Origin of the sequence: Sphingomonas kyungheensis, assembly GCF_037120395.1 — a bacterium.
Classification (GTDB): Bacteria; Pseudomonadota; Alphaproteobacteria; order Sphingomonadales; family Sphingomonadaceae; genus Sphingomonas; species Sphingomonas kyungheensis.
The window spans coordinates 731778-785722 of the sequence record NZ_JBBBDM010000002.1; the positions used below are offsets into that span (position 1 = coordinate 731778).

Genomic DNA, 53945 nt, shown 5'->3' on the forward strand with positions numbered 1-53945 from the left:
GTCATCTGCGCCGAACTGCCGAAGCTGACGAGGGGGAGGGGGATGCCGACCACCGGCGCTAGGCCCATGACCATCGCCAGATTGATCGCGACGTAGAAGAAGATCGTCGTCGCCAGCCCCGCCGCGGTCAGCCGGGCGAAGCGCGTCGTCGCCTGCTGGCCAACGTTGACGCCCCAGCGCACCACCAGGATGAAGGCGAGGATCAGCAGGCAGCCGCCGACCAGCCCCCATTCCTCCGCCATCGTCGCGAAGACGAAGTCGGTATGGCCCTCGGGCAGATAGTCGAGGTGGCTCTGCGTCCCGTTGAGGAAGCCCTTGCCCCACAGGCCGCCGGAGCCGATCGCGATCTTCGACTGGCTGATATGATAGCCGGTGCGCAGCGGATCGCTTTCGGGATCGAGGAAGATCAGCACGCGGTTGCGCTGATAGTCGTGCAGCACGTAGTTGAAGGCGATCGGCGCGGCGACGGCGAGCGCGAGCGCGCCGCCGATGAACAGCCGCATCGGCACGCCGGCAAGGAACATCACGACGACGCCGCCGCCGCAGACCATCAGCGCGGTGCCGAGATCGGGCTGTTTGGCGATCAGCGCCGCGGGTATGCCGATCAGCAGCGCCGCCGGCCAGATCGCGCCGAACCGCCGCGTCTCGTTGGGCGGCAGCATGTCGTAGAAGCGCGCGCAGGCGAGCACGATTACCGGCTTCATGAATTCGGACGGTTGCAGCTTGATGCCGACATCGAGCCAGCGCTGGCTGCCGCCGCGGACCGCACCGACCAGCTCGACCAGCACCAGCGCGATGACGATCACCACATAGGCGGGCAGCGCCGCGCTCTTCCACACCCGCTCGGGAACGTAGGAGATGGCGAGCGCCGCACCGAGCAGCACGAAGAAGCGGATGCCCTGCGACAGCGCCCAGGGCTGGAGCGAGCCGCCGGCGGCGGAATAGAGGACGATCTGGCCGAAGGCACCGATCGCGACGACCAATGCGATGATCCGCCACGGCTGGCGGGCGATCGGGTCGGGGACGATGCGGCTGCGGGTCATGGCTGAGTCCGTCCGCTCGGATCGCTGGCGTCGGCGGGTTCGGCGTCGCCGGTCACGGCGACTGGTGCCATCGCCGCCTGGGTCTGGTTGGCGAGGTCGGTCGCCGCCTCGACCGCGTCCGAATCGCTCGGCACGGTCGCGTCGGTCTTGGTCGCATTGGCGGCGGGCGGCGGCGATTGCGCGGCGCGATAGGCGGCGGCCTGCGCCGCCATCCGCGTGCCGATGTCGCCGCCCCAGGTCGGCTCGACATCGGCGAGCGCCTTCATCGCGCGGTCGCGGTCGAACTGATAGGTCATGATGTCACGCGCGATCATCGGCGTATCGAGATTGCGGACGGTGTGACCATTGTGTTCGAGCACCACCGCGATCGCATATTGCGGATTGTCGTGCGGGGCGAAGCCGACGAACAAAGCGTGGTCGCGCATCTTGAACGGCAATTGGCCGTTCTTGATGACGCCGGTGCTGCGCCGTTCCGCCATGGTGATGCGGCGCACCTGCGCGGTGCCGGTCTTGCCGGCGATCGCCACCCCGGGGACGAGCAGCCGCGCCGCCGCGCCGGTGCCGCCCTGGTTGATCACACCGTACATCGCGTCACGGACGATCGCGAGATGTTCGGACGGGACCGGCAGCGCCGGGGCGTCGAGATGGACGTGACTGGCGAGCAGGCTCGGCTGCAACGCCCGCCCGGACGCGATCCGCGCCGCCATCACGGCGAGCTGCAACGGATTGGCGAGCACATAGCCCTGGCCGATCGAGGCGTTGAGGCCATCGGCGACGGTCCAGGGATGTTTGTACTTGCGCAGCTTCCATTCCGAATCGGGAACGGTGCCGTAGCGCTGCGTCGCCAGCGGCAGGTCGAACTTCTGGCCGAGCCCGACCATCCGCGCCACCGGCGCGATCTTGTCATAGCCCTGGCGGCGGATCATCTCGTAGAAATAGATATCGCAGCTCTGCTCGATCGCGCCCTTGAGGTCGAGCGGACCGTGGCCGCCCTTCTTGTGGCAGTGGAAGATGCCGGTGCCGACGCGCAGCGCACCCGAGCAGACGATCCGGTCGTGCGCGCCCACCCCGGCGGCAAGCAGCGCCAGGCCGTTCATCGGCTTGACCGTCGATCCCGGCGGATAGAGGCCCTGCGTCACCTTGTTCATCAGCGGCACGTGGTCGTCGTCGGACAGCATCTTCCATTCGAGATGGCTGATCCCGTCCGAAAAGCTGTTGGGGTCGTAGGCGGGCATCGACACCATCGCGAGCATCTCGCCCGTCCGGCAGTCGAGCACCACCGCCGACCCCGAATTGGTGCCGAGCCGGCGCGCCGCATATTCCTGCAGACCGGCATCGATCGTCAGCCGCTGCGTCTTGCCCGGCACGTCGGCACGGGTCGGCAGCTCGGCGACGACCTTGCCGCGCGCGGTCACCTCGACGCGCTTGGCCCCGGCGACGCCGCGCAGCAGCGGTTCGAGCTGCTTTTCCAGCCCGTCCTTGCCGAGCTTGAAGCCCGGCGTGACGAGCAGCGGGTCGTGCGTCTTCTTGAACTGTTCGGCATTGGCCGCGCCGACATAGCCGGTGAGGTGGGCGACCGCGGCACCCGCCGGATAGGCGCGCGCGAAGCCGCGCGTCGGCGCGACGCCGGGCAATTCGGGCTGGCGCAGGCTGATCGCGGCGAACCGGTCCCAGCTGATGTTCTCGGCGACCTGCACCGGCTGGAAACCGGCGGCGCCGTCGAGGTCGATCCGGATCCGCTCGACGTCGTCGGGGGTGAGGTCGAGCAGCCGGGCGAGCAGCGCCAGCACGCGGTCGCGTCCGGCGTCGCCGCCCTCGAGCCGGTCGGGGATGATGTCGATGCGGAAATCCGTGCGGTTGTTGGCGATCGGCGCGCCGTGGCGATCGACGATCCAGCCGCGGCGCGGCGGGATCATCGTCAGATTGACGCGATTGCTCTCGGCGAGAAGATTGTACTTCTCGTTCTGCGCGATCGCCAGCCAGCCCATCCGCCCGGCGAGCAGCAGCCCGACGCCGGCCTGCGCGGTGCCGAGCAACCAGGCGCGACGCGAGAAGCTGTACGTCTGCATCGCCTCGGTGACCATCTTGGGCGAGCGGCGCATCATGCCGCATCTCCGCGGCGGCGGTCGATCCAGGCGACGGCGCGGACGGCGAGGGGGAAAAGCATTACCGTAATCACGATCTGCGCCAATAGCACGGGATCGACGTGCGCGCCGAGAGGCAGTGCGATCCAGCGGCCGACGGTCAGGCAAAAGGCGATGGCGCCGGTGGCGATCAGCCAGTCCTGCCAGAAATCGCGGAACACCAGACGCTGTTCGATCAGGTCGATGGCGATAAAGCACAAGGACCAGAGCAGCACCGACGAGCCGAGCGGCTGGCCGCTGACCAGATCGTCGAACAGCCCGAGCGGCGCCGCCGCCCATGGCCGCAGCGCGAACCGGGCGAGCAGCCGCCAGGTGAGCAGCAGCAGCAGCCCGAGCGGCGGCATCAGCGCGAGGCTGGCGACGACGGGCAGGATCGAGGTGACGGCCGAGGCGGCGATGACGCTGATCCATGGCAGCGCGCGCGCCCGGCCGGGCGGCAGCGGCAGTTCGAACGGCCGATAGTCGATCGTGTTGCGGGACATGGCGACGCTTCGCTGTTCGCTTAGCGCGCTGGCGCAGCGGGACTGACCGCCGGCCCGGCACGGGGCGGCAGCGGCGGCGGCATCGGCATGAACGGCCGTTCGACGATGACGAAATCGACCGCGTCGGGCGGCGCATAGGGGGTGGCGACGACGCTGTCCGACCCCGCGCGCTCGACCCGCGCTACGGGCACGCCGGGTGCGTAGAGACCGCCGATCCCCGAGCTGACGAACATGTCGCCGGGCGCGAAGCGCACGTTGGCCGCGCCGACCGAGCGGATGTCGACCCGGCCGTCGCCGCGCCCCGCCGCGATCGCGGGCAGGCCGTCGCGCGTCCGCCGCACCGGCACGAGGCTTTCGGGATCGGTGATCAGCAGCACCCGCGCCGCGATCGGCCCGGATTCGAGCACCCGGCCGACCAGCCCCTCCGGTCCCAGCACCGGCATGCCCGGCGTCACGCCCTGGACGCGGCCGGCGTTGAGCAGGGCGAAGCGGCGGCCGCTCGACGCGGTCGAGGCGACCAGCCGGGCGGTGAGCACCGGCTCCGGCGTGCGGTCGCGCACCCGCAGCAGGCCGCGCAGCCGGCGATTGTCATAGGCGATGACCCGCGCCTTGCTGAGCAAGGCGTCGTGGCGCTTCAGTTCGGCGCGCAATGCCGCATTCTCGCCATGGACGTTGATCCAGGTGCCGATCGCCTGCGGCACGGAGGCGATCGCATCCGTCCCGCTGTCGAGCAGGCTGGCGACGGGGGCGGTGACGCTCGCCACGGCCATCCGCGCGGTGCTGAACGCCGGCGGATTGAAGATCGAGGCGGCGAGCAAAGCGGCGCCGACCACCGCGCCCGCCACCGCGAGCACGTAGCCGAAGAACGCCGAATACTGCCGTCGCCGCGAGAAACCCGTGCGACGGTCGCGGGCAGGCGCCATGCGCCGAAATCCCCCCGTCTCGTGTGGAAACTAAGTCTGTATCAGCCGGTCTGGAGCACGCCGCGGAACATCGGATCCTCCAGCGCGCGCCCGGTGCCGAGCGCGACGCAGGTCAGCGGATCCTCGGCGACGGTGACCGGCAGGCCGGTCTCGTCGCGCAGCACCTCGTCGAGCCCTTCGAGCAGCGCGCCGCCGCCGGTCAGCACGATGCCCTGGTCGACGATGTCGGCGGCGAGTTCGGGCGCGGTATTCTCCAGCGCGACGCGCACGCCCTCGACGATCGTCGCGACCGGCTCGCTCAGTGCCTCGGCGATCTGGCCCTGGTTGATCTGGATCTCCTTGGGCACGCCGTTGACGAGGTCGCGGCCCTTGACGAAGATGATCTTGCCGATGCCGTCGGCGGGGGGGCGGGCGATGCCGACCTCCTGCTTGATCCGCTCGGCGGTCGATTCACCGATCAGCAGATTGTGGTTGCGGCGGACGTAGCTGACGATCGCCTCGTCCATCTTGTCGCCGCCGACGCGGACGCTGGTGGTATAGGCGAGGCCGCGCAGTGACAGCACCGCGACTTCGGTGGTGCCGCCGCCGATGTCGACGACCATACTGCCGATCGGCTCGGTGACGGGCATGTCGGCGCCGATCGCCGCCGCCATCGGCTCCTCGATCAGATAGACCTGGCTGGCGCCGGCGTTGGAGGCGGCGTCGCGGATCGCGCGGCGTTCGACCTTGGTCGAACCCGACGGCACGCAGATCACGATCTCCGGCCAGCGCGCGAACTTGCGCGGGCCGTGCACCTTGCGGATGAAATGCTTGATCATCTCTTCCGCGACGTCGATGTCGGCGATGACGCCGTCGCGCAACGGACGGATCGCCTCGATCGACCCCGGCGTCTTGCCCATCATCAGCTTGGCGTCGTCGCCGACCGCCTTGACCCGGCGCACGCCGTTGATCGTCTCCACCGCGACGACGGACGGCTCGTTGAGCACGATGCCGCGACCCCGGACATAGACCAACGTGTTGGCGGTGCCGAGGTCGATCGCCATGTCATGCGACATGAATTTGAAGAAGCGGGGTAAGGCCATCGGGCGCTAGGTTCCGTATGCGGGACGCGTGTTCGAGACACAGGGTTTCATGAGACCCGCCGCCGACCGTGTGGTCACAGTGTTCATCACGTTCAGCAGAAGGGCTCGCGGGAGGCCGTCGCTTGGTATAGAGGATGCGCGGTGTCAATACGCCGTCTGCCCGAACATCTCGTCAATCGAATTGCTGCCGGTGAAGTGGTGGAAAGGCCCGCCAGCGCGTTGAAGGAACTGGTCGAGAACGCGATCGACGCCGGCGCCACACGGATCGCGATAAGTCTTTCCGAGGGCGGACTTTCGCGCATCGACGTCGCCGACGACGGCTGCGGCATGACGCCGTCCGACATGGCGCTGGCGCTCGAACGGCATGCGACGTCGAAACTTCCCGACAGCCTGCTCGGCGACGATGGCGCGATCGATCGGGTGGCGACGCTCGGCTTCCGCGGCGAGGCGCTGCCGTCGATCGCCAGCGTCGCGCGGCTGACGATCGAGAGTCGAATCGCCGGCGCGGAGGGCTGGGCGCGCACCGTCGACAATGGCGTGCTCGTCCGCGAAGGGCCGGCCGCGCTGCCGCCGGGGACGCGGGTGATCGTCGAGGGGCTGTTCGCCCGGGTGCCGGCGCGGCGCAAGTTCCTGCGCTCGCCGCGCGCGGAATATGCCGCCTGCCTCGATGCGGTGCGGCGGCTGGCGATGGCGCGGTGCGACATCGCCTTCACGCTCGAACATGACGGCCGCCGCGCGCTGGCCGTGACGCTCGCCGAGGAACGGCCGGCGCGCGTCGCCGCGCTGACCGATCGCGCGCTCGCCGACAATGCGGTGCCGGTCGATCTCGAACGGCCGACCGAGGCGGGGGCGCTGGTGCTCGGCGGGGTGGCGAGCATCCCGACCTACAATCGCGGCGTCGCCGACCATCAATATCTGTTCGTCAACGGCCGCCCGGTGCGCGACCGGTTGCTGATGGGGGCGATCCGCGGCGCCTATGCCGAGATGCTGCCGCGTGACCGCCATGCGGTGGTCGCGCTGTTCCTCGACGTGCCGGCGAGCGAAGTCGACGTCAACGTCCACCCCGCCAAGACCGAGGTCCGCTTCCGCGACCCGGCGCTGGTGCGCGGCCTGATCGTCTCCGGCCTGCGCCGCGCGCTCGATGCCGCCGGGCATCGCAGCGTGCAGCGGCCGGCCGAGACGGCGTTGCAGATGTGGCATACCGGCCAGCCCGCCGGCCCGGCCGACGCCGTCCGACCGGATGAGGCGGCCTTCGCCGCCAATCCGGCCCCGGCGCTGGCGGGGCTGGGGCAGGGCGTCCGCGACTATCGGCCGACCTTCTTCACCGCGCCGCCCGCCGCCCGCGCCGAGCCCGCCTGGGCGCCCCCGCCCGAGACGGTGTCGCATCCGCTCGGCGTCGCGCGCGGGCAGGTCGCCAAGACCTATATCGTCGCGGAGGCGGAAGACGGGCTGGTGCTGGTCGATCAGCATGCCGCGCACGAACGCCTCGTGCTCGAACGGATGCGCGCCGCGCTCGCCGGCGGCCGCATCGCGGCGCAGGCGTTGCTGATCCCCGAGGTGGTCGAACTCGATGAGCCGGCCTGCGACCGGCTGACCGCGCGGATCGGCGAGCTCGCCGAACTCGGCCTCGACCTCGAGCGATTCGGGCCGAGCGCGATGCTGGTCCGTGCGACGCCGGCGCTGCTCGGCCAGGCCGACCCGACCGGGCTGGTCACCGATCTGGCCGATGAGCTCGCCGCGTTCGATTCGGCGCTGTCGCTGCGCGAGCGGCTCGATGCGGTGGCGGGGACGATGGCCTGCCACGGTTCGGTGCGCGCCGGCCGCATCCTCGGCGTCGCCGAGATGAACGCGCTGCTCCGCGAGATGGAGGCTACGCCGCATTCGGGGCAGTGCAATCATGGCCGGCCGACATGGGTGAAGCTGGCGCATGGCGATATCGAGCGACTGTTCGGGCGCCGCTGACCGCATCTTCGAACAGCCAGGCCTCGGCGGCGGGGCGATCGTCGAAGAAGGCGACGTTGGCGCGACCCGGTTCGGGCAGGCGCAGGATCTGCTGACGGGCGAGCGAATGGTTGACGACGAAGGCGAGCCGCCGGCTGCGCAACCGCGGATCGCGGACGATCCCGGTAAAGGCGTCGACCACCTCGCGCGTCTGGATGCGCATGCCCGACGCGTCGATCAGGATCAGATGACCGTGGGGTGCGGCAGGGAGCTGTCCGCACGCCTCTTCACAGGCGGCGCGTAACGCGGCGACATCCTCGGTCAGGTAGAAGCCCGCGCAGGTCAGCGTCAGGAGGTGACGAGCGGGTTCGACGGCGATGTTGAATTGCGCTGGCATGGTCACATCCATTATGGACGCAATGTTTCTGCCTCGTTAATCCGATCGTGATCGAGATCAGCTTCGCCCGTCACGGACATGAAAAAGGCCGCCCGGATCGCTCCGGACGGCCTTCTCGATGGGACTGACGAAGGGCGATCAGCCCTGCGCCGGCGCCTCGTCGGCACGGGCGGGCGACTCGGCGGTCGCGCCCGGCTCGGCGTTGGGATCGTAATCCTCGGTGAAGCCGGCTTCGTCACGCTCGAACATCGACGACATGACGTCGACGCCCGATGCCTGCATCTCGGCCTCTTCGGGCGAGCGCGCGACATTGACCTTGACCGCCACGGTGACTTCCGGATGGAGCGCGACGCGCACGTCGTACAGGCCGATCGACTTGATCGGCTTGTCGAGCACGACCTGCGCCTTGGTCACCTTGTGGCCGTCGGCGACCAGCGCCTCGACCAGATCGCGGACCGCGACCGAACCGTATAGCTGGCCGGTGTTCGACGCCTGACGGATCAGCGTGACCGACGCGTCCTTGAACGAGACCGCTTCCTTCTCGGCTTCGCCGCGACGGTTGGCGTTCTCGCTCTCGATGCGGGCGCGGTTCGCCTCGAACACCTTGCGGTTGGCTTCGTTGGCGCGCAGCGCCTTCTTGTTCGGCAGCAGGAAGTTACGGGCGAAACCGTCCTTGACCTTCACCACGTCGCCGATGGCGCCGAGCTTCTCGACGCGCTCAAGCAGAATGACGTCCATTGATCGGACTCCTTACTTAACGACGTAGGGCAGCAGGCCCAGGTGACGGGCACGCTTGATCGCCTGGGCGAGCTCGCGCTGCTTCTTGGCGCTCACCGAGGTGATGCGCGACGGGACGATCTTGCCACGCTCGGACACGAAGCCCTGCAGCAGGCGGACGTCCTTATAGTCGATCCGCGGCGCATCCTTGGCGCTGAACGGGCACGACTTGCGGCGGCGGAAAAACGGACGCGCCATTATGCGGCCTCCTCTTCACGGTCACGACGGGGAGCACGATCGCCACGGTCGCCGCGCGGCGCGCCATCACGGCCGCCCTCGCGATCGCCGCGACGCTCACGGTCACGCTCCTGCTTGCGCATCATCACGGTCGGGCCGTCTTCCAGCGTGTCGACCTTGACGGTCATGTAGCGGATGACGTCTTCGTTGATCTGCGTCTGGCGCTCCAGCTCGGCCACGACATGGCCGGGGGCGTCGATCTCGAGCATGACGTAATGCGCCTTGCGGTTCTTGGCGATGCGATACGCGAGGCTGCGCAGGCCCCAGGTCTCGGTCTTGACGACCTTGCCGCCATTGTCTTCGATGATCTTGGTGGCGGTTTCCGCCAGCGCGTCCACCTGCGCCTGTGCCAGATCCTGGCGCGCAAGGAACGTGTGCTCGTACAGAGCCATGCCTTGTCCTTCGTTGGCCGATCGCTGACGCCGCCCCATGCGACGCCCCTCCGGCTGTCTTCGTCCACGTAAAAACCGGGGCGGAGAGACTGGCTCCCCACCCCGGTTGGCATTCTCATACGCGACCTGCCTCAAAAAGCAAGCGCGTCACCCGGTTCAGCGGAACGAGCGCTGGATCACCCGGACGATCGTGCCGTTGTTGCGGACCAGGATCGCGTCATTGCCCGAGCGCGCCCAATATTGCCCGCGGCCCGGCGCGGCGAGGCGATAGGTGCGATAGTCGCGGACGACGCGATAGTTGGTCGCATGGCGGCGATCGAAGCGCTGGCCGACGCGCCATGCCTGCGGGCCGGTGTTGCGGACGGTGGTGCGCTGCGTCACGACGGTGCGGCCGTTGGGGCGCTCCTTGACGGTGGTGACGGTGCGCTCGCGCTGGACCGGCGCCGCATCGGCGGCGGCGACCGCCATCGGGCTGGCGACCAACGTGGCGGCGATGGCGCTCATCAACAGCTTCTTCATGTTCAACACTCCCATTGTCAAAACCGGCGCCGTCGCCGGCGTCACGACAGAAGATGGGTGCGACCTGTCGCAAACCTCTCCCACCGATCCGCCAAAACGGTCGCAGGGTGTCGCAACTCCAATGGGTTCGTTCAGGTTGCGTGGGGGCCGCAGCGGCCCTAGTGGCGCGCTCCTGCAATCAAGGGAGTGGCACGATGCGGGCATTCATCTTCCCCGGCCAGGGCAGCCAGGCGGTCGGCATGGGCAAGGCGCTGGCCGAGGCGAGCGCGGTCGCGCGCGAGGTGTTCGGCGAGGTCGACGAGGCGCTCGGCCAGAACCTCTTCCGGCTGATGACCGACGGCCCGGCGGAGGAGCTCCAGCTCACCGCCAATGCGCAGCCGGCGATCATGGCCAATGCGATCGCGACGTTGCGCGTCGCCGAGCGCGAGGGCGGCCTCCGCCTCGCCGACACGGCCGATTACGTCGCCGGCCACAGCCTCGGCGAATATGGCGCGCTGTGCGCGGCGGGGGCGATCGATCTCGCCACCACCGCGCGGCTGCTGCGGCTGCGCGGTCAGGCGATGCAGGCGGCGGTGCCGGTCGGCGAGGGCGCGATGGCGGCGCTGCTCGGCGCCGATCTCGCCAGGGCGCAGGCGATTGCGGAGGCTGCGGTGGCGGCGGTCGCGGCGGAGGGCGGCGGCAATCTGGTCTGTACCGTCGCCAACGACAATGATCCGTCGCAGGTGGTGATCTCCGGCCACCGCGCCGCGATCGAGCGTGCGGTCGCCCTCGCCAAGGAGCACGGCGCCAAGCGCGCGGTGCTGCTGCCGGTCTCCGCGCCCTTCCACTGCCCGCTGATGCAGCCCGCCGCCGAGGCGATGCAGGTGGCGCTCGCCGACGCGCGCATCGCCGCGCCGCTGGTGCCGGTCTATGCCAACGTCGACGCCGCGCCGATCGCCGACCCCGACGCGATCCGCGCCGCGCTGGTCCGCCAGGTGACGGGGATGGTCCGCTGGCGCGAATCGGTGCTGGCGATGGCCGAAAGCGGCGTGACGCAGTTCGTCGAATTCGGCGGCAAGGTCCTCGCCCCCATGGTCAAACGCATCGCGCCCGACGTCGAGGCGATCAGCGTCGTCACCATGGACGACATCGAGGATTTCCTTAAACGGGTGTAATGTTCACGCGAAGACGCGACGACGCGAAGATGGTGGAGCTCGAGGCGGCTGCTTCGGACGTCATCGACGTTTCTTTGCGACTTCACCGTGAGTTAGGGCCAGGCCTGCTGGAAAGCGTCTACGAAACCGTGTTGGCGGCCAAGCTCACCAAGCTCGGCTATGACGTCCGCCGGCAGGTTCCGGTGTCGTTCGAATTCGAGGAGCTATGGTTCGAGGCCGCTTTCCGGATCGATCTGGTCATCGCCAGTGCCCTGCTCGTTGAAATCAAGTCAGTCGAGCGGTTGAACGCCGCTCATGCGAAGCAACTGCTCACTTATCTAAGACTTACCAAGCAGCCCCTCGGGCTGCTTATCAATTTCGGAGGTGCGACGCTCAAGGAGGGGCTGCGACGTATCGTCAACGGCCACACCCCCTCCGCGTCTTCGCGTCTTCGCGTGAACCAACAAGGATAGGACATGTTCGATCTCACAGGTATGACCGCATTGGTGACGGGCGCGTCGGGCGGAATCGGCTCGGCGATTGCCAAGGCGCTGGCGGGGCAGGGGGCGCGGCTGGCGGTGTCGGGGTCGAATGCCGACAAGCTGGAGGCGTTTCGCGCCGGGCTGGGCGGCGATCACGTCGCGGTGCCGTGCGATCTGTCGGACGCCGCCGCGGTCGATGCTCTGGTGCCGCAGGCGGTCGCCGCGCTGGGCGGGCGGATCGACATCCTCGTCAACAATGCCGGCGTCACCCGCGACAATCTGGCGATGCGGATGAAGGACGAGGAATGGGATCAGGTGATCCGCGTCAACCTCGAAGCCGCCTTCCGGCTGATCCGCGCCTCCGCCAAGCCGATGATGAAGCAGCGGTTCGGCCGCGTCGTCTCGATCACCTCGGTGGTCGGGCAGACCGGCAATCCGGGCCAGGCGAATTATGCCGCGTCGAAGGCGGGGCTGGTCGGCATGTCCAAGGCGCTCGCGCAGGAGCTCGCCAGCCGCAACATCACCGTCAATTGCGTCGCCCCCGGCTTCATCCGCTCGGCGATGACCGACGCGCTGCCCGAGGCGCAGAAGACCGCGCTGCTCGGCCGGATCCCGGCGGGCGACCTCGGCAATGGCGGGGACATCGCCGCCGCGGTGGTCTATCTCGCCAGCCGCGAGGCCGGATACGTCACCGGCCAGACCTTGCACGTCAACGGCGGTATGGCCATGATCTGACCGGGTTGCGGCTCGATCCGGATCGATCGACCTTAACAGACGCTTGCCACCCGCACGCCTGCGTTCTACGGGCGTTCGGGAGAAACGAAACACCCCCAAAGCGAAGAGGGACTATACCATGAGCGAGACCGCCGACCGCGTGAAGAAGATCGTCGTCGAGCATCTCGGCGTCGAAGCCGACAAGGTGACCGAGGACGCGAGCTTCATCGACGACCTGGGCGCCGACAGCCTCGACATCGTCGAGCTCGTCATGGCGTTCGAGGAGGAATTCGGGGTCGAGATCCCCGACGATGCCGCCGAGAAGATCACGACCGTCAAGGACGCGATCACCTATATCGACGAGCACAAGGGCTGAGCCTTCGGCTTGCCCGCGCCCGCTGAGGGCCGGATTTGAACGGCTCCCCGTCCCCGATTATGTGGGCGGGGGGCCGTTTTTCGTAAGAGCCGCCCGCCCCGTCGGGTGGCGTCGTGTGAGATGGAATGGAGTAAGGGTATGCGGCGCGTTGTCGTAACCGGTCTGGGGCTGGTCACTCCGCTTGGCGCGGACGTCGAGACCGCCTGGGCGAACCTGATCGCGGGCAAGTCGGGCGCGGGGCCGATCACGCGCTTCGACGCCTCCGACCAGAAATGCACGATCGCCTGCGAGGTGAAGCCGGCGGATCATCCTTATGGCTTCGATCCCGACAAGCGCGTCGATCACAAGGTCCAGCGTCAGGTCGATCCCTTCATCGTCTACGGCATCGATGCCGCCGGGCAGGCGCTCGAGGATGCCGGCCTGACCGAGATGAGCGAGGCGGAGCGGTTCCGCGCCGGCTGTTCGATCGGTTCGGGCATCGGCGGCCTGCCGGGGATCGAAAGCGAATCGCTCGTCCTCGCCGAAAAGGGACCGAAGCGGGTCAGCCCGCATTTCGTCCATGGCCGGCTGATCAACCTGATCTCGGGTCAGGTCTCGATCAAATACGGGTTGATGGGGCCGAACCACGCGGTGGTGACCGCCTGTTCGACCGGCGCGCATTCGATCGGCGACGCGGCGCGGATGATCGCGCTCGACGATGCCGACGTGATGCTTGCCGGCGGATCGGAAAGCACCGTCTGCCCGATCGGCATTGCCGGCTTCGCCGCGGCGCGCGCGCTCAACACCAGCTTCAACGATCGCCCCGAACAGGCGAGCCGTCCCTATGACCGCGACCGCGACGGTTTCGTGATGGGCGAGGGCGCCGGCGTCGTCGTGCTCGAGGAATATGAGCACGCCAAGGCACGCGGCGCGAAAATCTATTGCGAGGTCGTCGGTTACGGCCTGTCGGGCGACGCCTTCCACGTCACCGCGCCGGAACCCGAAGGCTCGGGCGCCTATCGGTCGATGGAGATGGCGATCCGCAAATCGGGGCTCGCACTGTCGGATATCGACTATATCAACGCCCACGGCACCTCGACGATGGCGGATATGATCGAGCTCGGCGCGGTGAAGCGGTTGTTCGGCGATGCGATCGGCGGACTGTCGATGAGCTCGACCAAGTCGGCGATCGGGCATCTGCTCGGCGGCGCCGGTGCGGTGGAGAGCATCTTCTGCATCCTCGCGATGCGCGACCAGATCGTGCCGCCGACGCTCAACCTCGACAATCCGTCGGAGGGCGCGGAAGGCGTCGATCTCGTCCCCCATGTCGCGCGCAAGCGGGAGGTGCGGGCGGTGCTCAACAATTCGTTCGGCTTCGGCGGCACCAACGCCTCGCTGGTGATGAAGACGATCTGAGCCGATGCGCAAGGTCGGCTGTCTCGGTCTGCTGGTCGGCCTCGTCGCGCTGGTCGCGGCGTTCCTCGTCGTACAGGGCTGGGGCGGTGCCGGCCCGGCGCCGCGGACGCTGACCGTGCAGGTGGCGGAGGGCAGCAGCCTCGCCGGCGCGGCGCGCGCGCTGGAGAAAGCCGGGGCGATCCGCTCGGCCGGCCGCTTCCGCCTGCTCGCGCGCGTGTTCGGCTCGGGCGAGCCGATCAAGGCGGGCGAATATCGCATCCCCGCCCACACCAGCGCCGCCGACATTCTCAAGATGCTACAGGGCGGCAAGGTGCTGCAGCGGCTGGTGGTGGTGCCGGAGGGCTATCCGTCGGTGCTGGTGCATGATGCGCTGATGAAGGCGGACGGCCTCACCGGCGACGTCGCGGTGCCGGCGGAGGGGTCGGTGCTGCCCGACAGCTATGCCTTCCAGCGCGGCGACACGCGGGCGAGCGTCGTCGCGCGGATGCAGACGGCGATGCGCGATTATCTCGCCGCCGCCTGGGCGAAGCGCAAGCCGGGCATCGCGGTGACGACGCCGGAGCAGGCGATCATCCTCGCCTCGATCGTCGAGAAGGAAACCGGCAAGCCGGCCGAGCGGCGCATGGTCGCGGCGGTCTACGGCAACCGGCTCAAGCGCGGCATGCCGTTGCAGGCGGACCCGACGGTGATCTATCCGATCACCAAGGGGCGGCCGCTCGGCCGGCGCATCCTGCGGTCCGAATTGCAGGCGAAGAACGGCTATAACACCTATGCCGAGGCGGGATTGCCGATCGGCCCGATCGCCAATCCCGGCCGCGCGTCGATCGATGCGGTGCTCGATCCGCAGGCGACCAACGCGCTCTATTTCGTCGCGGACGGTACCGGCGGTCACGTCTTCGCCGACACGCTCGCACAGCATAACGCCAATGTGCAGAAATGGTATGCGATCCGCCGTCAGCGCGGCGAGATGTAACGGTCAGCGCGCCGGACCATCCGCCCGCAGCCGTGCCGCCAATTTCGTCCGGGACGATGCGGCGAGCGCGCGGCAGGCGCCGGGTGCGGTGCGGAACCGGTCGGTGGCGCCGTCCTGATCGGCGTGGGCGGTGATCAGCAGATCGCAGGGCAGCGATTGCATCACCCGGTAACTGTGGCGGAAGCCCGCGACGATCGGACGGCTCGCCGCGGCGGTGTAGCGATAGCCGTCGCTCGATACCGGGTTGAGGCTCGCCGCGAAGACGATCGCCTTGCACGTCATCGCCTGGCAGGCGCGCCAGCTCCAGCTCATGCTGCCCATCGTATGCCCCGGCGTCGCATGCGCGGTGACCGCGGTATCGCCGAGCGTCACCCGTTCGCCGTCGCGGATCACCCGGACGGCGGCGACGGCGGGGAAGCGGCTGTCATAGCCGCGCTGTGGATCGTCGGCGGCGAGCGGCCGCTGCGCAGCCCCTCGGCGCCCCGCGCACTGGCGATGACCGTCGCGCCGGTCGCCCGGACGAGCGCGGCAAGGCCGCCGGCATGATCGAAATGCGGTTCGGTGCTGAGGATATAGCGGATGTCGCGCGGGTCGAAGCCGAGCCTTCTGACATTGGCGAGGATCGCATCGGCCGCCTGCGGCAGCGCCCCGTCGATCAGGATCAGCCCCTCGCCGGTATCGATCAGCGCGACGTTGAGCCCGCCGAAGCCGACCAGATAGCTTTTCCCGAAGACGCGCACCGGCGGTCGGGGCGCGAGCCATTCAGCGGCATGATCCGACGCGATCGGGCGGGTCAGCGGATCGTCGACCGGCGCGGCTGTCTGCGGGGTGAGCAAGGCGGCGAGCAGGCTGGCGATCATTCGGGCGTCTCCTTTGGCCATCGCATGCCCGTCGCGCCGGGGCCGTACAAAGCATCTTCCCTCGCGCGAGCCATGAGCATTATTCATGACGACATGGATCGCGCCCAGCTCCCGCTTAACGCCCTGCGCGCCTTCGAGGCCTCCGCGCGGCACCTCAACTTCACCCGCGCGGGGATCGAATTGTGCGTCAGCCAGGGCGCGGTGAGCCATCAGGTCGCGGCGTTGGAGCTCCGTCTGGGGACGCGGCTGTTCCGCCGCCTGCCGCGCGGGCTGGCGCTGACCGACGACGGGCAGGCGCTGGTGCCGGTGCTCGCCGAGACGTTCGACCGGATCGGCGCGACGCTCGACCAGTTCGCCGGCGGGCGCTTCCAATATACGCTGGCGCTCGGCGTCGTCGGCACCTTCGCGACCGGCTGGCTGTTGCCCCGGCTCGATGATTTCGCCGCGCGTCACCCCCACATCGACGTCCGCCTGTCGATCAACAACAATCGCGTCGACCTGGCGGGGGAGGGGCTCGACGGCGCGATCCGCTTCGGCGACGGCGCGTGGCACGGGACGCAGGCGGAGCCGTTGCTCGCCGCGCCGCTGACCCCGCTCTGTGCACCGAGGATCGCCGCGCGCTTGCAGGCGCCCGGCGATCTGGCGCGCGAGCGGCTGCTGCGCTCCTATCGGGTCAGCGAATGGGAAAGCTGGTTTGCCGCCGCGGAACTGGCGGCGCCAGCGTTGCGCGGGCCGATGTTCGACAGTTCCGCGGTGATGGCCGGCGCGGCGATGGCGGGACTGGGCGTCGCGCTCGCCCCCCGCGCGATGTTCCTGCGTGAACTCGCCGCCGAACAGCTCGTCCAGCCGTTCGGTCTCGAGATCGACGCGGGGCGCTATTGGCTGACGCATCTGCTGTCGCGCAAGCCGGGGCTGGCGATGGCGGCGTTCCGCCAGTGGCTGGTCGCGGCGGCGGCATGACCGCCGCCGCGTACGATCAGCGCTTGAGCGCGCTGGCGGCGCGGGCCTTGGCCTCGACCTCTGCCATCGTGCCGCCGGTGACCCAGCTGCCGCCGACGCACAGCACCGGATCGAAGGCGAGCCAGTCGGGTGCGCTCGCCTCGGTGATGCCGCCGGTCGGGCAGAAGCGGCATTGATAGAAGGGGGCGGCGAGCGCTTTCAGCGCCTTCAGGCCGCCCGAGGTCTCCGCCGGGAAGAACTTGAAATGCGTCAGGCCGAGGTCGAGGCCGCGCATGATGTCACCCGCGGTGGCGGTACCGGGCAGATAGGCGACGCCGGCGTCGAGGATCGGCGTGGCGAGCCGCTCGGTCAGGCCCGGCGAGACGATGAATTCGCAGCCGGCGTCGATCACCTGCCGCGCCTGCGCCGCGTTCACCACCGTGCCGGCGCCGACGATCGCGCCCGGCACGCGCTTCATCTCGGCGATCGCCTCCATCGCCGCGCCGGTGCGCAGCGTGACTTCGAGCACCCTGAGCCCACCGGCGACGAGCGCCTCGGCGAGCGGACGAGCGGTGGCGGCGTCGTCGATCACCAGCACCGGGATGACGGCGCTGGTCTGCATGATGGTGGCGATATCGGTCATGACGCGAGGGCCTTTTATGCGTGGTCTTGGGCGAAGGCCGCAGCGGCGCCGAACAGGCCGGGCTGCGGATGGGTGATGAGCTTGACGGGGATGCCCGCCATCATGTTCTGGAACCGGCCCTTGGCGACGAAGCGCTGATCAAAGCCGGAGCGGATCAATTTGTCCTTGATGCGCAGGCCGAGCCCGCCGGCGATCACCACTGCCTTGGCCCCCTGCGCCAATGCGAGATCGCCCGCGACCGCGCCGAGCGCGAGGCAGAAGCGATCGAGCGCGGCGAGCGCGATCGAATCAGTGCCGTCGAGCGCCTCGGTCCAGATCGTCTTGTCGTCGCGGCTCGGCACCGGCCGGCCTTCGAGCTCGGCGAGCGTCTCGTACAAGGCGACGATGCCCGGTCCCGAGCAGATCCGCTCCGCCGACACGCGCGTATAGGTACGGCGCAGCCGCTTGACGACCGCATCCTCGATGCCGTCGAGCGGCGCGTAATCGACATGGCCGCCTTCGGTCGGCAGGACGTGATAGACGCCCTTCGCCTTGTAGACCTGCGCGACGCCGAGCCCGGTGCCGGGACCGCAGACGGTCGTCACGCCCTCCGTGGGGAGCGGGCGGTCGGGGCCGCAGAGATGTTCGAAATCGGCATCGGGCAATTGCGCGACGGCATGGCCGACCGCTCCGAAATCGTTGATGACGGTGTAGATGTCGGCGCCGAGCCGCTCGGGGATCAGCGACGGGCGGATCACCCAGGGATTGTTGGTCAGGCGGATGATGTCGCCGGTGATCGGCGAGGCGACGGAGATCGCCGCGGCGCGCGGCAGCGGCGTACCGTGGCGCGCGGCGAACGCCTGCCACGCGGTCTGCAGGCTGGCGTGCTCCGCTGTCTTGAGCGTCACCGGCTCGCCGAGCGAGACGACCCGGCCGTCCTCGACCTCCGCGATCGCGAAGCGGGCGTGGGTGCCGCCGATATCGACGCTGACGAGCTGCATGGGTCTTCTCTCCTGATCATCCTATGTGTGTTGCTGCGAAGGCAGGAACCCAGGGTAGGCGGGCGGTGTGCCCGCGACTCTGGGCTCCCGCTTCCGCAGGAGCACGGTCGTTACAATCCTGCCGCGGCGAGCATGCCGGATGCGCCCTTTTCGGCCTCGTCGGCGAGCCCGCGGAACATCGCGAACAATTCACGCCCGGTGCCGCTTGCCGCGCCGGGTGCGTCGCACAGCGGGCGCGCCAGCCATTCGGCGGGGTCGACCAGCGCATCGAGCGTGCCGTTGAGCGCATCGACACGGATGATGTCGCCGTCGCGGATCTTGCCGATCGCGCCTTGGCCGAGCGCCTCGGGCGAGCAATGGATCGCGCAGGGCACCTTGCCGCTCGCCCCCGACATGCGGCCGTCGGTGACCAGCGCCACCTTGAAGCCGCGGTTCTGCAAGACGCCGAGCGGCGGGGTCAGCTTGTGCAGCTCGGGCATGCCGTTGGCGCGCGGGCCCTGGAAGCGGACGACGACGACCATATCCTGCTCGAGCTCACCGCGCTTGAACGCCTCGAGCACGTCGAGCTGGTCGTGGAAGACGCGCGCCGGCGCCTCGATCACCCAGCGGTCGCGATCGACCGCGGAGACCTTGATGCAGGCGCGGCCGATGTTGCCGGCGAGGATGCGCATCCCGCCATCCGGCGAGAAGGCTTCGCCGACCGGGCGCAGGATCGTCGTGTCGCCGCTGTCGCCGACCGGCTGCCAGCTGAGTGCCTCGTCGACGATCACCGGCTTTTCGGCATAAGCGGCGAGGCTGTCGCCGCTGACCGTGGTGATGTCGCCATGCAGCAGGCCGGCCGCCAGCAATTCGCGCACGACGAAGGGCATGCCGCCCGCCGCCTCGAAAGCGTTCACGTCGGCGGCACCGTTCGGATAGACGCGCGCGATCAGCGGCACCGCGCGGCTGAGCCGGTCGAAATCCTCCCAGTCGATGACGATCCCCGCCGCGCGGGCGATCGCCGGCACGTGGAGCAGATGGTTGGTCGAGCCGCCGGTGGCGAGCAGGCCGACCGCCGCATTGACGATCGCGCGCTCGTCGACGCAATGGCCGAGCGGCCGGTAATCGTCGCCGCGCCAGCCGATGCCCGCGAGCCGGTGCACCGCGGCGCGGGTCAGCTCCTGGCGCAACTTGGTGCCGGGATTGACGAAGGCGGCGCCCGGCATGTGCAGGCCCATCACCTCCATCATCATCTGATTGGTGTTGGCAGTGCCGTAGAAGGTGCAGGTGCCCTTGCCGTGATAGGCCTGTATCTCGGCGTCGAGCAGCTCCTCACGCCCGGCCTTGCCCTCGGCATAGGCCTCGCGCACCGCCGCCTTGGCCTTGTTGGGCAGGCCGGAGGGCATCGGGCCGCCGGGGATCAGCACCATCGGCAGATGGCCGAAGCGCAACGCGCCCATCAGCAGCCCCGGCACGATCTTGTCGCAGATGCCGAGCAGCGCGGCACCCTCGAACGTGCCGTGGCTGAGCGCGACCGCGGTGGCGAGCGCGATCGTGTCGCGGCTGAACAGCGACAGCTCCATGCCGGCATAGCCCTGCGTCACGCCGTCGCACATCGCCGGGGTCGCCCCCGCCACCTGCGCGGTCGCGCCGACCTCGCGCGCCCAGACCTTCATGAGTTCGGGATAGCGGTAATAGACGGCATGCGCGCTCAGCATGTCGTTATAGGCGGTGACGATGCCGATGTTCATGCCGCTGCCGGCGCGCAGCGTGTCGCGATCCTCCTCGGTGCCGGCATAGGCATGGGCGAGATTGGCGCAGCCGAGCTGCGGGCGGCGGGCGCCCGTCTCGCGCTCGCGCTCGATCAGCGCCAGATAGGCGCTGCGGCGCTCGCGCGATCGTTCGATGATGCGATCGGTGACGGCGAGGACTTCGGGGTTCATGACGCGGATCCTGGGGAGGGGCGACCGGGCGGCGGTTACGGCGCCCAGTGGATGTCGACGGGCAGCTCAGCGTCGGCGAGGACGCGGCCGATCGGATAGGCGGACGACGGACCCTGTTTGATCGCCGTTTCGATCACGTCGCGCTTGGCCTGTCCGGTCACCGCGATCATCAGCGCGCGCGCGGTGACGATGCCCTCGCGCGACAGCGTGACGCGCGGCACCGGCGCTTCGGCGGGGAGCGGATCGGGCATCACGCCCAAGGCACGGCGCTCCTTGGGGCCGGCCAACGCCTCGTCGAAATCGGGACCGGGGAAGATCGAGGCGGTATGGCCGTCGCCGCCGACGCCGAGCAGGCAGAGGTCGAGCGGCCAGTGCAGGTCCTGCATCAGCGCATCCGCCGAACGGCCGGCGGACTTATAGTCGGCGGTCGCCTGCGGCACGATCGGTATGACGCGCGCGCCCTTGGGGATGAAGGTCTTGCCGATCATCGTCACGTTGGACAGCGGGTCGCCGAGCGGCACGATGCGCTCGTCGGTGGGGACGATCGTCACCCGCTTCCAGTCGATCTTCGCCTTGGCGAGATGACCGTAGATCGGGATCGGCGTCTTGCCGCCCGGCAGCGCGATCACCGCCGCACCGCGCGCGTCGATCGCCGCTTCGATGATGAACTGGATATCCCCGGCGACGGCGGCGGCCATTTCCGCCGCATCGTCATACTCCCACCATTCGATCTCGGTCATGTCTCTGCTTTCGTTCGGTCGGCGTGCCGCTCCGATAGACCGGACGGCCACGCAAGGTAAGGGGCCGCGCATACGTATGGGCGGCGGGATGGGGTTCATGGTCCGTCATCCCGGACGTGTTCTGCGGTCCACCCATCCGCAGAGGGCAAGGCTTGGGCCGCATGCCTTTCGCCCCGCCGCAGGGTGCACCCGGAACGGGGCCGGGGTGACGATTGGGCCGGGAGGGCGGCTAAAGCCTCAGTCGTCCTGCCAGGTCACGCCGTCGCGCTCGGTCAGCGCGATCGCGCCGGCGGGGCCCCAGGTGCCGGCGGCATAGTGTTTGGGCTTGGTCTGATTGGCGTCCCAGCCGGCGCGGATCGAATCGATCCACGTCCACTGTGCCTCGACCTCGTCGCGGCGGACGAACAGCGTCTGGTCGCCCTCGATCAGGTCGAGCAGCAGCCGCTCATAGGCGATGCGCCGCCGCGATCCGGCGAATTCGGCGTCCATGCTGAGGTTGAGCGGCACTTCGCGCAGGCGGATGCCGTCGCGGTCGAGGCCCGGCTCCTTGGCCATCACCAGCAGCTGGACATATTCCTCCGGCTGCAACCGGATCACCAGCGTATTCGGCTGGAGCACGCCGCCGCGGCCCGAGAACATCGAATGCGGCACCGGCTTGAACTGGATCGCGATCTCGCTGCGCCGCTTGGCCATGCGCTTGCCGGTGCGCAGGTAGAAGGGCACGCCCTGCCAGCGCCAATTGTCGATATGCGCCTTGATCGCGACGAAGGTCTCGACGTTGCTGTCATAGCCAAGCTCGTCGTCATAGCCCTTGACGACCTTGCCGCTGACCGCGCCTTCCTCATACTGGCCGGTGACGGTGCAGGACGGCACGTCTTCCGGCGTGAACTTGCGCAGCGACCGGAACACCTTGGCCTTCTCGTCGCGGATCGCGGCGCCGTCGTAGAGCGCCGGCGGCTCCATCGCGATCAGCGCGACGAGCTGGAGCATATGGTTGGCGACCATGTCGCGCAGCGCGCCCGCGCCCTCGTAATAGCCGGCGCGATCTTCCAGCCCGACGGTCTCGGCGATGGTGATCTGGACGTTATCGATCCCCTGCGCGTTCCACACCGGCTCGAAGAAGGAATTGCCGAAGCGCAAGGCGAGGATGTTCTGCACCGTCTCCTTGCCGAGATAGTGATCGATGCGGAAGATCCGGTCTTCCGGAAAGACAGCGGCGACGGTGTCGTTGATCTCGCGGCTGGAGGCGAGGTCGTAGCCGAGCGGCTTTTCGAGCGCGATGCGCACCGTCTCGCCGGCGAGGCCGACGCTCTCCAGCCCCTTGACCGCCGGCTCGAACAGTGACGGCGCGGTCGACAGATAGATGGCGAGGCCGCCCGACACGTCGCCGACCTTTTCGGCGAGCGGTGCGAAACTGGTCGGATCGGACAGGTCGGCCGGCTGGAAGAACAGCCGTTCGAGGAAGCTCGCGATCTTCTCGTCGTCCTTGCGGTCGGCGGCGAGGAACTGGCCGAGCGCCTTCTGGACGAAGGCGCGGAAGGCGTCGTCATTCTGGTCGCCGCGTGCCGAGCCGACGATCGTCAGCCCCGCCGGCAGCAGCCCGTCGGCGTGCAGGCCGTAGAGCGACGGCCACAGCATCCGCTGGGCGAGGTCACCGGTCGCTCCGAACAGGAGCAGCTTGCCGACGGGATTGCGCTGCATGACGGTCCTTCTGGTTACACGATCAGGCCGGCCAGGGGATCGAGCCCGGCCATGATGTTGAGATTCTGCACGGCGGCGCCGCCGGCGCCCTTGCCGAGATTGTCGAGCGTCGCGATCAGCCGTACCTGGCCGCTCGTCGCATTGCCGCAGACGCGCAACGTCATCCGGTCGGTGCCGCTATTCTCCTCGATCGTCACCACGGCGACGTCGCCCGGCGCGACGCTGATCAGCGCGCTGTCCGCATAAGCGGCGGCGAGCGTATCCTCGATCGCGGCGAGGCTCGGGCGGCCGGGCAGTTGCGCGAGCGCGAGCGGCACCTCGCCGAGCATGCCGCGGTTGAGCCGCGCCACCGCGGGCGCGAACACCGGCGGATGCGCGAGGCCGGCATGCGCGCGCATCTCGGGCAGATGCTTGTGGCCGAGGCCGAGCGCATAGGCACGCAGCGCGGTATCGGCCTCGCCGGTTTCGAACTCGGCGATCATCGCCTTGCCGCCGCCTGAATAGCCCGACACCGCATTATAGGTGAGCGGCCAGTCCGCGGGGATCAGCCCGGCGCGTACCAGCGGCGCGACCAGCGCGAGAAAGGCGGTCGGATAGCAGCCGGGATTGGCGACGAAGCGCGCCGCCGCGATCCGCTCGCTCTGCCCCGCGGCGAGCTCGGGAAAGCCATAGGTCCAGCCCGGCGCGACCCGGTGCGCCGACGAGGCGTCGATCAGCCGCGTATGGCCGCCGGCGACCAGCGCCGCCGCCTCGCGCGCCGCATCGTCGGGCAGGCAGAGGATGGCGATATCGGCACCGTTGAGCGCCTCCGCCCGCGCCGCGGCATCCTTGCGCCGCGCCTCGTCTAGGGTGACGACGGTGAGATCGGCGCGACCGCTCAGCCGTTCGCGAATGTCGATGCCGGTGGTGCCGACCGCACCGTCGATGAAGACCGTGACGCTCATGACGCGGCCCGATCGAGCAAGGCGCGATCGACATACCCGACGAGGCCGTGCGTGGTGGCGCGGCCCCAGGCATGGCGTCCGGCGAGTTCGAGCACCTCGAACTGTTCGCCCGCGTCGAGCGCGCCGAGCGGGTCGCTCAGTCCGCGATCGGCGAAGATCGTCCCGGCGGCGGTGGCGACCGCGGCGATGGGCGCGGCATAATGGGGTGCGAACACCCGTTCGGCGAGGCGTACGTCGGCAAGATCGCCGCGCACCGCATGGGTGCGCGGATCGAGCGTGACCGACGGACCGGTGAGCGCGAACGCCTTACGCGAGGGCTGGCTGGAGCGACCGGGCGTCGCCTTCGCCAAGGAATTGCCCAAACTCTTCAAGAAACTCTGCCCCTTCGGATGTACGCGCGACGAAGATATTGCGCTTGTCGCTATCGTCGCGTTGCCGGCGCAGATAGCCGAGCGCACCCAGCCTGTTCAAGGCGCGCGTGACGACGGGCTTCGATACGTTCAGCGCCCGCGCCAGACCGCGCACGGTATGAGGCCCGGGGTTGAGGTAGACGAGCAGGAGCAGCGCCATTTGCCGATTGGTGAGATCGGGTTCCCCCGACCGCACATAGTCCACCAGGGCGCTCATCCATGTCGCGAGTGATTGCGCGGCAGTTCCCACGATCAAATATCCGTTTCTGCGCCGTTTTAGGAGCTTTGTTTCGCCTTCATAACGCCTCCGTGCGACGCTGGTTTCCCATAAATGAACGGCTCGGGTGAATAAGTCAGACGTCGCTATTGTTCCGCGTTGTTGCCCGACAATGGTTCGCTGCGGCGACCCGTCCGACCCCTCCGCCGCCGCCGCCGCCATGGCGCGCTCGACGGTTGATCGCGCCGCGGGCCTCGCCTATGTGCCCGCCTTCATCCGAGTTTCCGGGACCATAGATGTTCACCTTCCTTCTTGTCGTTCACGCCATCATCGCCGCGGCGCTCGTCACGGTGATTCTGATGCAGCGGTCGGAGGGTGGTGGCCTCGGCATGGGCGGCAGCCCGTCGGGGCTGATGTCGGCGCGCGGCGCCGCCGACTTCCTGACGCGGATGACCTCGATCCTCGCGACGGTGTTCGTCTGCATGTCGATCGCGCTCGCGTTCATCGCCGCGCATCGGCAGACGCAGACGATCGACACCTCGCTCGCCCGCACGCCCGCGGCGGCCCCGGCGCCCGCACCCGCGCAGGATGCGGTGCCCAACGCCCCCGCCGATAACGGTGCGGTGCCGCTCCAGCGCTGACCGGATCATCCGTTCATCGTGAATCGCGCGCGGGCCTGCCGCGCGCGCTCTTGTCGTTCGACCCCATAACACGCTAGGCGATTCCTCCCATGGCGCGGTACATCTTCATCACCGGCGGCGTGGTTTCGTCGCTCGGCAAAGGCCTTATGGCGGCCTCTCTCGCAGCTTTGCTCCAGGCGCGCGGCTATCGCGTGCGGATCCGCAAGTTCGATCCCTATCTCAACGTCGATCCCGGCACGATGAGCCCGTATCAGCACGGCGAGGTCTATGTGACCGACGACGGTGCCGAGACCGATCTCGACCTCGGCCATTACGAGCGCTTCACCGGCGTGGCGTCGCGCCAGTCGGACAACGTCACTTCGGGCCGCATCTACAAGACGATCATCGAGCGCGAGCGGCGCGGCGACTATCTCGGGGCGACGGTGCAGGTGATCCCGCACGTCACCGATGCGATCAAGGCCTTCGCGCGGGCGGAGACCGACGACCTCGATTTCGTCCTGTGCGAGATCGGCGGCACCGTCGGCGACATCGAATCGCTCCCCTTCATCGAGGCGATCCGCCAGCTCAAGAACGAGGTCGGCCGCGGCAATGCGATCAGCATCCACGTCACGCTGGTGCCCTATATCGCTGCCGCCGGCGAGCTGAAGACCAAGCCGACGCAGCATTCGGTGCGCGAGCTGGCGGCGCTCGGCGTCCAGCCCGACGTGCTCGTCTGCCGCTGCGAACATCCGCTGCCGCCGTCGGATCGCGCCAAGATCGCATTGTTCTGCAACGTGCCCGAGACGGCGGTGATCCCGGCGCTCGATGCCAAGAGCATCTACGCGGTGCCGCTGCAATATCACGGCGAAGGCCTCGATTCGGAAGTGCTGCGTGCTTTCGGCATCACGCCCTCCTCGGCGCCCGACCTGTCGCGCTGGACCGACATCATGGACCGGCTGACCAACCCCGAGGGCGAGGTCACGGTCGGCGTCGTCGGCAAATATGTCGGCCTGCAGGATGCGTACAAGTCACTCAACGAGGCTCTGGTGCACGGCGGCATCGCCAATCGCGTCAAGGTCAACGTCCGCTGGATCGACGCCGAGATTTTCGAGAACGACCATGGCGAGATCGTCAGCCAGCTCGAGCCGTGCGACGCGATCCTCGTCCCCGGCGCGTTCGGCGAGCGCGGTGCGGAGGGCAAGATCAAGGCGGTCAAGTTCGCACGCGAGCGCGAGATCCCCTATTTCGGCATCTGCTTCGGCATGCAGATGGCCTGCGTCGAGGGTGCGCGCGATCTCGCCGGCATCGCCGGCGCCTCGTCGACCGAATTTGGTCCGACCGACGAGCCGGTGGTCGGCCTGATCACCGAATGGATGGGTCGCGACGGGCTGGAGAAGCGCGAGGAGCAGGGCGACCTCGGCGGCACGATGCGGCTCGGCGCCTATGAGGCGGCGCTCGACGGCAACAGCGTCGTCGCCTCGATCTATGGCGAGACGGTGATCCACGAGCGGCATCGCCACCGCTACGAGGTCAACACCGGCTACAAGGATGCGCTGGAGAAGGGCGGTCTGGTGTTCAGCGGCATGTCGCCCGACGGCACCTTGCCCGAGATCGTCGAGCGGCCGGATCATCCGTGGTTCGTCGGCGTCCAGTTCCACCCGGAGCTGAAGAGCAAGCCGTTCGATCCGCATCCGCTGTTCGCGAGCTTCATCCAGGCGGCGGTGACCAAGAGCCGGTTGGTCTGACCGGCTCTTTGCCAAGGCTTAAGGGCTCATGATTAGTCGGACCGGATCTGTCGTTGATCCGGAGCCGATCATGGACCGCCCGCTGTCGATCAAATTGTTTGCGTTCCTCTTTGCCGCTTCGGGCCTGCTGAGTTTCGCGCTCGCGGTGGCGACGAGCCAATCGATGGTATTCGGCGTCGCGCTGGCGCCCAAGGCGGCGCAGACGCTGGCGCTGCGCATCTATTGGGTGCGGCTCGCCGGACTGGGGTTTGCTGCGCTGCTGTTCGCGCTCGTCCTGTTCGGCCGGTCGGCGGCGGCGCGCGGTGCCTTGCTGGTGCGCTGGGCGATGGCGTTGATCTCGAGCGTGGCGTTCTTGCGCGGCATCGGCATCGTGCCCGCGGAGGGAACGACACCGATGATCGTCGCCGCGTCGGTGGCGCAGCTGGTGATCGAAGGGCTTGCGATCGTCGTGCTGTATGGACCCGATGCCGCGGAATGGTTCGCCGCCTCGCCGATCCGTGACCGGCGGTGACGACGATCTCTGGTCACGTCGGTCGATAGCGAGGTGATAAGGGCGCCCGGGCCGGCAGGCCCGGACGCCCCTAGGCGCAAGATTATGCGGCTTCCGCCACGTCCGTTTTGTTTTCGACCGCGGACAGCGGCGCACCGGTCTTGATCGCGATCGTCTTCGGCTTCATCGCTTCGGGCACTTCGCGGACCAGGTCGATGACGAGCAGGCCGTCGTTGAGACGGGCATCTTCGACGAAGACGAAGTCGGCGAGTTCGAAGCGGCGCTCGAAGCTGCGATTGGCGATGCCGACGTGCAGGAAGTTGGCGTTGCCCGCCTTGTCATCCTTCTTGCCCGAGACGAGCAGCAGGTTCTGCTGCGCGGTGATCTCGATCTCGTCGCGCGAGAAGCCGGCGACCGCGAGCGTGATGCGATAGCGATCCTCGGCGAGGCGTTCGAGGTTGAAGGGCGGGTAATTCTCCGCCGTGGCGGCGCGCGCGTTGCTTTCCAGCATGTCGAACAGACGGTCGAAACCGATGGTCGAGCGGCGATAGGGGGTCAGGTCGAGTCGCATGTCAAATCCTCCACGAGAAGCGAGTTGAACGACGGCATCCACCAGTCGTGCGATGCCGGCACACGGCCCGCATTCGGCACCGTGCAGCGTCTATTTTGGATAGCGGCCGAAGCGGTTCAAGGGGCGCCGCGCCGAATTTGCGGCCCGATGCCGAAGCCCCGCTATCGCGCGGCGAAGCTTCTCCTTCTTTGAATATCCCCCGGTTCGATGGAGTTTACACGGATAAGAATAACCCAGGGAAATCGCATGTCGCTGACGCTCGCCATTCTGCTCGCCGGCCAGGCCGCCACGTCCGCGGCAGCGCAACCCCCGCAGGATGCCACGCCGGACGCCGCCGCCGAGGCAGCCGCGCCGCGGACCGGCGAGATTCTCGTCACCGCCCGCCGCCGCGCCGAATCGGTGCAGCGCGTGCCGATCGCCATGTCGGTGGTGAGCGGCGCCGAGATCGACCGTACCGGCGCGTTCAACGTCAACCGGCTGCAGCAGCAGCAGCCGTCGCTACAATTCTTCTCTAGCAACCCGCGCAATTCGGCGATCAACATCCGTGGCCTCGGCGCGCCGTTCGGGCTGACCAACGACGGGATCGAGCAGGGCGTCGGCTTCTATGTCGACGGCGTCTATATCGGCCGGATCGGCGCATCGACCTTCGACTTCGTCGACGTCGACCGGGTCGAGGTGCTGCGCGGGCCGCAGGGGACGCTCTACGGCAAGAACACCACCTCGGGCGCGCTCAACGTCACCACCCGCCCGCCGAGCTTCACGCCGGAGGGCAGGGCGGAGGTCAGCGTCGGCAATTACGGCTTCGTCCAGGCGAAGGCATCGATCTCGGGTCCGCTGTCGGAGGACGTGGCGCTGCGCCTGTCGAGTTCGGCGACGACGCGCAAGGGGACGATCGAGGATGTCGCCTCGGGCGACGATCTGCACCGCCAGCGCAATCTGGGCCTGCGCGCGCAATTGCTGTGGAAGGCGACCGATGCGCTGCGGTTCACGCTGTCGGGCGATTTCAACGTGCAGAACCCGCTGTGCTGCGTCCAATATTATGCGCGGGTCGGGACGACGCAGCGGCCGATCGCGCGGCAATATGACGCCCTCGCCGCCGCGCTCACCTATGCGCCGCCGAGCCGCGACCCGTTCGACCGCGTCACCGATCTCGATGCCGGGATCAACTCGCGGCAGGAGGTGGGCGGCGCCTCGCTCGTCGTCGACTGGGACCTCGGGCCGGCGACGCTCACCTCGGTGAGTGCGTGGCGTTATTGGGACTGGCAGCCGCAGAACGACCGCGACTTCACCGGCCTGCCGATCACCACCGTCTCGCAGAACCCGTCGCAGCAGCGCCAGGTGTCGCAGGAGTTCCGCCTCGCCTCGAACGGCAGCAACCGGCTCGATTATACGGTCGGCGCCTTCCTGTTCCATCAGACGATCGACACGCAGGGGTCGCAGGTGCAGGGATCGGCGGCGAGCCGGTTCCTGCTGTCGGGCAGCGACGCGAACAACCCCAGCGTGCTCAACGGGCTGACCTCGACCAATACGATCAGCTTCGACAACACCAGCTTCGCCGTGTTCGGCAAGCTCAACTGGGCGGTGACCGACGCGCTGCACGTTCAGCCGGGGCTGCGGGTCAATTACGATCGCAAGTCGGGCTTTTACGAATCGATCGTCAGTATCGCCAACAGCCAGTACGGTTTCACGGCGACCGCCGACAATGTCGCGACGCTGCTGGCCTCGCAGCCGACGGCGGCGGCACGCACCACCTTCCAGAACCAGATCAACACGCTGGCGCCGCAGCGTTACAGCCCGAAGTTCAGCGCCTGGAACACCTCGGGCGACATCACCGTCTCTTATGATGTCGCGCCCGAGATCCACGCCTATGCCACCTATGCGCGCAGCTTCAAATCGGGCGGCATCAACCTGTCCGGCCTGCCGCTCAACGCGACGAGCACCGGCGTCGATCTGTCGACGCAGACCGTCAAGCCCGAGTCGGTCGATGCCTATGAGCTCGGCCTCAAGACGCAGTTTCTCGACCGCCGGCTGACGCTCAACCTCGCCGGCTTCTGGACGGACGTCTCCGACTATCAGGCGACGGTGAACAACAATGCGATCAACGTGATTCGCGGCTATCTTGCCAATGCCGGCAAGGTCCGCTCGCGCGGGGTCGAATTCGATTCGAATTTCCGGCCGAGCAAGCGGCTGACCCTCTACGTCAGCGGCGCCTTTACCGACGCGACCTATGTCCGCTTCACCAATGCGCCATGCCCGCCCGAATTGTCCGGCGGCAGCGCGGCGAGTGCGGCCAATCCGGCGAGCCCCGCGGGACAGGCCGGTTCCGCGACCCGGGTGTCGTACAGTCCCGCGTCGTGCGATATCTCCGGCCAGCGGCTGCCGGGCATCTCGAAATGGTCCTTCTCCTACGGCGGCGAATATAATCTGCCGGTCGGAGGCTCGGGCGGCGAAGTCTATATCGGCTATGACGGCAATTACCGGTCGCGCTTCTCGTCCAATCCGTCGCCGTCGGCCTATACCTGGATCGAGGGCTATTCGCTGTCCAACGTCCGTGCCGGCTATCGGAAGGACGATGTCAACGTCTTCGGCTGGGTGCGCAACGCCTTCGACCAGAACTATTTCGAGCTGCTGTCGACCCAGTCGGGCAATACGGGGCTGATCGTCGGCCAGCCGGGCGATCCGCGCACCTATGGCATCACCGTGTCGAAGCGATTCTGATGGGGCTGCGCCGATCGTTTCGTCGGTTTGACCGACAAAACAGCTATTTCCGGTCGGCGTTATGATCAGGTTCAGGATTGATCGGGAATAAAGACAAACGCCGGACAGGGGGCACGACCTGGAAGCTCCCACCCTCTGCCCGGCTACGTCCGGGCAAGTATTCGTCGCGCAGACAAGCAAACGCCCGGACCGTTTCCGATCCGGGCGCCTGCGTGACGAGCAAAACCCGTCAGCCCCCTTAGGTCGCTTCCCGGTGAATCGCGCGTTGTTTCGCTGCGTCACCCTTCGGCTATTCCCCGAACCACGGCCGTTGCCTGTGTCTCAGTGAGTCTTTGCTAGGCAGCACTGCCGGCTTTGTCACCGGCTATGTGAAGGGGGGACGGCGATTGCCGGAACCCTGTGTCGAATCCGCAACATTTGTTGCGCGCGGCGGGGCGCTCACCTAGAGCGGCGGCATGTTCCTGTCTCGCTACGAACGGATGATCGCGCGGCGCTACCTGCTTCCGGGCAAGGGCGAGGCGTTCATCTTCCTGGTCGCCTCGATCAGCCTGGTCGCGGTGATGCTCGGCGTCGCCGCGCTGGTCATCGTGATGAGCGTGATGAACGGCTTCCGCGCGGAGCTGTTCGACAAGATCGTCGGGCTCAACGGCCATGCGGTGATCCAGCCGATCGGCGGGCGGATGCCCGACTGGCGCGAGGTGGTCGCACAGGCGCGGCAGACCCCCGGCGTCACTTCGGCGGTGCCGATGATCGAACAGCCGCTTGCCGCCACCTACAATGGCCGGGCCGAGGCGGTGCTGCTGCGCGGCGTGCAGATGGACGACATCAAGCCGGTGATCGGCAGCAAGCTCACCATGGGGACGCTCAACGGCATCACGCCGGGCAGCGGCCGGATCGCGATCGGCTCGCGACTCGCCGAGGCGCTCGGTGCGACGGTCGGCAGCCAGATCTCGCTGTTCAGTCCGCAGGGGCAGACGACGCCGTTCGGCACGGTGCCGCGCATCGTCAGCTATACCGTCGGCGCGATCTTCGAGATCGGGCTGTACGATTACGACAAGGCCTATGTGATCATGCCGATCAGCGACGCGCAGACGTTGCTGATGCTCGGCGACAATGTCAGCATGGTCGAGATCGAGACGGTCGATGCCGACAAGGTCGGGACGATCCTCGCGCCGCTCGCCGACCGGTTGCGCGGCGGGTCGGTGATCGCCGACTGGCGCAGCATGAACGCGCAATTGTTCCAGGCGCTCGAGGTCGAGCGGGTGGCGATGTTCACCGTATTGTCGATCATCATCCTCGTCGCGGTGTTCAACATCCTGTCGTCGCTGATCATGCTGGTCCGCGCCAAGACGCGCGACATCGCCATCCTGCGCACCATGGGGGCGACAAGGGTCGGGCTGATGCGCATCTTCATGGTGGTCGGCACGACGATCGGCGCGCTCGGCACCGTCGCGGGGCTGGCGCTCGGCTTCGTCTTCCTCTTCTACCGGCAGGCGGTGGTGAACCTCGTCCAGCTCGTCACCGGCCAGAACCTGTGGGATCCGTCGATCCGCTATCTCACCGATCTGCCGTCCAAGCCCGATCCGGTCGAGATCATCGTCATCGCGCTGATGGCGCTGGTGTTCAGCTTCCTCGCCACGCTCTACCCGGCGTGGAAGGCGGCGAGCACCGATCCGGTACAGGTGCTGCGCTATGAATGACGTCCTCCGCACCACCGGCCTGACCCGCAGCTTCAGCCAGGGCGGGGAGACGATCCACGTGCTGCGCGGCGTCGACCTGTCGGTCGCGCCGGGCGAGATCGTCGCGCTGGTCGGCCCGTCCGGTTCGGGCAAGTCGACGCTGTTGCAGGCGGTGGGGCTGCTCGAGGGCGGTTTCGAAGGATCGATCATGATCGGCGGCGCGGAGGCGGCGAAGCTCGACGCGCACGGCCGCACGATCATGCGCCGCGACCGGCTCGGCTTCGTCTACCAGTTCCACCATCTGCTGCCCGACTTCAACGCGACCGAGAATGTCGTGCTGCCGCAGCTCGTCCATGGCGCGGAGCGCAAGGCGGCGGACGATCGCGCGGTGGCGCTGCTCACCGCGCTCGGCCTCGGCCATCGGCTGACCCACCGGCCGAGCCAGCTGTCGGGCGGCGAGCAGCAGCGCGTCGCAGTGGCGCGGGCGCTCGCCAACCGGCCGGCGCTGGTCCTCGCCGACGAGCCGACCGGCAATCTCGACGAACAGACCGCCGACGTGGTGCTCGCGGAATTCCTGCGGCTGGTGCGCGGCGAGGGCTCGGCGGCGCTGATCGCGACGCACAACGAGCGGCTCGCGCAGAGGATGGACCGCGTCGTCCGGCTGCACGAGGGCGTGTTGACGTGAGCTGGACGGATGTGCCGACGCTGCGCGGGCGGCATGTCACGCTGCGGCCCCTGGACCGCGCCGACCGGGATGCGCTGGCGGCGGTCGCGGCGGCGGGTGATCTGTGGGACACCTTCTACGCCAACGTCTCGCAGCTCAAACAGCCCGATCGCTGGATCGACTCGGCGTTCGAGCAGCAGGACTTCGGCCGCGCGCTGCTCTTTGCCGTCTGCGATCCGGCCGGTCAGGTGGTCGGTACGACACGCTATATGCGGATGGCGCCGCAGCATCGCCGGCTCGAGATCGGCGGCACCTTCTACGCCAAGGCGGTGCAGCGCACCGGCGTCAATACCGAGGCCAAGCTGCTGCTGCTGACCCACGCCTTCGCGGTGATGGACTGCCAGTGCGTGCAGATCCGCACCGATTCGCTCAATCTGCGCAGCCAGGCGGCGATCGAGCGGCTCGGTGCCAGGCGGGACGGCGTGCTGCGCGGGCATCAGCTGATGGCGGATGGACGGCTGCGTGATACGGTCGTCTATTCGATTCTCGATCGCGAATGGCCGGGGGTACAGCAGAACCTCCGCTTTCTGCTGGCGCGTCACGGATGAGCGGCGTTACCGACCTTGCCGTCACCGCGGCGGATGGCGGCCGGATCGCGCTCGACCGATGGGCGGGGCAGGTGCTGCTCATCGTCAACACCGCCTCGCAATGCGGCTTCACGCCGCAATATGCGGGGCTGGAGGCGCTGCACCGCCGCTTCGCGACGCGCGGCTTTGCGGTGCTCGGCTTCCCGTGCAACCAGTTCGGCGCGCAGGAGCCGGGCGACGCCGCCGAGATCGCCGGTTTCTGTTCGCTGACCTATGACGTGACCTTCCCGGTCTTCGCCAAGGTCGCTGTCAACGGCGCCGATGCCGATCCGCTGTTCACCCGGCTCAAGGCGGCTGCACCGGGTCTGCTCGGCTCGCAGGCGATCAAGTGGAACTTCACCAAATTCCTCGTCGACCGCAGCGGCACGATGGTGCGCCGCTACGCACCGACGACCAAGCCGGAGCAGATCGTCGGCGCGATCGAGGCATTGCTCTAGCGCGCTCACACCTCCGGTGCGGCGAACGGCTTGGCGCCTTTCTTGTGGTGCAGCGCCGAGACGACCGCGGTCACGCCACCGAGCAGGAAGCTGATCCCGAGGATGAAGCCGGGCAGCGTCAGCGCCGACCAGGGCAGGGTGGCGAGCACGTAGACGGCGAGCAGGATGTTGATCACGCCGAGCGCTATCATCAGCCCGCGGCCGCGCCGGAAGCGCGCGCCGAGCCCGATTTCCAGCGCGCCGCGAATGCCGAGCCAGATCGCGACGAGCAGGGTCAGCGACACAGCGGCCGTGCCGGGGCTGAACGCCATCAGCAGCCCGATCACCAGCGACAGCAGGCCGAAGCCGATCGCATAGCCGCGGCCTTCGTGATCCTTGCCGGCGATCCCCGCGGCGACCGAGACGAGGCCGGCGGCGATGAAGAAGGCGCCGATCACCATCGTCGCGGCATAGGTCGCGGCGAAGGGATTGAGGAAGGCGAGCATGCCGAGCACGATCGACAGCACGCCATAAGCGAGGATCCAGCCCCAGCCGGCGCCGGCGGCGGGCGGGTGGAGCGGGTCTTGATTGAGCGATGTGTCCGTCATTGACGAATCTCCTCCGTTGAGCCCGCGTAACGGAGTTATCCACCGCAGGTTCCGCCGGCGCACCTCGACAATCGGGGCGGACCGACTAAGTCTCCCGCGATGGCTCATTCGGGTTTCGTACCGCTCCGTATCTTCTCGTCCTACACGATGCTCGACGGGGCGATCGATCCCAAGGCGATCGCCAAACAGGCCAAGGCGTTGCGCTTCCCCGCCGCCGGGCTGACCGACCGCAACGGCCTGTATGCGGCGATGGCCTTTTCCGATGCGGCGAAGAAGGACGGCGTCCAGCCGGTGATCGGCACGATGCTGTGCGTCGCGCGGCCCGACATGCCCGATGGCGTCGCCGCGCCGCTCGACTGGATCGCGCTCTATGCGCAGGACGCGCGCGGCTATGACAATCTGTGCGCCCTGGTCAGCCTCGCGCATCTCGAACGGCCGATCGAACTGCCCGCGCACGTCGACTTCGCCGCGCTGGAGGGGCGCACCGACGGGCTGATCGCGCTGACCGCGGGCGGCGAGGGCACGCTCGCGCGGCTGCTCCACGAGGATCAGCCCGATCGCGCCGCCGCCTGCCTCGACCGGTTGCAGGCGCTGTTCCCCGACCGCCTGTATATCGAGCTGGCGCGGCGCGGCGATCCGGTCGAGGAAGCGGCGGAGGCGGCGCTGGTCGATCTCGCTTATGCGCGCGATCTGCCGCTGGTCGCGACCAATCCCTGCTGCTTTTCCGACAGCGGCTTCCTCGACGCGCATGATGCGATGCTGTGCATCGCGCATTCGACCTATGTCGAAAGCGAGGATCGCGTCCGCTCCTGCCCCGACGCCTGGCTCAAGCCCGCCGAGATCATGCGCGAGACCTTCGCCGATCTGCCCGAGGCGATCGAGAACACGCTGGTGGTGGCGCAGCGTTGCGCGGTGATGGCGCCCTATCGCAAGCCGATCCTGCCCAGCCTTGCCGGCGATCGCGAGGGCGAGGCGGCGATGCTGCGCGCCGAGGCGGCGGCGGGGCTGGAGAAGCGGCTCGACCGGATCGAACAGCTCGGCACCCAGCCGGACGATCCCGACTGGCGCGACGCCTATCGCCAGCGGCTCGCCTTCGAAGTCGACGTCATCGTCCAGATGGGCTTCCCCGGCTATTTCCTGATCGTCGGCGACTTCATCAAATGGGCGAAGGATCACGATATTCCGGTCGGGCCGGGGCGCGGATCGGGCGCCGGCTCGGTGGTCGCCTGGGCGCTGACCATCACCGATCTCGATCCGATGAAGCTCGGGCTGCTGTTCGAACGCTTCCTCAATCCCGAGCGCGTATCGATGCCCGACTTCGACATCGACTTCTGCGAAACGCGGCGCGGCGAGGTGATCCGCTACGTGCAGGAGAAATACGGCCGCGATCAGGTCGCGCAGATCATCACCTTCGGAAAGCTCAAGGCGCGCGCGGTGCTCAAGGACACCGGCCGCGTGCTCCAGATGAGCTACGGCCAGGTCGACCGGCTCGCCAAGCTCGTCCCCAACCATCCGACCGATCCGTGGGACCTCAAGCGCGCGCTCAACGGCGTGCCCGAGTTGGCGAAGGAATATGCCAACGACAATCAGGTCCGCCGCCTGCTCGACCTCGCCACCAAATTGGAAGGCCTGCCGCGCCATTCGTCCACCCACGCCGCCGGCGTGGTGATCGGCGACCGGCCGCTCGCGCAGCTGGTGCCGCTGTACCGCGATCCGCGCTCCGACATGCCGGTGACGCAGTTCGACATGAAGTATGTCGAGGGCGCGGGGCTGGTGAAGTTCGACTTCCTCGGCCTCAAGACCCTGTCGGTGCTCAAGAAGGCGGTGCAGCTGCTCGCCAAGCGCGGCATCACCGTCGATCTTGATGCTTTGCTGTGGGACGACGAGGCGGTCTACAAATTGCTCCAGAAGGGCGATACGGTCGGCGTCTTCCAGCTCGAATCGGAAGGCATGCGCCGCACGCTCAGCGCGGTGCGCCCGACCAATTTCGGCGACATCATCGCGCTCGTCTCGCTCTACCGTCCCGGCCCGATGGACAATATCCCGAGCTTCGGCCGCCGCAAACAGGGCACCGAGCCGATCGTCTATCCGCACGACCTGCTCGAACCGATCCTCGCCGAAACCTATGGCATCTTCGTCTACCAGGAACAGGTGATGCAGGCGGCGCAGATCCTCGCCGGCTTCTCGCTCGGCGGCGCCGATCTGCTGCGCCGCGCGATGGGCAAGAAGATCAAGGCGGAGATGGACGCGCAGCGCGCGATCTTCGTCGAGGGCTGCGCCAAGGTGAACGGCATCCCCAAGGCCAAGGCCAACGAACTGTTCGACTTGATCGACAAGTTCGCCGGCTATGGCTTCAACAAGAGCCACGCCGCCGCTTATGCGCTGCTCGCCTATCAGACCGCCTGGCTGAAGGCGCATCATCCGGAGGAATTCTACGCCGCGTCGATGTGCTATGACATGGCGCAGACCGACAAGCTCTGCATCTTCGTCGACGACATGCGCCGGCTGGGCGTGACGATCTGCGGACCCGACATCAACAAGAGCGACGCCGAATTCGACGTCGAACAGACCGAGGAGGGCGGTCTTGCCGTCCGCTACGCGCTCGCCGCGCTGAAGTCGGTCGGCGAGGGGGCGATGGAGAAGCTCGTCGCCGAGCGCAGCGCCAACGGGCCGTTCAAGAGCATCGACGATCTCGCCACCCGCGTCGACCCGCGCCTCATCAACAAGCGCCAGCTCGAAACGCTCGCGGCGAGCGGCACCTTCGACACGTTCGACGCCAATCGCGCCGGCATCCACGCCGTCGCCGAGACGATCCTCGCGGTCGCGGCGCGGACGCATGAGGGCAAGACGAGCGGCCAGCACGGCCTGTTCGCCAATGAGGAGGTGGCGGGCGACGCGATCAAGCTGCCCGCCGGCACGCGCTGGTCGATGGCCGAGGCGATGGAGCAGGAGAAGGAGGCGTTCGGCTTCTATTTCTCGGCGCATCCGGTCGACCGGCATACCCATCTCGCCAAGATGCACGGCGCGCGCCAATATGTCGCGCTGACCGAGCTCAACATTCCCGAAGACGGCACGCGCGCCGGCGCGACGATGGCGGTGCTGGTCGAGGATGCGCGCTGGCGTACCTCGGCACGCGGCAAACGCTATATGATGGCGACCCTGTCCGATGCGAGCGGCCAGTTCGTCGCCACCTGTTTCGACGATTCGGTCGCCGCCGAACTCGAGGAGGCGGCGCGCTGCGGTGGTTGCGGGCTGATCACCGTCGAGCTCGACCGCCGGCCGGGTGAGGAGACGCCGCGCGTCTCGGTCAAGCGCATCCAGCCGTTCGAGGGACTCGCATCGATCGCGCGCTTCACGATCGCCGCCAAGGTCGCGGATGCCGCCGCCTTCGCCGCACTGTCGGCGCTGCTCGCGCAGCATCGCGGCGCGCGGGGCGAGGTGCGCGCGCGCATCCCGGTCGAGGGCGGCGAGGAGGCGGTGGTCTTGCTCGGCCGCGACTTCCTGCTCGACATGGAACTGGTCGAGACGATCCAGGCGATCCCCGGCATCAGCGACGTCGCGCTCGATCGCGTCGCCTCGCAGCTGCGGTCGGTGGGCTGAGCGATGCCGATCGATCCATCGCTCCCCTTCCACCCGGTGCGGATCGCGGTGCTCACCGTCTCCGATACGCGCGGCCTCGCCGAGGATCGCTCGGGCGATACGCTGGTCGCGCGGATCGCGGCGGCGGGGCATGTCCTCGCCGAGCGCATGCTGCTGCGCGATGACGTCGAGGCGATCGTCGCGCAGCTCGAATCATGGATCGACGATCCGGCGATCGACTGCGTCGTCACCACCGGCGGCACCGGCGTCACCGGCCGCGACGTCACGCCCGAGGCGGTCGAACGCGTTGCCACCAAGATGATCCCCGGCTTCGGCGAGCTGTTCCGCTGGCTGAGCTTCGCCAAGATCGGCACCAGCACCGTCCAGTCGCGCGCCTGCGCCTGCGTCGCGCGCGGGACCTATATCTTCGCGCTCCCCGGATCGACCGGGGCGGTGAAGGACGGCTGGGACGGCATCCTACAGGACCAGCTCGATAGCCGCCACCGGCCGTGCAACTTCGTCGAGCTGATGCCGCGGCTGCTGGAACGCTGAGCCGACCGTCGCGCTACGCGTCGGCCTGCATCACCGCCAGTTCGTGGCCGTCCGGATCGGCGAAGTGGAAGCGCCGGCCGCCGGGGAAGGCGAAGATCGGCGCGGTGATCCGTCCGCCCGCCGCCTCGACCGCGGCAAGCGCGGCGGAGAGATCGTCGACGGCGATCACCGGCAGAGGCGCGGCGGTACGCTCGGCCGGATCGGCCTGTAGCCCGATATCGAAGCCGCCGGTGGTGGTGGCCGCATAGCTCGCCCCGAAGTCGCTGAACTGCCAGCCGAAGGCCGCCGAGTAGAAGGCCTTCGCCGGTCCGGCGTCGGCGACGGGCAGTTCGAGATAGGTCAGCTCCGCCATGAAATTCCACTCCACCGTTCTTGCTATGTTCCAGGCTAGGCGATAGGATGCGTCATGGTCAAGCCGGTCGTCAGGCGTGCCGTCCGCGGCGCCACCGTCAACGGCGAAAGCCGCCGCTTCAACCTGCCGGAGCGCGAGGCGGACGGTGACTGGCTGGACGCGCAGCAGGCGATCGACGGGGCGCCGGCGGCGCTGCGCACCAGCGTGACCGTGGAACAGCCGCGCACGATCATCAGCCGCAACAGCTCGCCCGACGTCTTCTTCGATCGCTCGATCAATCCGTATCGCGGCTGCGAACATGGCTGCATCTATTGCTTCGCGCGGCCGACGCATGCCTACCACGACCTGTCGCCGGGGCTCGACTTCGAGTCCAAGCTGTTCGCCAAGCCGCAGGCGGCCGAGCTGCTGCGCGCCGAGCTGCGCAAGCCCGGCTATCAGGTCGCGCCGATCGCGCTCGGTACCAATACCGATCCCTATCAGCCGATCGAGCGCGACTGGCGGATCACGCGATCGATCGTCGCGCTGCTCGCCGAGACGCGGCATCCGCTGACCATCACCACCAAGTCCGATCGGGTGACGCGCGACATCGATCTGCTTGCCGGCATGGCGGCGGAGGGGCTGGCCGGAGTGGCGATGTCGATCACCTCGCTCGATGCGCGGATCGCCGCGACGCTTGAACCGCGCGCGCCGCATCCCGAACGGCGGCTGCGTGCGGTGCGGGCGCTCGCCGATGCGGGGGTGCCGGTCTATGTCTCGATCGCCCCGGTCATTCCGGGGATCACCGATCACGAGCTGGAACAGCTCGTCGCGCGCGCGGCGGCGGCAGGGGCGCGATCCTGTTTCTTCATCCCGGTGCGCCTGCCGCACGAGGTCGCGCCGCTGTTCCGCGCCTGGCTCGACGCGCATTTCCCCGATCGCGCCGGCAAGGTGATGGCGATCATCCGCGAGCTGCGCGGCGGCCGCGACAATGATCCCGACTTCTTCACCCGGATGCAGGGCAAGGGGCCCTGGGCGGAGCTGATGCGGACGCGGTTCCGCATCGCCTGTCGCAAGCACGGGCTCGGCGACCGCGGCGAGACGCTGCGGTGCGACCTGTTCCGTCCACCCGCCGGTCCGCAGGGTGAGCTGTTCTGACAGCGTTAGCGCGGCGCTAACCGTCCGACGCTAGAGCCTTCGCCTATGTCGCGGCGTTCCGTCTGGCTGATCCTGCTGCTCGCCGCGGTCGCGCTGCGCCTGCCTGATATCGGCAATCCGCTGATCGACGTTGACGAGCAGATGTATCTGCTGGTCGGCGAGCGGATGTGGGCGGGGGCGCTGCCCTATGTCGATATCTGGGACCGCAAGCCGATCGGGCTGTTCCTCATCGCCGCGGCGGCGAACGGCGTCGGCGAGCCGTGGGTGACCTATCACCTGCTCGCGCTGGCGGCGGCGGCGGCGACGGCGGGGATCATCGCCGGCTTCGCGCGGCGCCATGCCGGGCCGGCAGGCGCGCTTGCCGCGGGTTTGCTCTATCTGGTGTGGATCGCCTTGCTCGGCGGGCGGGGCGGCCAGTCGCCCGTCTTCTACAATCTGCTGATCGCCGGCGCGGCGTGGCTGGTCGCCGAGACGATCGCCGGGCGGCGGCGGGGCGGGGTGGCGGCGATGCTGCTCGTCGGGCTGGCCTTGCAGATCAAGCCGACGGTCGTGTTCGAGGGCGTCTATTTCGCGCTGGCGCTGCTCGCCGTACGCTGGCGGCGGGAGCCGTGGCCTGCGTCGCTGCGGGCTGCGCTGCTTTATGGCGGGGCGGCGTTGCTGCCGACCGTGGTCGCCGCGACGGTCTATGTCGCGGCCGGCCATGGCGAGGCCTGGTGGTTCGCCAACGTCGAATCGATCCTGCTCCGCCGGCCGACGCCGGGCGATGCGATAGCGCTGCGGATGCTGGGGGTCATCGTCGTGCTGCTCGTTCCCGCCGGGCTGGCGATCGCCGGGCTGGTGCGGCGCAAGCAGGGCTTCCTGATCGGCTGGGTGGCGGCGGCGGTGATCGGCTGGCTGCTCGTGCCGCCCTATTTCAACCATTATGCGCTGCCGCTGCTGCTGCCCTTCGCGGTCGCCGCCGCAGCGGTGCTGGACCGGCCGGCGATGCGCTGGCTCGCCGCGCTGGCCGGTGCGGCGCTGCTGCTGCTCAGCGGCTACCCGCATCTCGGCGAGACGCGCGCGGCACGCGACGCGGTGGCGGGGCTCGCCGCGCGCATCGAGGCGCTGCGCCGGCGGGCCCCCGGATGCCTGTTCGTCGTCGAGGCGCCGCCGGTGCTCTACAGCGCCAGTCGATCGTGCCTGCCGACGCGCTACCCCTTTCCCTTCCATCTGGTCGAGGCGAGCGAGGCGGGCGCGATCGGCACCGATCCGACCGCGGAAGTCGCGCGCATCCTGGCGACGCGCCCGCCGGTGATCGCGGTCGGTGACATCGCCCGCAACCGCCGCCGCCCGACCGTCATCCTCGTCCGCCGGGCGCTGGCCGCGCGCTATCGACGTGTCACGAGCAACACCGGCGTCGATCTGTTCGAGCTGGCTAACTAATTCAGATCAGGATGTTTTGCTGCATCCCTGCGCAACCCCGGCCGTTGAACGCAGCGAATCACACGCAGCAGGAGACAGGCATATGGCTTCGATCGCCCCCGACCAGAGCATCGCGCAGGACCTGTTCGTCACCGGCCTGAAGAACGCCCATGGCGTCGAGCATCAGGCGCTCGCGCTGATCGACCGGCAGCTCGATCACCTCGCCCATTATCCCGAGGTCGCCGAGCAGCTCCGCCGCCACCGGGCCGAGACCGAGCAGCAGATCCAGCGGATCGACGAGATCCTGTCGGGTTTCGACGCCCGCCCGTCGGCGATCAAGGACCTCGGCCTCAGCCTCAGCGGCAACATGGCCGCGCTCGCCCATGTCTTCGCGCCCGACGAGATCCTCAAGAACAGCTTCGCCAATTACGCCTTCGAGAATTTCGAGATCGCCAGCTACACCGGGCTGCTGACCCTCGCCGATCTCGGCGGCTTCGCCAGCCAGCAGCGGTTGCTGACCGAATCGCTCGGCGAGGAGCAGCAGATGGCGGCGTGGGTGCTCGACAGCCTGCCGGAGGTGACGCGCAAATATGCCGGGCTGCGCGCCGCGGGCGAGACCGCGAGCCACTGACGGAACGTCCCGGGCCGCCCGCGGGTTGGCCCGGATATCCGCAACCGGAGGAACGACGATGACCGATCCCGACACCGCCGCCGACCAGCCCGACGACGCGCGCGAACCGCAGGCGCCCGACGAGAGCAACGACACCGAAGAATCCGGTGCGGGTTACGGCAATCACGGCGACGTACCTGGCGGCGCCTGACCGCGTCGCGCCGACCCGATCCGCCAGGGCGGACATGAAAAGGGCCCGGAAGCATCCGCTTCCGAGCCCTTTTTCACGTCACCCGACGATCAGGCCCAATTGGCCATCTTCTGTTCGAGGTTGGCGCGCACCGCTTCGAAGAACTGCTCGGTGGTCATCCACGGCTGCTCGGGGCCGATCAGGATGGCGAGATCCTTGGTCATCTGGCCCTGCTCGACGCATTCGATGCAGACGCGCTCCAGCGTCTCGGCGAACTTGGTCACCTCCGGCGTATCGTCGAACTTGCCGCGATACTTGAGGCCGCCGGTCCAGGCGAAGATCGACGCGATCGGGTTGGTCGAGGTCGCCTTGCCCTGCTGGTGCTGGCGATAATGGCGGGTGACGGTGCCGTGCGCCGCTTCCGCCTCGACCGTCTTGCCGTCCGGAGTGAGCAGCACCGAGGTCATCAGGCCGAGGCTGCCGAACCCTTGCGCGACCTGGTCCGACTGGACGTCGCCGTCATAGTTCTTGCAGGCCCAGACGAACTCGCCGTTCCACTTCAGCGCCGATGCGACCATGTCGTCGATCAGGCGATGTTCGTAGACGATGCCGGCTTCCTTGAACTTGTCCTTGAACTCGGTCTCGAACACCTCGGCGAACAGGTCCTTGAAGCGGCCGTCATAGGCCTTGAGGATCGTGTTCTTGGTGCTGAGGTAGACCGGCCACTTGAGGTTGAGGCCGTAATGCATCGACGCGCGGGCAAAGTCGCGGATCGAATCGTCGAGATTGTACATCGCCATCGCGACGCCCGAGCTCTGGAATTCGAACACTTCGCGGTCGATCGTCTGGCCGTCGACGCCCTCGAAGACGAGGCGCAGCTTGCCGGCGCCGGGGACGAGGAAGTCGGTCGCGCGATATTGGTCGCCGAAGGCGTGGCGGCCGACGACGATCGGATGCGTCCAGCCCGGGATGAGGCGGGGGACGTTCTGGATGACGATCGGTTCGCGGAAGATCGTGCCGCCGAGGATGTTGCGGATCGTGCCGTTGGGCGACTTCCACATCTTCTTGAGGCCGAATTCCTCGACGCGCTGCTCGTCGGGGGTGATCGTCGCGCACTTGACCGCGACGCCGTGACGCTGCGTCGCCTTGGCGGCGTCGACCGTCACCTGATCCTCGGTCGCGTCGCGGTTTTCGACGCTGAGATCGTAATAGTCGAGCTCGATGTCGAGATAGGGCTTGATCAGGCGCTCACGGATCCATTCCCAGATGATCCGCGTCATCTCGTCGCCGTCGATCTCGACGATCGGGTTCTTCACCTGAATCTTGGCCATATGCGCTTCCTGTGAGGGGGATTGGCCCGTCGTCTAGGCACAAGCGGGCAGGGGATCAACCCGCGCGCGCGGCTTGGCGCGCGTGCCGCGGCGGACGCGGCGGCAGGCCGGCAGACGGTGCCGCGGGCACGACGGAGCGAGCCGGTGATTGTGTTGCATGAACGACACGGGTAAACCGCGCGGTTATGCCATCGCTTGAAAAGCCCCCGACCAGCCCGCTGCCGACGACCACGGTCAAGTGGCGCTTTCCCACCGTCCATCCCGAAGGCCACAAATATGCGGCGATCGCGCTCGGCATCACCCTGCTGGCGACGCTCGTCACCAAGGTGCTGTTCTGGCCGTTGCTCGGCGTCGTCGTCTGGGTGCTGACCTTCTTCCGCGATCCGATCCGCACCACGCCGGTCGGCGACGGTCTGATCATCGCGCCCGCCGACGGCCTCGTCACGATGATCCAGAAGGTGCCCGTGCCGCGCGAACTGGTCGGCGAGCTGGGCGAGGCGCCGCTGACCCGCGTGTCGATCTTCATGTCGGTGTTCGACGTGCACATCAACCGCACGCCGATCGCCGGGACGATCCGCCAGGTCGTCTATATCAGCGGCAAGTTCCTCAACGCCGATCTCGACAAGGCGTCCGACGAGAATGAGCGCCAGCATATCGTCGTCGAAGGCCGCGACGGGCGGCGGATCGGCTTCACCCAGATCGCCGGACTGGTGGCGCGGCGCATCGTGCCGTTCGTCAAGCCGGGCGACATGGTCGCGACCGGGCAGCGTATCGGTCTGATCCGCTTCGGCAGCCGCGTCGACGTCTTCCTCCCCGACGACATCATCCCGCAGGTGACGCTCGGCCAGCGCTCGATCGCCGGCGAGACGGTGATCGGCCGCGTCGGCGGCACACCCGTCGCCGGGATCGCGCAGTGATGGAGCCACGCGATCCGGACGCCGCCCGCGTTGCGATGCCGCGCCGCTTGCCCCGCCGCCCGCGCGGTCTGCCGCTGCGCGCGGTCGCGCCCAATGCGGTGACGGCGCTCGCGCTCTGTTCGGGTCTAAGCGGGGTGCGCTTCGCGATCGGCGGCGAATGGCAGAGCGCGGTGACGATGATCATGATCGCCGGCGTGCTCGACGGGCTCGATGGCCGCATCGCGCGGATGCTGCATGGGGAGAGCCGGTTCGGCGCGGAGCTCGATTCGCTGTCCGACGCGATATCGTTCGGCGTCGCGCCGGCGCTGATCATGTATCTGTGGGCGCTCGCCGCGCTGCCGCGGCTCGGCTGGATCAGCGCGCTGATCCTCGCGGTGTTCTGCGCCCTGCGCCTCGCCCGCTTCAACGCCGCGATTGATGCCGACGACCAGCCGCATAAATCCGCCGGCTTCCTGACCGGCGTGCCCGCACCGGCGGGGGCGGGGCTGGCGATGTTGCCGCTCTATTTCTGGTTCTGGACGGACCAGCCGATCTTCGCCAACCCCTATCTCGTCGCTATGTGGGTGGCGTTCATCGCACTGCTGATGGTGTCGAGCGTCGCGACCTTCTCCTGGGGATCGCTGCGCTTGCGGCGGACGATCCGCTTCGAGGCGATCGCCGGCGTGGTGCTGCTCGGTGCGGCTCTTGTGTCGGCGCCCTGGCATACGCTGAGCGCGATCTGCGTCGTCTATCTGGCGACCATCCCGTTCAGCGTCGCCAGTTATGCCCGGGTCAGGCGGCAGCGCGCTGGCGGCGGTCTGCCGGAAGCGAGGTCGACGCCCAGCGCCTGACGGCGATGCGGCGCTCGGCCAGCGCGAGTTGCGACAGGGGCGCGAAGGCAGGCTCGATATGCCCCGAGGCGAGGCGGACGATCCGCTGCCATTGCGGCGCGACCGTCACGGCAATCACGCCGGCGGCGGTGGCGAACGCACCGGAGAATACGAGAACACTGACGACTGCAACCATCGGACCAACTCCCTGGCAGGCGCGAGCAGCCTGTGGATAACTCGCTTAACCATTGTTTAATCGGTGAGTTCCCGGCGTGTTCTGTGTTTTCCCGGTTTGGGTCGCCGCATCGCAGCTAAACCAGGATAGACTCGCCGTGTCCTCGCTTCGGACGCTCTATGTTCCGGTTGCGTTCCACGAGTCAAGTGGGACGGACCATCTTGCCTTTTCGCGTCCGGGCGGCTAGGGCGCACGCCTCAACACACCGCATGGGAAGCATCATAGCCCGGTGCGTGCGACTTCGGTCCGCGTCATCCGCTTCCCAGAGGCTCAACCGGAAGGAATCATCCTATGGCGGCTCCCGTCGTCACCATGCAGCAGCTTATCGAGACCGGCGCGCACTTCGGCCACCAGACGCATCGCTGGAACCCGAAGATGAAGCCCTACATCTTCGGCGACCGTAACGGCGTCCACATCCTCGACCTGTCGCAGACCGTTCCCCTCTTCGCCCGCGCGCTCGAGTTCGTCTCGTCGTCGGTCGCCAGCGGCGGCAAGGTGCTGTTCGTCGGCACGAAGCGCCAGGCGCAGGACGCCGTCGCCGATGCGGCGCGCCGTTCGGGCCAGCATTTCGTCAACCACCGCTGGCTGGGCGGCATGCTCACCAACTGGAAGACGATCAGCAACTCGATCAAGCGCCTGAAGTCGCTGGAAGAGCAGCTGTCGGGCGACACCCACGGCCTGACCAAGAAGGAAGTGCTCCAGCTCACCCGCGAGAAGGACAAGCTCGAGCTCAGCCTCGGCGGCATCCGCGACATGGGCGGCGTGCCCGACGTCATGTTCGTGATCGACGCGAACAAGGAAGAGCTGGCGATCAAGGAAGCCAATACGCTCGGCATCCCGGTCGTCGCGATCCTCGATTCGAACGTCTCGCCCGACGGTATCGCCTTCCCGGTGCCGGCGAATGACGACGCCAGCCGCGCCATCCGCCTCTATTGCGAGGCGATCGCCATCGCCGCGACGCGCGGCAACCAGGAGCAGCAGTCGCGCCGCGGCGTCGACCTGGGTGCGCAGGACGTCGCGCCGGTCGAGGAGGCGCTGACCGTGCCGACCCCGGCGGCCGAGCCCGAGCAGCAGGGCGCCGGCACGCTCGCTGGTGCGGGGGCCGAGGCCGAGCGCCAGATCGACGCGTAACCCGCGTCGCCGAACCGTCATGCGGGCGGGGTAGGGCGACGCCCTGCCTCGCCCGTAAACACATTCAGAACAAGGAATATGCAACATGGCTGAAGTTACCGCAGCGATGGTCAAGGACCTGCGCGAGAAGAGCGGCGCGGGCATGATGGATTGCAAGAAGGCGCTCAACGAGACTGCGGGCGACATGGATGCCGCGCTGGACTGGCTGCGCACCAAGGGCCTCGCCGCCGCGCAGAAGAAGTCGAGCCGTACCGCCGCCGAAGGTCTGGTCGGCGTCGCCACCGCCGGCACCAAGGGTGCCGCGGTCGAGGTCAATTCGGAGACCGACTTCGTCGCGAAGAACGACCAGTTCCAGCAGTTCGTCCGCGAAGTGACGCAGATCGCGCTCGCCACCGGCGGTGACGTCGAGGCGCTCAAGGCCGAGGCGATGCCGTCGGGCACCACCGTCGCCGAAGTGCTCACCAACAACATCGCGACGATCGGCGAGAACCAGTCGCTGCGTCGCGCCAAGCGGCTCGAAGTGTCGCAGGGTGCGGTCGTCTCCTACGTCCACAACCAGGCGTCGCCGGGTCTCGGCAAGATCGGCGTGCTCGTCGCGCTCGAATCGGACGCGTCGGACGAGGTGCTGCAGGGTCTCGGCAAGCAGCTGGCGATGCACATCGCCGCGGCCTTCCCCAAGGCGCTGAACGAGGAAGACCTCGACGAGGCGGAGATCGAGCGCGAGCGCGCGATCGCCACCGAGAAGGCCGCCGAATCGGGCAAGCCGGCCGACATCATCGCCAAGATGGTCGAAGGCGGCATCGCCAAGTTCCGCAAGGAGCATGCGCTGGTCAGCCAGCTGTTCGTGATGGACGGCAAGACCAAGATCAGCGACGTCGTCGCCAAGGCGGCCAAGGACGCCGGCGCCTCGATCGTGCTCAAGGACTATGTCCGCTTCCAGCTCGGCGAGGGCATCGAGAAGGAAGCCTCGGACTTCGCCGCCGAGGTCGCCGCGGCGAGCGGCGTCGCGCAGAAGTAAACGCAGCGCTTCGGCGCAGTCGGCTTCGGGAGGGCGCCGCGCGGGTTCGCGCGGCGCCCTTCGTGCGTCCGGAGCCGCCGCATTCCTGCGAACGCAGGAATCCACGGTCGAGCGGAGCGAAGACGGGTCGCGAAGGGCCGCCCGGGGCTCCTGCGTCGGCAGGAGCTTGTACTTTTGTGGCGAGTGCTGGAGCCCGCCCGGCCGCCTCCGCGCCTCCGCGCCTCCGCGCGAATGACTAAAGGCGGGGCGATTGCGCGAGACATCTTCGCGTCTCCGCGTCCTCGCGTGATAATCGGCGTTCGGGGGTGCTGAGTGGTGAAGGCCGGAACGAGTCCGGCGTGACGGACGGGGGCTGATCCGTCACGCAAACCACGAACGGCGTCAGGAATCCGCCGCCCTGCGCAACGGCGGGTCGCCCGGCTCATCGCCCCGCCGGCCGGCGCAAACATCCGCCGCCGTTTGCAACCGTAGCGCGCCGGAGGTTGCCCCACGCCGCGCGCGCGCCTAAGGTCCGGCACGCTTTCTCCCACCAGCGATAGGAACTTATGACGTTCGCGCCGCGCTTCAAACGCATCTTGTTGAAACTGTCCGGCGAAGTGCTGATGGGCGAGGGCAGTGGCCTGTCCATCGATCCCGCCGTGACCGCGCGCGTCGCCGAGGAGATCGCCGACGTCAAGGCGCAGGGCTATGAGCTCTGCATCGTCGTCGGCGGCGGCAATATCTTCCGCGGCATCTCGGGCGCGGCGCGCGGCATGGAACGCGCGACCGGGGACTATATGGGCATGCTCGCGACGGTGATGAACGCGCTGGCGGTGCAGAATGCGCTCGAGCAGATCGGCGTCGAGACGCGCGTCCAGTCGGCGATCCCGATGGCGTCGGTGTGCGAGCCGTTCATCCGCCGCCGCGCCGAACGGCATCTCGAAAAGGGCCGCGTCGTGATCTTCGCGGCGGGTGTCGGCAGCCCGTTCTTCACCACCGATTCGGGGGCCGCGCTGCGCGCCGCCGAGATGAAGTGCGATGCCTTGTTCAAGGGCACGTCGGTCGACGGCGTCTACGATGCCGATCCCAAGAAGGTGCCGACCGCGACGCGCTACGACACGGTCAGCTATTCCAAGGTACTGTCCGACGACCTCAAGGTCATGGACGCCAGCGCGATCGCGCTGTGCCGCGACAACAACATTCCGATCGTCGTCTTCAACATCCGCGAACACGGCAATTTCGCCGCGGTGCTCGGCGGTGATGGCGTGTCGACGGTCGTCCAGAACGAACAGGAGTAAACCATGGCAGCCTATGACAAGGCCGACCTCGAACGCCGGATGGCGGGTGCGGTCGAAGCGCTCAAGCACGATCTCAACGGCCTGCGCACCGGCCGCGCTTCGACCGCGCTGCTCGATCCGGTCACCGTGGAAGTCTACGGCAGCCACATGCCGCTGGTGCAGGTCGCCACCGTCTCGGTGCCCGAGCCGCGGATGCTGTCGGTACAGGTGTGGGACAAGTCGAACGTCGGTCCGGTCGAAAAGGCGATCCGGTCGGCGGGTCTCGGGCTCAACCCGATCAACGACGGTCAGACGCTGCGCCTGCCGATCCCCGACCTGACCGAAGAGCGTCGCAAGGAACTCGCCAAGCTCGCCAACAAATATGCCGAGGGCGCGCGCATCGCGGTGCGCAACGTCCGCCGCGACGGCATGGACGCGCTCAAGACCGACGAGAAGAAGGGCCTGTTCGGCGAGGACGAGCGCAAGCGCCACGAGACCGAGGTGCAGAAGCTGACCGACGCGACGATCGCCGATCTCGATGCCGCCGCCGCCGCCAAGGAGAAGGAAATCCTCGGCAAGTGACCGGACGCGCGTCCGGCCCCTGCCGGCGCGGGCGTTCCGCCGCGCCTCGGAAATCAGCCCCATGAGCACCGCTCCGATCCTCTCTTCCGTCCCGGTCGATGCGGCCGTGCCGCGCCATGTCGCGATCATCATGGATGGCAATGGCCGCTGGGCGAAGGCGCGCCATCTGCCGCGCGTCGCCGGGCACAAGGCGGGTGTCGAGGCGGTGCGCCGCGTCACCCGCGCGGCGCGCGCCATGGGGGTCGAGGCGCTGACGCTCTACGCCTTTTCGTCGGAGAATTGGCGCCGGCCGGAGGATGAGGTCGGCGCGCTGATGGGCCTGCTGCGGTTGTTCATCCGCAGCGATCTCGCCGAACTGGTCGAGGAGAATGTGCGGTTGCGGGTGATCGGCGACTATCGCCGCTTCGCGCCCGATCTCGTCGCCTTGGTCGACGATGCGATGGCCAAGACCGCGCACAACAGCGGCCCGATCCTGGTGATCGCGCTCAACTACGGGTCGCAGGCCGAGCTGGTCGCGGCGACGCGCCGGCTCGCCGCCCGCGCCGCGGCGGGCGAGATCGACGCCGCGGCGATCACCGCCGACGATATCGAGGCGGAGCTCGACACCGCGGCGCTGCCGCCGCTCGATCTCGTCATCCGCTCGTCGGGCGAGCAGCGGCTGTCCAATTTCCTGTTGTGGCAGGCGGCCTATGCCGAGCTGCTGTTCGTCGACACCCTCTGGCCCGATTTCACCGCCGACACGCTCGCCGAGGCGATCGCGGCGTTCGGCCAGCGCCAGCGGCGCTACGGCGGCCTGTGAGCGACGCGCCGTCCGGCAGCCGCCGATCGGAACTGGCGACGCGCACGCTGACCGGGCTGGCGCTGGTCGCGCTCGCGCTGGTCGCGCTGGCGCTCGGCGGGTTCGTCTTCTGGCTGGTCGTCGTCACCATCGGCGTGTTCATGATGGCCGAGTGGAGCGACCTCAACGGTGCCGACGCCAAGACCAAGCGTCTCGGCCAATATGTGCTGTCGGTGCCGCTGGCGATCATGTGCCCGCTCGCCGCGGGTCCGGATTTCTTCGCATTGGGGCTGCTCGCCGGCGCCTTCTTCTTCCTGACGATCATCACCCGGCGGCCGCAGCTCGGCCTCGGCATCTTCTATTGCGGCCTGCCGATCTATGCGCTGCTGCTGATCCGGCACGAGCCCGACGGGCTGCGCAACGCTTTATGGGCGCTGAGCCTCGTCTGGGCGACCGATATCGGCGCCTATTTCGCCGGGCGCAGCATCGGCGGACCCAAGCTCGCGCCGCGCGTCAGCCCCAACAAGACCTGGGCGGGGCTGATCGGCGGGATCGCGCTGGCGACGGTGCTGGCGATGACGATGGCGCAGCTCTACCGACTGCCCGGCCGGTTCGTGCTGGCGACGCCGTTGCTCGCGATCCTCGCGCAGCTCGGCGACTTGTTCGAAAGTCACCTCAAGCGCCGCGCCGGCGTCAAGGATTCGGGCAGCGTCATTCCCGGCCATGGCGGGTTTCTCGACCGGCTCGACGGTGTCGTGCCGGTGATGCCGGTCGCCGCGCTGCTCGTCGTCGTGCCGCTCGCTTTCTGACATGAAGACCATCTCCATCCTCGGTGCGACCGGCTCGGTCGGCACCTCGACGCTCGATCTCGTCGAGCGCGAACCTGATCGCTTCCGGGTGCGGGCGCTCACCGCCAATGCGGATGTCGTCGGGCTCGCCGCGGCAGCGCGGCGGACCCGCGCCGAGATCGCGGTCGTCGCCGACGAATCGTGCCTGCCCGCATTGCGCGCGGCGCTCGCCGGCACCGCGACCGAGGCGGCGGGCGGACGACAGGCGATCTGCGATGCCGCCGCCGGGGCCGACTGGACGATGGGCGCGATCGTCGGCTGCGCCGGGCTCGAGCCGGTGATGGCGGCGATCCGTCACGGCGGCACGGTGGTGCTCGCCAACAAGGAGCCGCTCGTCTCGGCGGGTGAGGTGATCCTCGCCGCCGCGGCGCGATCGGGCGCGACGCTGCTCCCCGCCGACAGCGAGCATAATGCGATCTTCCAATGTTTCGACTTTGCGCGCCCCGAGGGCGTGCGGCGGATCATCCTCACCGCGAGCGGCGGGCCGTTCCGCGACTGGACGCGCGAGCAGATGGCGTCGGTCACCGTCGAACAGGCGGTCGCGCATCCCAATTGGTCGATGGGCGCGAAGATCAGCGTCGACAGCGCGACGATGATGAACAAGGGCCTCGAACTGATCGAGGCGGCGCGGCTGTTCCCGGTGCCGCACGAGCGGATCGAGGTGGTGATGCACCGCCAGTCGGTGATCCATTCGATGGTCGATTACGTCGACGGCTCGATGCTCGCGCAGCTCGGCCCCAGCGACATGCGCGTGCCGATCGCGCATACGCTCGCCTGGCCGCGGCGGATGGCGACGCCGATGGCGCCGCTGGATCTCGTCGCGATCGGCCGGCTCGACTTCGAGGCGTGCGATCCGGCGCGCTTCCCGGCGCTGGCGCTCGCCCGCGCGGCGCTGGAGGCGGGCGGTGCGCGCCCCGCGATCCTCAACGCCGCCAACGAGGTCGCGGTGGCGGCGTTTCTCGACCGGCGGATCGGCTTCCTCGAAATTGCCGCAATCGTCGCAGATACATTGGAGCAATATGATCCGCCGGCTCCGGACACACTGGAGGCGGTCCTCGCCATCGACGGCGCGGCGCGACGAATGGCGGACGAACGGATAACAGGTTATGGTCAGGGGCGTGTAAAGGGTCGCGCGTGAAGGATTGCCCAGCTTGATCCAGTCCCCCGGCGTTCCGATGGCGGTGCTCGCCTTTCTGTGCGCGATCGGTCCGCTCGTCTTCATCCACGAGATGGGCCATTATCTCGCCGGGCGCCTGTTCGGCGTCAAGGCGGAGGCCTTTTCGATCGGCTTCGGTCGCGAGATCGTCGGCGTCACCGATTCGCGCGGCACGCGCTGGAAATTCGGCTGGCTGCCGCTCGGCGGCTATGTCCGCTTCGCCGGCGACATGAACCCGGCGAGCCAGCCCGATGCCGCCTGGCTGGCGCTGCCCGCCGCCGAGCGCGCCCGCACCTTCCAGGCCAAGCCGCTGTGGCAGCGCGCGATCATCGTCGCCGCCGGCCCGGCGATCAATCTCATCCTCGCCGTGCTGATCCTCGCGGGCTTCGCGCATGTCTATGGCGTCGATCGCACGCCCGCGGTGATCGGGACGGTGATCGCCGGCCAGCCCGGCGCGAAGGCCGGCCTGCAACCGGGCGACCGCATCGTCGCGATCGACGGGCAGCCGATCGCGGCGTTCAGCGAGGTCGCGCGCTATGCGCTGATCCGCCCCGGCGAGGCGGTGACGCTGCGCATCGCGCGCGGCGGGCAGACGCTGACGCGGACGCTGGCGATCGGCACCGTCCACCAGCGCGACCGGTTCGGCAATGCCTATCGCATCGGCCGGATCGGCATCGGCAGCGGCGAGCCGGTGCTCGCGCCGGTCGGGCTGATCGAGGCGCCGGCAGCAGGCGTGCGGATGACCGCGGACATCATCTCGGGGACGCTCGCGACGCTCGGCCAGATCATCAGCGGGCGGCGTTCGATCGACGAACTCGGCGGGCCGATCCGCATCGCCAAGATTTCCGGCGAGCAGATGGCGCTGGGGCTGCCCGCCTTCGTCTGGCTGGTTGCGATGCTGTCGATCAATCTGGGGTTCATCAATCTGCTGCCAGTACCGATGCTCGATGGCGGCCACCTCTTCTTCTACGCGATCGAGGCGATCCGCCGGCGGCCGCTCGAACCCCAGGTGCAGGAATGGGCATTTCGTGGCGGACTCGCCGCGGTGCTGGCGCTGATGCTGATCGTGACCTTCAATGATTTGAGTGCAGTCGGTTTGTGGCAGCGGCTGGCCGGCTTGATCGGCTGAGCGGCTTGGGGCAGGGCAGCGTCCTGCGTCCCGACGGATATTTGATCCTGACGTATTTGGGGTGGGTTGAGTGACAGCGATGAGAAGTTCCAAGTTCGCGCCGGTGAGCGCCGCATTGCTCGCCGGCACGATGCTGTCAGGCATGCCGGCGATGGCGCAGACCGCGCCCGAGCCTGCCGCGACCCCCGCTGCGCCGGCGACCGGCCAGGCGGCGACGCCGGCACCGACGCCTGCCCCTGCGCCGACGCCCGCAACCCGCCGCGCGCGTACCGCGACGCCGGCGACCGCCCCCGCTACCGGCGCCGCGCAGACCGCCGCGCCTGCCGCGCAGGCGAGCGCGCCCGCGCCGGTGCGGCTGATCAAGACGTTGCGCGTCGAGGGATCGCAGCGCATCGAGCCCGAGACGGTGCTCT

At 68.3% G+C, this 53945-nt stretch carries 57 protein-coding genes and 1 pseudogene (1 of these 58 only partly in view); 34 read left to right on the top strand and 24 right to left on the bottom strand.

The window, feature by feature from the left end; all coding sequences use genetic code 11:
* The 5 genes in view from rodA to V8201_RS07475 are tightly spaced (at most 41 nt apart) and all read right to left on the bottom strand, a layout consistent with a single transcriptional unit that may run on beyond the window.
* Positions 1-1043, bottom strand: the 5' portion of a protein-coding gene (rodA, locus tag V8201_RS07455) for a rod shape-determining protein RodA (protein ID WP_037531046.1). It extends 67 nt beyond the left edge of the window; the window shows 1043 of its 1110 coding nt (coding positions 1-1043); its start codon is at positions 1041-1043; its stop codon lies beyond the left edge, outside the window.
* Positions 1040-3145 (bottom strand): penicillin-binding protein 2, encoded by a 2106-nt coding sequence (gene mrdA / locus V8201_RS07460; RefSeq protein WP_037531144.1) that lies wholly within the window; start codon positions 3143-3145, stop codon positions 1040-1042. Before mrdA ends, rodA begins: the two co-directional genes overlap by 4 nt.
* Positions 3145-3669: a rod shape-determining protein MreD gene (gene mreD, locus V8201_RS07465; protein WP_336544877.1), complete on the bottom strand. Its 525-nt coding sequence runs from the start codon at positions 3667-3669 to the stop codon at positions 3145-3147. Before mreD ends, mrdA begins: the two co-directional genes overlap by 1 nt.
* A gap of 20 nt (positions 3670-3689) precedes the next feature.
* Positions 3690-4592, bottom strand: coding sequence for a rod shape-determining protein MreC (locus V8201_RS07470; RefSeq protein ID WP_037531052.1), 903 nt, complete (start codon positions 4590-4592; stop codon positions 3690-3692).
* 41 nt (positions 4593-4633) lie between these two features.
* A complete protein-coding gene (locus tag V8201_RS07475) occupies positions 4634-5674 on the bottom strand; it encodes a rod shape-determining protein (protein WP_037531054.1) in 1041 nt (346 codons plus the stop codon).
* Between the two features lie 141 nt (positions 5675-5815).
* Between V8201_RS07475 and mutL the strand changes: the two genes are divergently transcribed.
* Positions 5816-7636 carry a DNA mismatch repair endonuclease MutL gene (mutL, locus tag V8201_RS07480; protein WP_336544878.1) on the top strand — a complete coding sequence of 607 codons (1821 nt, stop codon included), beginning with the start codon at positions 5816-5818 and terminating at the stop codon, positions 7634-7636.
* On the opposite strand, the gene V8201_RS07485 is transcribed toward mutL, so the two are convergent.
* The 5 genes from V8201_RS07485 to V8201_RS07505 form a co-directional block, all read right to left on the bottom strand.
* Positions 7545-8012 (bottom strand): STAS/SEC14 domain-containing protein, encoded by a 468-nt coding sequence (locus tag V8201_RS07485; protein ID WP_152542068.1) that lies wholly within the window; start codon positions 8010-8012, stop codon positions 7545-7547. The genes mutL and V8201_RS07485 overlap by 92 nt on opposite strands.
* Positions 8013-8150: 138 nt before the next feature.
* Positions 8151-8750 (bottom strand): 50S ribosomal protein L9, encoded by a 600-nt coding sequence (gene rplI / locus V8201_RS07490; RefSeq protein WP_336544879.1) that lies wholly within the window; start codon positions 8748-8750, stop codon positions 8151-8153.
* Between the two features lie 12 nt (positions 8751-8762).
* Positions 8763-8987 (bottom strand): 30S ribosomal protein S18, encoded by a 225-nt coding sequence (rpsR, locus tag V8201_RS07495; protein WP_007403456.1) that lies wholly within the window; start codon positions 8985-8987, stop codon positions 8763-8765.
* Positions 8987-9418, bottom strand: coding sequence for a 30S ribosomal protein S6 (gene rpsF / locus V8201_RS07500; protein WP_037531064.1), 432 nt, complete (start codon positions 9416-9418; stop codon positions 8987-8989). Before rpsF ends, rpsR begins: the two co-directional genes overlap by 1 nt.
* A gap of 156 nt (positions 9419-9574) precedes the next feature.
* A complete protein-coding gene (locus V8201_RS07505; RefSeq protein ID WP_037531066.1) occupies positions 9575-9937 on the bottom strand; it encodes an RcnB family protein in 363 nt (120 codons plus the stop codon).
* 194 nt (positions 9938-10131) lie between these two features.
* On the opposite strand from V8201_RS07505, the gene fabD reads away from it, so the two are divergent.
* From fabD to mltG, 6 genes are all read left to right on the top strand, one after another.
* Entirely contained in the window at positions 10132-11091 is a 960-nt protein-coding gene (gene fabD, locus V8201_RS07510; RefSeq protein ID WP_336544880.1) for an ACP S-malonyltransferase, read from the top strand.
* Positions 11092-11120: 29 nt separating this feature from the next.
* Positions 11121-11543 carry a GxxExxY protein gene (locus tag V8201_RS07515; RefSeq protein ID WP_336544881.1) on the top strand — a complete coding sequence of 141 codons (423 nt, stop codon included), beginning with the start codon at positions 11121-11123 and terminating at the stop codon, positions 11541-11543.
* Between the two features lie 3 nt (positions 11544-11546).
* Entirely contained in the window at positions 11547-12287 is a 741-nt protein-coding gene (fabG, locus tag V8201_RS07520) for a 3-oxoacyl-[acyl-carrier-protein] reductase (protein WP_336544882.1), read from the top strand.
* Between the two features lie 118 nt (positions 12288-12405).
* Positions 12406-12642 carry an acyl carrier protein gene (locus tag V8201_RS07525; RefSeq protein WP_019515010.1) on the top strand — a complete coding sequence of 79 codons (237 nt, stop codon included), beginning with the start codon at positions 12406-12408 and terminating at the stop codon, positions 12640-12642.
* 138 nt (positions 12643-12780) lie between these two features.
* A complete protein-coding gene (gene fabF / locus V8201_RS07530; RefSeq protein ID WP_037531075.1) occupies positions 12781-14037 on the top strand; it encodes a beta-ketoacyl-ACP synthase II in 1257 nt (418 codons plus the stop codon).
* 4 nt (positions 14038-14041) lie between these two features.
* Positions 14042-15010, top strand: coding sequence for an endolytic transglycosylase MltG (gene mltG / locus V8201_RS07535; RefSeq protein WP_336544883.1), 969 nt, complete (start codon positions 14042-14044; stop codon positions 15008-15010).
* A 3-nt stretch (positions 15011-15013) separates the two neighbouring features.
* On the opposite strand, the pseudogene bla reads toward mltG, so the two are convergent.
* Positions 15014-15870 (bottom strand): annotated as a pseudogene (gene bla, locus V8201_RS19025) (subclass B3 metallo-beta-lactamase).
* 93 nt (positions 15871-15963) lie between these two features.
* On the opposite strand from bla, the gene V8201_RS07550 reads away from it, so the two are divergent.
* Complete coding sequence (locus tag V8201_RS07550; RefSeq protein WP_336544924.1) at positions 15964-16830, top strand: LysR family transcriptional regulator; 867 nt, start codon at positions 15964-15966, stop codon at positions 16828-16830.
* Between the two features lie 16 nt (positions 16831-16846).
* On the opposite strand, the gene eda is transcribed toward V8201_RS07550, so the two are convergent.
* From eda to V8201_RS07590, 8 genes are all read right to left on the bottom strand, one after another.
* Complete coding sequence (eda, locus tag V8201_RS07555) at positions 16847-17452, bottom strand: bifunctional 4-hydroxy-2-oxoglutarate aldolase/2-dehydro-3-deoxy-phosphogluconate aldolase (protein ID WP_037531081.1); 606 nt, start codon at positions 17450-17452, stop codon at positions 16847-16849.
* Positions 17453-17466: 14 nt separating this feature from the next.
* Positions 17467-18432, bottom strand: coding sequence for a glucokinase (glk, locus tag V8201_RS07560; protein WP_037531083.1), 966 nt, complete (start codon positions 18430-18432; stop codon positions 17467-17469).
* Between the two features lie 110 nt (positions 18433-18542).
* The gene (gene edd / locus V8201_RS07565) at positions 18543-20354 is read right to left on the bottom strand and encodes a phosphogluconate dehydratase (protein ID WP_037531085.1); all 1812 of its coding nucleotides are present in this window, start codon (positions 20352-20354) and stop codon (positions 18543-18545) included.
* Positions 20355-20389: 35 nt separating this feature from the next.
* On the bottom strand, positions 20390-21094 hold the full coding sequence (pgl, locus tag V8201_RS07570) for a 6-phosphogluconolactonase (RefSeq protein WP_336544886.1): 705 nt from the start codon (positions 21092-21094) through the stop codon (positions 20390-20392).
* A 237-nt stretch (positions 21095-21331) separates the two neighbouring features.
* Positions 21332-22795: a glucose-6-phosphate dehydrogenase gene (zwf, locus tag V8201_RS07575; protein ID WP_037531089.1), complete on the bottom strand. Its 1464-nt coding sequence runs from the start codon at positions 22793-22795 to the stop codon at positions 21332-21334.
* Positions 22796-22809: 14 nt separating this feature from the next.
* The gene (argC, locus tag V8201_RS07580) at positions 22810-23739 is read right to left on the bottom strand and encodes an N-acetyl-gamma-glutamyl-phosphate reductase (RefSeq protein ID WP_336544887.1); all 930 of its coding nucleotides are present in this window, start codon (positions 23737-23739) and stop codon (positions 22810-22812) included.
* Positions 23736-24089: an SH3 domain-containing protein gene (locus V8201_RS07585; protein WP_336544888.1), complete on the bottom strand. Its 354-nt coding sequence runs from the start codon at positions 24087-24089 to the stop codon at positions 23736-23738. Before V8201_RS07585 ends, argC begins: the two co-directional genes overlap by 4 nt.
* Positions 24046-24366, bottom strand: a complete 321-nt coding sequence (locus V8201_RS07590; protein WP_037531094.1) for a MarR family transcriptional regulator — start codon at positions 24364-24366, stop codon at positions 24046-24048. Before V8201_RS07590 ends, V8201_RS07585 begins: the two co-directional genes overlap by 44 nt.
* A 296-nt stretch (positions 24367-24662) precedes the next feature.
* On the opposite strand from V8201_RS07590, the gene secG reads away from it, so the two are divergent.
* The 3 genes from secG to V8201_RS07605 all read left to right on the top strand — a co-directional run bounded on the left by secG (position 24663) and on the right by V8201_RS07605 (position 27242).
* Positions 24663-25007 carry a preprotein translocase subunit SecG gene (gene secG / locus V8201_RS07595; RefSeq protein ID WP_037531095.1) on the top strand — a complete coding sequence of 115 codons (345 nt, stop codon included), beginning with the start codon at positions 24663-24665 and terminating at the stop codon, positions 25005-25007.
* An 89-nt stretch (positions 25008-25096) separates the two neighbouring features.
* Positions 25097-26731 (top strand): CTP synthase, encoded by a 1635-nt coding sequence (gene pyrG, locus V8201_RS07600; RefSeq protein WP_037531097.1) that lies wholly within the window; start codon positions 25097-25099, stop codon positions 26729-26731.
* A gap of 70 nt (positions 26732-26801) precedes the next feature.
* Positions 26802-27242, top strand: a complete 441-nt coding sequence (locus tag V8201_RS07605; protein ID WP_336544889.1) for a hypothetical protein — start codon at positions 26802-26804, stop codon at positions 27240-27242.
* Positions 27243-27324: 82 nt separating this feature from the next.
* Here the strand turns inward: V8201_RS07605 and V8201_RS07610 are convergent, their stop codons facing one another.
* Positions 27325-27792: an Hsp20 family protein gene (locus V8201_RS07610; RefSeq protein ID WP_271300684.1), complete on the bottom strand. Its 468-nt coding sequence runs from the start codon at positions 27790-27792 to the stop codon at positions 27325-27327.
* A gap of 24 nt (positions 27793-27816) precedes the next feature.
* Here V8201_RS07610 and V8201_RS07615 point away from each other — a divergent pair, with 24 nt between their 5' ends.
* The 6 genes from V8201_RS07615 (at position 27817) to V8201_RS07640 (ending at position 33937) form a co-directional block, all read left to right on the top strand.
* The gene (locus V8201_RS07615; protein ID WP_336544890.1) at positions 27817-27984 is read left to right on the top strand and encodes a hypothetical protein; all 168 of its coding nucleotides are present in this window, start codon (positions 27817-27819) and stop codon (positions 27982-27984) included.
* Between the two features lie 54 nt (positions 27985-28038).
* Entirely contained in the window at positions 28039-30510 is a 2472-nt protein-coding gene (locus V8201_RS07620; RefSeq protein WP_336544891.1) for a TonB-dependent receptor, read from the top strand.
* A 455-nt stretch (positions 30511-30965) separates the two neighbouring features.
* On the top strand, positions 30966-32210 hold the full coding sequence (locus V8201_RS07625; RefSeq protein WP_037531106.1) for a lipoprotein-releasing ABC transporter permease subunit: 1245 nt from the start codon (positions 30966-30968) through the stop codon (positions 32208-32210).
* Complete coding sequence (locus V8201_RS07630; protein ID WP_037531107.1) at positions 32203-32874, top strand: ABC transporter ATP-binding protein; 672 nt, start codon at positions 32203-32205, stop codon at positions 32872-32874. The genes V8201_RS07625 and V8201_RS07630 overlap by 8 nt, the downstream gene beginning before the upstream one ends.
* Positions 32871-33461 (top strand): GNAT family N-acetyltransferase, encoded by a 591-nt coding sequence (locus V8201_RS07635; protein ID WP_037531109.1) that lies wholly within the window; start codon positions 32871-32873, stop codon positions 33459-33461. Before V8201_RS07630 ends, V8201_RS07635 begins: the two co-directional genes overlap by 4 nt.
* Positions 33458-33937, top strand: a complete 480-nt coding sequence (locus V8201_RS07640; protein WP_271300687.1) for a glutathione peroxidase — start codon at positions 33458-33460, stop codon at positions 33935-33937. The genes V8201_RS07635 and V8201_RS07640 overlap by 4 nt, the downstream gene beginning before the upstream one ends.
* A gap of 5 nt (positions 33938-33942) precedes the next feature.
* Here V8201_RS07640 and V8201_RS07645 read toward each other — a convergent pair whose 3' ends face one another.
* Complete coding sequence (locus V8201_RS07645) at positions 33943-34524, bottom strand: HdeD family acid-resistance protein (RefSeq protein WP_336544892.1); 582 nt, start codon at positions 34522-34524, stop codon at positions 33943-33945.
* Between the two features lie 99 nt (positions 34525-34623).
* Between V8201_RS07645 and dnaE the strand changes: the two genes are divergently transcribed.
* Together dnaE and moaB are read left to right on the top strand one after the other, a co-directional pair.
* Complete coding sequence (dnaE, locus tag V8201_RS07650; RefSeq protein WP_336544893.1) at positions 34624-38124, top strand: DNA polymerase III subunit alpha; 3501 nt, start codon at positions 34624-34626, stop codon at positions 38122-38124.
* A 3-nt stretch (positions 38125-38127) separates the two neighbouring features.
* The gene (gene moaB / locus V8201_RS07655) at positions 38128-38655 is read left to right on the top strand and encodes a molybdenum cofactor biosynthesis protein B (protein WP_271300690.1); all 528 of its coding nucleotides are present in this window, start codon (positions 38128-38130) and stop codon (positions 38653-38655) included.
* 13 nt (positions 38656-38668) lie between these two features.
* Here moaB and V8201_RS07660 read toward each other — a convergent pair whose 3' ends face one another.
* A complete protein-coding gene (locus V8201_RS07660) occupies positions 38669-39007 on the bottom strand; it encodes a VOC family protein (protein WP_336544894.1) in 339 nt (112 codons plus the stop codon).
* A gap of 54 nt (positions 39008-39061) precedes the next feature.
* Between V8201_RS07660 and V8201_RS07665 the strand changes: the two genes are divergently transcribed.
* From V8201_RS07665 to V8201_RS07680, 4 genes are all read left to right on the top strand, one after another.
* Entirely contained in the window at positions 39062-40141 is a 1080-nt protein-coding gene (locus tag V8201_RS07665) for a PA0069 family radical SAM protein (protein WP_336544895.1), read from the top strand.
* 45 nt (positions 40142-40186) lie between these two features.
* Complete coding sequence (locus V8201_RS07670; RefSeq protein ID WP_336544896.1) at positions 40187-41563, top strand: hypothetical protein; 1377 nt, start codon at positions 40187-40189, stop codon at positions 41561-41563.
* 82 nt (positions 41564-41645) lie between these two features.
* On the top strand, positions 41646-42173 hold the full coding sequence (locus tag V8201_RS07675) for a ferritin-like domain-containing protein (RefSeq protein WP_336544897.1): 528 nt from the start codon (positions 41646-41648) through the stop codon (positions 42171-42173).
* A gap of 58 nt (positions 42174-42231) precedes the next feature.
* Positions 42232-42363 carry a hypothetical protein gene (locus tag V8201_RS07680; RefSeq protein ID WP_268747123.1) on the top strand — a complete coding sequence of 44 codons (132 nt, stop codon included), beginning with the start codon at positions 42232-42234 and terminating at the stop codon, positions 42361-42363.
* 89 nt (positions 42364-42452) lie between these two features.
* Here the strand turns inward: V8201_RS07680 and V8201_RS07685 are convergent, their stop codons facing one another.
* Positions 42453-43673, bottom strand: coding sequence for an NADP-dependent isocitrate dehydrogenase (locus V8201_RS07685; RefSeq protein WP_336544898.1), 1221 nt, complete (start codon positions 43671-43673; stop codon positions 42453-42455).
* Positions 43674-43858: 185 nt separating this feature from the next.
* On the opposite strand from V8201_RS07685, the gene V8201_RS07690 reads away from it, so the two are divergent.
* A complete protein-coding gene (locus V8201_RS07690) occupies positions 43859-44590 on the top strand; it encodes a phosphatidylserine decarboxylase (RefSeq protein ID WP_037535418.1) in 732 nt (243 codons plus the stop codon).
* Entirely contained in the window at positions 44590-45420 is an 831-nt protein-coding gene (locus V8201_RS07695; protein WP_336544899.1) for a CDP-alcohol phosphatidyltransferase family protein, read from the top strand. Before V8201_RS07690 ends, V8201_RS07695 begins: the two co-directional genes overlap by 1 nt.
* On the opposite strand, the gene V8201_RS07700 is transcribed toward V8201_RS07695, so the two are convergent.
* Positions 45362-45595: a hypothetical protein gene (locus V8201_RS07700; RefSeq protein ID WP_336544900.1), complete on the bottom strand. Its 234-nt coding sequence runs from the start codon at positions 45593-45595 to the stop codon at positions 45362-45364. The two genes, V8201_RS07695 and V8201_RS07700, sit on opposite strands and share 59 nt — an antisense overlap.
* Positions 45596-45925: 330 nt before the next feature.
* On the opposite strand from V8201_RS07700, the gene rpsB reads away from it, so the two are divergent.
* The 9 genes from rpsB to V8201_RS07745 all read left to right on the top strand — a co-directional run.
* A complete protein-coding gene (gene rpsB, locus V8201_RS07705) occupies positions 45926-46765 on the top strand; it encodes a 30S ribosomal protein S2 (RefSeq protein ID WP_037535420.1) in 840 nt (279 codons plus the stop codon).
* A gap of 85 nt (positions 46766-46850) precedes the next feature.
* The gene (gene tsf / locus V8201_RS07710) at positions 46851-47783 is read left to right on the top strand and encodes a translation elongation factor Ts (protein ID WP_037535421.1); all 933 of its coding nucleotides are present in this window, start codon (positions 46851-46853) and stop codon (positions 47781-47783) included.
* 545 nt (positions 47784-48328) lie between these two features.
* Positions 48329-49060, top strand: a complete 732-nt coding sequence (pyrH, locus tag V8201_RS07715; protein WP_037535422.1) for a UMP kinase — start codon at positions 48329-48331, stop codon at positions 49058-49060.
* A 3-nt stretch (positions 49061-49063) separates the two neighbouring features.
* A complete protein-coding gene (gene frr / locus V8201_RS07720; protein ID WP_037535423.1) occupies positions 49064-49621 on the top strand; it encodes a ribosome recycling factor in 558 nt (185 codons plus the stop codon).
* Between the two features lie 61 nt (positions 49622-49682).
* Positions 49683-50420 carry an isoprenyl transferase gene (locus V8201_RS07725; RefSeq protein ID WP_051583542.1) on the top strand — a complete coding sequence of 246 codons (738 nt, stop codon included), beginning with the start codon at positions 49683-49685 and terminating at the stop codon, positions 50418-50420.
* Complete coding sequence (locus V8201_RS07730; RefSeq protein WP_271300696.1) at positions 50417-51208, top strand: phosphatidate cytidylyltransferase; 792 nt, start codon at positions 50417-50419, stop codon at positions 51206-51208. The genes V8201_RS07725 and V8201_RS07730 overlap by 4 nt, the downstream gene beginning before the upstream one ends.
* A 1-nt stretch (position 51209) precedes the next feature.
* Positions 51210-52385 (top strand): 1-deoxy-D-xylulose-5-phosphate reductoisomerase, encoded by a 1176-nt coding sequence (locus V8201_RS07735; RefSeq protein ID WP_336544901.1) that lies wholly within the window; start codon positions 51210-51212, stop codon positions 52383-52385.
* A gap of 13 nt (positions 52386-52398) precedes the next feature.
* The gene (gene rseP, locus V8201_RS07740; protein ID WP_336544902.1) at positions 52399-53532 is read left to right on the top strand and encodes an RIP metalloprotease RseP; all 1134 of its coding nucleotides are present in this window, start codon (positions 52399-52401) and stop codon (positions 53530-53532) included.
* Between the two features lie 79 nt (positions 53533-53611).
* On the top strand, positions 53612-53945 hold a 334-nt coding region (locus tag V8201_RS07745), incomplete at its 3' end, for a hypothetical protein (protein ID WP_336544903.1).

Coding starts and splice junctions, on each gene's coding strand:
- V8201_RS07665 (WP_336544895.1), top strand. CDS start 39,062: ATGGTCAAGCCGGTCGTCAGGCGTGCCGTCCGCGGCGCCACCGTCAAC.
- V8201_RS07675 (WP_336544897.1), top strand. CDS start 41,646: ATGGCTTCGATCGCCCCCGACCAGAGCATCGCGCAGGACCTGTTCGTC.
- mrdA (WP_037531144.1), bottom strand. CDS start 3,145: ATGCGCCGCTCGCCCAAGATGGTCACCGAGGCGATGCAGACGTACAGC.
- V8201_RS07685 (WP_336544898.1), bottom strand. CDS start 43,673: ATGGCCAAGATTCAGGTGAAGAACCCGATCGTCGAGATCGACGGCGAC.
- V8201_RS07725 (WP_051583542.1), top strand. CDS start 49,683: ATGAGCACCGCTCCGATCCTCTCTTCCGTCCCGGTCGATGCGGCCGTG.
- edd (WP_037531085.1), bottom strand. CDS start 20,354: ATGAACCCCGAAGTCCTCGCCGTCACCGATCGCATCATCGAACGATCG.
- fabF (WP_037531075.1), top strand. CDS start 12,781: ATGCGGCGCGTTGTCGTAACCGGTCTGGGGCTGGTCACTCCGCTTGGC.
- V8201_RS07670 (WP_336544896.1), top strand. CDS start 40,187: ATGTCGCGGCGTTCCGTCTGGCTGATCCTGCTGCTCGCCGCGGTCGCG.
- mltG (WP_336544883.1), top strand. CDS start 14,042: ATGCGCAAGGTCGGCTGTCTCGGTCTGCTGGTCGGCCTCGTCGCGCTG.
- pgl (WP_336544886.1), bottom strand. CDS start 21,094: ATGACCGAGATCGAATGGTGGGAGTATGACGATGCGGCGGAAATGGCC.
- eda (WP_037531081.1), bottom strand. CDS start 17,452: ATGACCGATATCGCCACCATCATGCAGACCAGCGCCGTCATCCCGGTG.
- rpsR (WP_007403456.1), bottom strand. CDS start 8,987: ATGGCGCGTCCGTTTTTCCGCCGCCGCAAGTCGTGCCCGTTCAGCGCC.
- zwf (WP_037531089.1), bottom strand. CDS start 22,795: ATGCAGCGCAATCCCGTCGGCAAGCTGCTCCTGTTCGGAGCGACCGGT.
- V8201_RS07640 (WP_271300687.1), top strand. CDS start 33,458: ATGAGCGGCGTTACCGACCTTGCCGTCACCGCGGCGGATGGCGGCCGG.
- V8201_RS07660 (WP_336544894.1), bottom strand. CDS start 39,007: ATGGCGGAGCTGACCTATCTCGAACTGCCCGTCGCCGACGCCGGACCG.
- fabG (WP_336544882.1), top strand. CDS start 11,547: ATGTTCGATCTCACAGGTATGACCGCATTGGTGACGGGCGCGTCGGGC.
- moaB (WP_271300690.1), top strand. CDS start 38,128: ATGCCGATCGATCCATCGCTCCCCTTCCACCCGGTGCGGATCGCGGTG.
- V8201_RS07505 (WP_037531066.1), bottom strand. CDS start 9,937: ATGAAGAAGCTGTTGATGAGCGCCATCGCCGCCACGTTGGTCGCCAGC.
- dnaE (WP_336544893.1), top strand. CDS start 34,624: ATGGCTCATTCGGGTTTCGTACCGCTCCGTATCTTCTCGTCCTACACG.
- V8201_RS07690 (WP_037535418.1), top strand. CDS start 43,859: ATGCCATCGCTTGAAAAGCCCCCGACCAGCCCGCTGCCGACGACCACG.
- V8201_RS07620 (WP_336544891.1), top strand. CDS start 28,039: ATGTCGCTGACGCTCGCCATTCTGCTCGCCGGCCAGGCCGCCACGTCC.
- pyrG (WP_037531097.1), top strand. CDS start 25,097: ATGGCGCGGTACATCTTCATCACCGGCGGCGTGGTTTCGTCGCTCGGC.
- V8201_RS07605 (WP_336544889.1), top strand. CDS start 26,802: ATGGACCGCCCGCTGTCGATCAAATTGTTTGCGTTCCTCTTTGCCGCT.
- rplI (WP_336544879.1), bottom strand. CDS start 8,750: ATGGACGTCATTCTGCTTGAGCGCGTCGAGAAGCTCGGCGCCATCGGC.
- secG (WP_037531095.1), top strand. CDS start 24,663: ATGTTCACCTTCCTTCTTGTCGTTCACGCCATCATCGCCGCGGCGCTC.
- V8201_RS07680 (WP_268747123.1), top strand. CDS start 42,232: ATGACCGATCCCGACACCGCCGCCGACCAGCCCGACGACGCGCGCGAA.
- V8201_RS07590 (WP_037531094.1), bottom strand. CDS start 24,366: ATGAGCGCCCTGGTGGACTATGTGCGGTCGGGGGAACCCGATCTCACC.
- glk (WP_037531083.1), bottom strand. CDS start 18,432: ATGCAGCTCGTCAGCGTCGATATCGGCGGCACCCACGCCCGCTTCGCG.
- V8201_RS07630 (WP_037531107.1), top strand. CDS start 32,203: ATGAATGACGTCCTCCGCACCACCGGCCTGACCCGCAGCTTCAGCCAG.
- V8201_RS07700 (WP_336544900.1), bottom strand. CDS start 45,595: ATGGTTGCAGTCGTCAGTGTTCTCGTATTCTCCGGTGCGTTCGCCACC.
- V8201_RS07470 (WP_037531052.1), bottom strand. CDS start 4,592: ATGGCGCCTGCCCGCGACCGTCGCACGGGTTTCTCGCGGCGACGGCAG.
- V8201_RS07515 (WP_336544881.1), top strand. CDS start 11,121: ATGGTGGAGCTCGAGGCGGCTGCTTCGGACGTCATCGACGTTTCTTTG.
- V8201_RS07610 (WP_271300684.1), bottom strand. CDS start 27,792: ATGCGACTCGACCTGACCCCCTATCGCCGCTCGACCATCGGTTTCGAC.
- V8201_RS07525 (WP_019515010.1), top strand. CDS start 12,406: ATGAGCGAGACCGCCGACCGCGTGAAGAAGATCGTCGTCGAGCATCTC.
- pyrH (WP_037535422.1), top strand. CDS start 48,329: ATGACGTTCGCGCCGCGCTTCAAACGCATCTTGTTGAAACTGTCCGGC.
- V8201_RS07735 (WP_336544901.1), top strand. CDS start 51,210: ATGAAGACCATCTCCATCCTCGGTGCGACCGGCTCGGTCGGCACCTCG.
- mreD (WP_336544877.1), bottom strand. CDS start 3,669: ATGTCCCGCAACACGATCGACTATCGGCCGTTCGAACTGCCGCTGCCG.
- rpsB (WP_037535420.1), top strand. CDS start 45,926: ATGGCGGCTCCCGTCGTCACCATGCAGCAGCTTATCGAGACCGGCGCG.
- V8201_RS07645 (WP_336544892.1), bottom strand. CDS start 34,524: ATGACGGACACATCGCTCAATCAAGACCCGCTCCACCCGCCCGCCGCC.
- V8201_RS07485 (WP_152542068.1), bottom strand. CDS start 8,012: ATGCCAGCGCAATTCAACATCGCCGTCGAACCCGCTCGTCACCTCCTG.
- V8201_RS07625 (WP_037531106.1), top strand. CDS start 30,966: ATGTTCCTGTCTCGCTACGAACGGATGATCGCGCGGCGCTACCTGCTT.
- V8201_RS07550 (WP_336544924.1), top strand. CDS start 15,964: ATGGATCGCGCCCAGCTCCCGCTTAACGCCCTGCGCGCCTTCGAGGCC.
- V8201_RS07695 (WP_336544899.1), top strand. CDS start 44,590: ATGGAGCCACGCGATCCGGACGCCGCCCGCGTTGCGATGCCGCGCCGC.
- V8201_RS07475 (WP_037531054.1), bottom strand. CDS start 5,674: ATGGCCTTACCCCGCTTCTTCAAATTCATGTCGCATGACATGGCGATC.
- rpsF (WP_037531064.1), bottom strand. CDS start 9,418: ATGGCTCTGTACGAGCACACGTTCCTTGCGCGCCAGGATCTGGCACAG.
- fabD (WP_336544880.1), top strand. CDS start 10,132: ATGCGGGCATTCATCTTCCCCGGCCAGGGCAGCCAGGCGGTCGGCATG.
- argC (WP_336544887.1), bottom strand. CDS start 23,739: ATGAGCGTCACGGTCTTCATCGACGGTGCGGTCGGCACCACCGGCATC.
- tsf (WP_037535421.1), top strand. CDS start 46,851: ATGGCTGAAGTTACCGCAGCGATGGTCAAGGACCTGCGCGAGAAGAGC.
- frr (WP_037535423.1), top strand. CDS start 49,064: ATGGCAGCCTATGACAAGGCCGACCTCGAACGCCGGATGGCGGGTGCG.